Below are 55,109 nucleotides of genomic sequence, written 5' to 3' on the forward strand. Positions count from 1 at the left end.
CGCGGATCGGTGCGATCCACTCTATCGTCTTCGCCGGGTTCTCGCCCGACGCGCTGGCCAATCGCATCCAGGATTGCGACAGCCGCATCGTCCTCACCGCCGATCAGGGCCTGCGCGGCGGCAAGACGATCCCGCTCAAGGCCTGTGTGGACGAAGCGCTGGAGGATTGTCCGGGCGTGGATACGGTCATCGTCCTCGCGCATACCGGTGCTGACGTGCCGATGACCGAAGGCCGCGACATCGATTGGGCGTCCAGCGTCGCCGAACAGGCTGCCGACTGCCCGCCGGAAGAGATGAACGCGGAAGACCCGCTGTTCATCCTCTACACGTCCGGCTCCACCGGCAAGCCGAAGGGCGTGTTGCACACCACCGGCGGCTATGCGGTCTGGGCGTCGATGACGCATGAATACGTCTTCGATTATCGCCCCGGCCAGATCTACTGGTGCGCGGCCGACATCGGCTGGGTGACCGGCCATTCCTACGTCGTCTACGGACCGCTGGCGAACGGTGCGACTACCGTGATGTTCGAAGGCGTGCCCAACTTCCCCGACGCCAGCCGGTTCTGGCAGGTGGTCGACAAGTTCGGCGTGGAAATCTTCTACGGCGCCCCCACGGCACTGCGCGCGCTGATGCGCGAGGGCGACGAGTGGGTGAGGAAGACCAGCCGCAAGTCCCTGCGCCTGCTCGGCTCGGTGGGCGAGCCGATCAATCCCGAGGCATGGTCCTGGTATCACGAGGTGGTGGGCGAGGGGCGTTGCCCGATCGTCGACACCTGGTGGCAGACCGAGACGGGCGGCGTGATGATCTCTCCGCTGCCGGGCGCCACGCCGCTCAAGCCCGGCTCCGCCACGCGCCCGATGTTCGGCGTGCAGCCCAAACTGCTGGACAACGACGGTAAGGAGATCGAGGGAGCGGGCGACGGATGCCTTGTCATTACCGACAGCTGGCCGGGTCAGATGCGCACCGTGTGGGGCGACCATGACCGCTTCTTCCAGACCTATTTCAGCACCTTCAAGGGCACGTACTTCACCGGCGACGGCTGCCGCCGGGATGAGGACGGGTATTACTGGATCACCGGGCGCATTGACGACGTCATCAACGTATCGGGCCATCGCATGGGCACGGCGGAGATCGAGAGCGCGCTGGTCGCCCATGCCAAGGTCGCTGAAGCCGCCGTGGTGGGCATGCCGCACGAGATCAAGGGGCAGGGCATCTACGCCTTCGTCACCTGCAATGCCGAAGTCGAGCCGGACGACGCTTTGCGCAAGGAACTGATCGCCTGGGTCCGCCACGAAATCGGCCCCATCGCCACGCCGGACGTCATCCAGTTCGCGCCCGGTTTGCCCAAGACCCGTTCCGGCAAGATCATGCGCCGCATCCTGCGCAAGATCGGCGAGAACGACGTGTCGAACCTCGGCGATATCACGACACTGGCCGACCCGTCGGTGGTGGACAACCTGCTGGAAAACCGCCCGCAACCCGCCGCCGCCTGAGGCGGCTGACCAATGCGCCGCGGTGGACGACGTGCCCGTCCATCGCGGCGCTCAGTCCTTGCGCTCCGGCAGGCTCTTGCGCGTGGTGGAGGCGAACTCCTCCAACTGCTTCTCGCTCATGGATTTCTCCATCTCCTTCGACGCGCCTTTCAACTTGGATTTGGGCGTGTCTCCGCGCTTGGCGGAGAGAGCGGCACCGGCGGCCTTCTGCTGGGCTTTGGATCGGGCAGGCATGGCAGAACCTTTCTGTTGTCGATCAAATCTGCGGTAGCTGCTGATCGCCGAAGCCCCAGCCGCGCAGCGACTGTGAGCGGTCGATCAACTCGGCGGCGTCGCGGATGGAGAAGGGGTGGGCGTCCTTCATGCCGTCCAGTTCGTCCCACGCGATCGGCACGGCCACCGGCGCGCCTTCGCGGGCGCGGGCGGAATAAGGCAGCACTGCGGTCGCGCCGCGCTGGTTGCGCAGCCAGTCTATGAAAATCCGCCCCTTGCGTTTGGCCTTGCTCATCGTCGCCACGTAGCGGTCCGGCTCGGCAAGGCTCATCGCTTCGGCAAAGCGGCGCGCGAAGTCCTTGTGGACGTCCCAGTCGTGACCGCCCCTCAGCGGCACCACGACATGTACGCCCTTGCCGCCGGACAGCATCGCGAACGTCACCAGACCTAGGTCGGCCAGCCGCGCGCGAATGTCCTTCGCTGCCTTCACGCACTCACGAAAATCCAGCCCCTCGTCCGGGTCGAGGTCGAAGATCATGCGATCCGGGCGTTCCACGGTATCGGCCTTTGCGCCCCAGCCGTGGAACTCGATGGTGCCCATCTGCACGCAAGCGACCAGTCCCTTGGCATCGTCGATGTAGAGGTAGTCCTCCGCGCCGCCGTCCTTTTCGCGGATCGGCACGTGATGGACGTGATCGCCGAAAGTGCCGCTGTCATGCTTCTGGAAGAAGCATTTGCGCGCGCGTCCCTGCGGGCAGCGGACCAGACTGATCGGTCGGTTTGCCGCGAAGGGCAGCATCAGCGGCGCAATTGCCGCGTAATAGTCCGCCAGATCGCCCTTCGTCTCTCCGCTGTCAGGGAAGATGACCCGTTCGCGGTTGGACACGTTGACCGATAGGGCAGCCGCTGGGGCGGGCTGCGGCATTTCGGCGGTGACGGACTTTGCCGGCTTGTCCCCCCTCAGGCCCAGGAAGCTGCCATGGCGCACCCGTCCTTCGGCGGTGAGTTCGGCAAAGGCGATTTCCGCCACCAGCTTCGGGCTGATCCACGTCGCGCCGCGCGCTTCCGCACGATCGACCTCTACGGGGGCCGACTTGCGCACCAGCCGCTCCATGCGTTTCGCGAGGTCGGCGAGGCCACCCGCATCGAACCCCGTGCCTACCTTGCCCCGATAGACAAGCCTGTCCCCTTCGTACTGCGCCAGCAGCAGCGAGGAGAACGGTCGGCCCTTGGCGCTGGATTTCGACCAGCCGACGATGACGAATTCCTGTCGCCGCGTGCACTTGATCTTGACCCAGCTCTTTGTCCGCCGCCCGGCGTAGGGAGCATCGACCCGCTTGGCGATGATCCCTTCCTGTCCGGCAGAGCACATCGCATCCAGCAGCTTCTCGCCCGCGCCGATGACATGATCGGCAACGAAGACCGGCGGCTGGGCCTGCGCAAGCAGCGCCTCCAGCCGTTCCTTGCGCTCTATGTTGGGCATGGCGGTCAGGTCTTCGCCGTCCAGTTCCAGCAGGTCGAAGGCGTGAAATTCCAGCGCATCCCTGTCCGTCTGGCTGCCGTGGCCGCGCTTGAGGACGGCCTGCAGGCTGGAGAAGTCGGGATTGCCCTGCGCATTGCGCGCGATGATCTCGCCGTCGATGAGGCAGGGCGGCAGGTCCAGCGCGGCCAGATGCGCACGCAGGGGCACGAACTTGTCGCTCCAGTCCAGCCCGTTGCGGGTATGGACCGCCACCGCATCCCCCGCCGCCGCGATCAGCGCGCGATAACCGTCGAATTTGATTTCATGCATCCACAGGTTGCCGGTGGGCACCGTGTCCACCAGCGTTGCCAGTTGCACCGGGCGAAATGCGGGCGGCTTGCCGGCACCCTTGCGCCTTGGACGCGCCTGCTTGCCGTTGCGCGCGGCGGCCTTTTGCATGACTTGGGTGAAGGTGTCTCCGCGCTTGCCCTTCAGCGAATGGGTTCCAGCCTTGTCGACCTCGATCTCGGCCATGGTGCGGCCCGTGAGCACGCTGGTCAGGCCCTGTTCCACCAGCACGTCGCCGGTGCCTGCGTGGCTGTCCCCAATCTTGCGCAGCAGCCAGTTCTCGCGCTTTTCGCCGGGGCGGCCCTTCATGCGGACAAGCAGCCATTCGCCCTTCATCCGCTCTCCATCGAGCATGAAATGGAGATGGCCGTCGCCGATGTCCTTCGCGCTCTTTCCCTCGATCGGCGCCCAGGTTCCACGATCCCACAGCATCACCGTGCCGCCGCCATATTCGCCCTTGGGGATGATACCCTCGAACCCGCCGTAGGAAAGCGGATGATCCTCTGTCCGCACGGCCAGTCGGCGGTCATCCGGATCCGCGCTCGGTCCCCTGGTGACGGCCCAGGATTTCAGCACGCCGTCCACCTCCAGCCGGAAATCCCAATGCAGCCGGGTGGCCGCGTGCTTCTGCACCACGAAGCTGTTGCCGCCGCCCGCCTTGCCGCGCTTGCCTGCTGGTTCGGCGGTTTTCGTGAAGTCCCGCTTGCGGTTGTATTCGGCCAGGAGATCGGTGGCGGGATCGGATCTGCTCATGGCTTTCCTCCGTCGCAGTCATCCTCGATGCGGCGGTCGCGGCTCCAGTCGCCTTCAACGAAATGGAGCACCGTCAGCATCAGGAAACTGACGACCACGCAGATCGCCACCAGCGGCCATTGCCCGGCACCGCAGGCCACGCCGATCACCGCCGTCAGCCACAAGTGCGCTGCCGTCGTCAGGTTGTGCAGCCGCCCGCGTGCAAAGACCACCAGCGCCGCCCCCAGGATACCGACGAAGCTGCCCGTCGCCTCGAAGATGCGCAGCGGGTCCATCCGCGAACCGGGGCCGTGATCGAACTGCAGGTAAAGCGCGATCACCGATACGGTCATCGCCGCGGCCGACACGCAGATCAGCCCGTGCGTCCGCAATCCCGCCGCATGGCCGCGCATTTCCCGGTCAAGCCCAAGCAGCGGACCCAGCAGCGCCGCGACGCCCAGCCGCAGCAGCATCTGCAAGTCGATGCCATGGATCGGGACGGGCGGATTGAGTTCCATCGCTTAGGCGCGCTTGCGCGTCCGGGTGGTGGACGATGATGCAGTCTTCTTCGCGGCAGGCTTGCGCGGGGAGGAACCGGATTTCGCTGTACCCTTGCTGTCAGTGCCGACCGATTTCTTCAATGCAGCCATGAGGTCGATGACGTTGCCCTTGCCGCTGGCGGGCTCCTCCACGTCCTCCAGAATGCGCTTGTTGCTCTTGGACTTTGCCTTCTTGTCGATCAGGCGATGGAGTGCGTCGACATAACGGTCGTGGAACTCGGCGGGCTTGAAGGGCGCGGTCTTCTTGTCGATCAGCGTGGTCGCCAAGTCTAGGAGATCGACATCCGGCTTCGCATCCTCGATGTCTCGAAAATATCCCTGCGCCTTGTGCACCTCGTCCGCATAGCGCAGCACTTCCATTACCAGGCCGCGCCCGCACGGCTTGATGGACACCAGTTGTTCGCGCCCGCGCACCGCCAGCTGGCCCAGCCCCACCTTGCGCGTCTTGCGCAAGGCTTCGCGCAGGACGGCGTAGGCTTCTTCCGCCAGATCGTCGGCAGGGACCACGAAATAGGGCTTTTCGTAATAGAGCACGTCGATCTCGTCCGAATCGACGAACTGGACCAGTTCCAGCGTCTTGCGGCTTTCGATCTTCACCGCCTCGATCTCTTCTTCATCCAGAAGCACGTAGTTGCCCTTGGACACCTCGAAGCCCTTGATGATTTCGTCGCGATCCACCGGGCCGACGCCGGGCGCGACTTTTTCGTACCGGATGCGCTTGCCGCTGGGTTCGTGGATCTGGTGGAACGAAATCGCCGCGCCGGATCGCGTGGCCGGATAGACCTCGATCGGGATCGAGACGAGCGCCAGGCGGATCTGGCCTTTCCAGTACGCGCGTGCAGGCATGAGCAGGTTCCTTCCTCGCTCACACAATCCGATTCGCGCGTCACTTGTTCCCGCCGCGCCACGGGGCGGGGTCAATGGCGCAGGATGCAGGCTAACCTGGGTTGCAAAGCGGGACAGATGGCGGAAGCGGTGGGATTCGAACCCACGAACGAGTTACCCCGTCGCTAGTTTTCAAGACTAGTGCCTTCAACCACTCGGCCACGCTTCCATGCCTGTCGGAACTGATCGTGCTGGCAGGGCGCGGGTGGTTGATCCCGTGCGGTTCCTGCCTGCCAGTTCCCGGGACCGAAGCATCTGCACACAACATGCACCCGCCAGCAGTCACCGTTTGACTGCGCATAGCCCAAAGCAGCGCGCGCGCAAGGGGGTGATGTGGTCAAGATCTTCGGTAAAGGGCCTTGCGCATGCGGCGGCTTTCCACCGCAACACGCCCTCGGCCATTTGCAACCGGCGCGGTTTATGCGAAGTTTCCCGGCGATGACCCCTGCTTCCTTCCTGCGATCGCTGCGTCTTCCCGTCTTTGCCGTGGTCCTTGCGCTTCCCGCTGCGCAGGCCTGTGCGCAGACGGAGACTTTCCCCGATTACCTTGCCACCGTGGCCGGCCATGCGCGCCAGCAGGGGGTGAGCGAGAATTCTATCACCAGCGTTCTGGCCGGGCTGACGCCGAACGACAGGGTGATCGCGCTCGATTCGTCGCAGCCGGGTAGCAGGGGTGCTCCGCCACCACTGGCGCCCTACATCGCGCAGCACGTCGGCAGTTCGATCGTCGCGCGGGGAAAATCGCGCTACGGTTCGCTGGCTTCAGTGCTGCCGGGGATAGAGCGGCGCTATGGCGTACCCGCACCGGTCCTGTTCGCGATCTGGGGGCACGAAACCAATTACGGCAGCTATACCGGCGATTTCGACCTTGCGCGCTCGCTGGCGACACTGGCGTGGGAAGGCCGCCGCCGCGCGCTTTTCGAAGGCGAACTGATCGCACTGATGAAGATGGTGGACCGGGGCGTGCCGCGTTCGCAGCTCAAGGGCAGCTGGGCAGGGGCCTTCGGCTATCCGCAGTTTCTGCCCAGCGTCTATCTGCGCCTTGCAGTGGACGGCGATGGCGATGGCCGGGCCGACATTTTCAACAGCCCGGTCGATACGCTGGCGTCCATCGCCAATTATTTTCGCGATGCCGGATGGCGTCCGGGCCAGCCGTGGGGTGTGCAGGCAAACCTGCCTTCGGGATTCAACGCCTCCGCCTACGCCACAAAGCTGGCATCGCCGTCATGCTCTGCAGTCCATGCGCGGCATTCTCAGTGGAAGACGGTGGCCCAGTGGCGCGCGCTGGGCGTGACGCCGCAGGGCGCGATCGGCAACGACGTGCTGGCATCGGTGTTCCAGCCGGACGGACCGGGGACTCCAGCTTATCTGTTAACCGGTAATTATCGGGTCATCCTCCAATACAACTGCTCGAACTACTACGCGATGTCCGTGGGGTTGCTTGCAGATGAGATTTCCCGTTAACCGTGCCCTGCCGCTTGCGGCGCTGATCCTGCTGGGAGGAGGGGCCACGGCGATGGCCGCCCCCCGCGCGCCGCTGCCTTCGGCTCCGGCCACCGGGCCTGCGGCGGACTATCCCGTGGTCATTGGCCCGCCATTCACGGTGGACGGCACGGTCTGGACCCCGACCGATCAGCTCAACTACGATGCCGTGGGCAAGGCGGTGCTGGGCGCAGACACCGGCAGCGGCGTCACTGCTGCGCACAAGACGCTGCCGTTGCCCTGCTATGTGGAGGTGACGTCGCTCACCACGGGGCGCACCATTCTCGTCCGGATAGAGCGGCGCGGGCCAATGACTAACGACGCGCTGATCGCGCTGTCGCCCGAAGCCGCCGCGCAACTGGGTGCGAGTGCGGGAGACCTCCCGGTCCGGGTGCGCCGCGTGAACCCGCCCGAACAGGAACGCGCCATGCTACGCACAGGTGGCCGCGCGCCGGAACGCATGGAAACCCCCGAAGGCCTGCTCAAGGTGCTGCGTCGCAAGCTGGCGGACCAATCGCCGCTGCTGCCGCCACCTTCCACCCCGCCTGCCATGCCCGCCGGAACGCCGCCCGTAACGGCGCGCCCCGGCCCGGCACCGGTTAAAGCGGTCACTCCCGCTGCTCAGCCAAAGCCACCGGCACCGGTTGAGGCGGCATCGAAGCCGGAGCAGAAAGCTGCGGTCAAGTCACCGGTAGCAGCGCCCGCTCCCAGACCGGCTCCGAAGCCCGCACCCGCAAGCCCTGCCGCTGAATCCCGCGGTTCGGTATTCGTGCAGGTGGCCGCTTTCTCCTCGGAATCTTCTGCCCGCAAGGTGGCCGCCCAGCTTGGCGGCAGTGTCTCTGCATCGGGCAAGTTCTGGCGCGTTCGCCTTGGCCCCTACACCAACCGTGCAAAAGCCGCTCCGGCGCTGGAGAAGGCAAAGGGCGCGGGCTATAGGGATGCGCGAATCCTCGGCGCGGACTGACCCTGACATGTCTCCCGCGCGTTGAACCAGACGCGCACAGGCGCGCGGGAGAACTCGGGTCTTGAAGTCGTTTTCCACTATCCTGAAGCTGGCGCTGGCCGTGACGGTCCCCGCCGGGGCCCTTGCCGCCTCCGGTCCGGCGCGCACTCCCGCTCCTGCGCCAGTGTCGCGTACCATTCCCGCGCCGCCGCTGCAGGTCGCGCCGATCCCGGTCAGCCTGCTGGTCGATCTGGGATCGGGGCAGGTGCTGGAGCAGCGCCATCCCGACACCCCGTTCCTCCCCGCGTCGGTGACCAAGGTGATGACCGCCTACGTGGCCTTCGAGGAAATCGGGGCGGGCCGCCTCGACATGGACCGCCGGTTTCAGGAACGCCCCGAAACCGAGAAGGAGTGGTTCGCCAAGGGCACTAACATGTACATCACGACCAAGGACAGGCCGACCACGCGCGACCTGCTCCACGGCATCATGACCGCTTCGGCGAACGATGCCGCCGTCGTGCTGGGTGAAGGCTATGCCGGTAGCGTTCCGGCCTGGGCAGCCAAGATGAACGACGCCGCGCGCAGGCTGGGCATGACGCGCAGCCACTACAACACGCCCAACGGCTGGATGGACGGCGGCAACACATATGTGACCGCCAGCGATCTGGTGCGGCTGGCCGACGCCATGATCACCCGCTACCCCGACCTCTACCGCGAGTTTTCGGGCCACAAGCGCTGGGTCTGGCGTGACGTGCACATGCGCAGCCACGATCCCACCGTGGGCGTCGTTCCGGGCGCGGACGGGATCAAGACCGGCTACACGCGCGAAGCAGGCTATAACTTCCTCGGCACGGCAGAGCGCGGCGGGCGCCGCCTTGTCATGGTGCTGGCCGGCTCGCCCCTGCCCAAGGTGCGGGACGATGCGGCCAAGGCGCTGCTCGAATGGGGCTTTTCCGCATGGGATACGCGTCCCCTGTTCGACAAGGGACGCGCGGTGGCACAGGCCAAAGTGCAGGGCGGCGATGCCCGCTCGCTGCCGCTGGTGGCCAACCGCGACATTCACGCCACGATCCCGCGCGGCACCAGCCCCGCGATCAATCTGGCGGTCCACTACAAGGGGCCGCTCGTCGCGCCGATCCGCAAGGGCGAACAGGTGGGCGAACTTGAGATTCGCGTCGCCGGCCTCGCGCCGGGCCGGGTGCCGCTCTACGCCGGGCGCGACGTCGGCAAGGCCGGGTGGCTGGACAGGCTGATCAACGGGTTTATCAACCTCTTCTCATGACGACGGGACGATTCATCGCGCTGGAAGGCGGGGAGGGGGCAGGCAAGTCCACCCAGGCACGCCTGCTGGCCGAAGCCCTGCGTGGCAAGGGCCTCGACGTGGTCACCACGCGCGAACCGGGCGGCACCGCGGGCGCGGAGGCGATCCGTACCCTGCTGCTGAACGGCGTCGAAGGCGACGGCGGCGAAAGCTGGAACCCGCGCGCCGAAGCACTGCTGTTCGCGGCCGCGCGGTCGGACCATGTCCATCGCCTGATCCGCCCGGCATTAGCGCGCGGTGCATGGGTCATCTGCGATCGCTATTTCGATTCAAGCCGAGCCTATCAGGGCGGCGGTGGCGGCCTGTCCGATGCCGACATCTCCACCCTGCACGCCATCGGCAGCGAAGGCCTGCTGCCAGACCTGACCCTGCTGGTCGAAGTCAGCCCATCGATTGCGGTCGAGCGACTGGCTTTGCGCGACACCGAAGGCAGCGACCGCATCGGAGGGCGCGACCGTGCGTATCACGCACGGGTTGCAGGCGCCTTCGCTGCTTTTGCCGAAACAGAACCGGCTCGCTTTGCCCGCATCGACGGCAATGGCAACCCGCAGGAAACGCACGCCCTGATCCTCGCCGCACTGGCGCCGCTGCTGTCGTGAGCACAGCAAAACCACCCCTTGGTCAGGATGCCGCCTGGAACGAATGGCTTGCTGCCATCGCATCCGAACGCATGCATCACGCCTGGCTGCTGAGCGGCGCCAAGGGCCTGGGCAAGCGCGCCTTCGCCCGGTCTGCCGCTGCCGCACTGGTAGGCGCCGCCGGTGTCGACGTGGACAGCCATCCCGACATCCACATCCTCGACCATCTCCCCTCGAACGACGACGAGGCGAAGAAGAAGGCAGAGGGCAAGCCCTACCAGACCAAGCGCAACATCACTGTCGATCAGGTGCGTGGCATCATCCGTCGCCTTGCCACCAAGCCGACGTTGGGGGACCGCCGCGCCATCGTGGTCGATCCGGCGGACGACATGGAGAAGGGCGCCGTCAACGCCCTGCTCAAGGTGCTGGAAGAACCGCCGGCAGGCACGTACTTCCTGCTGGTCACGCATCAGCCGGGTCGATTACTGCCTACCGTCCGCTCGCGCTGCCGTATCCTGCGTTTCGCCCCACTGGATGCGGCGCAGCTTGACGCGGTGATTCAGAGAGACGCTCCCGAGGCGGATGCAGCGGCACGTGCCGCTGCGATCGCCGCGGCGCAGGGGTCGCCGGGCATTGCGCTCGACATCGTCGAACATGACCTTGGCGCGATCCATGCGCTGATGATGCGCATCCTCCAGCACGGCGACCCTGATTTCGGCTTGCGCGGTCGGCTTGCCGACGCGATGGGTGCAAGGCCAGCGCGAGAACGCCAGTTGGCCGCGGTCGAGCTTGCCCGCGCCGTCCTGGTTTACGAACTGCGCGATGCGAGCCGCCAGCGGCAGCTTGCGATCATAGCCGCTTACGGCACGCTAACGCGCCTTTCCGCGCAGGCTCCCACCTACAATTTCGACGCGGGCCTGCTTATAATGGAAATTGGCGGCTTGCTGGCCTCCGCCGCGATGCCTAGAGAAGCCGCGTACTGACGCGTTCCCGTGAACTCGCATGCAAGTTCAGAACGCTTATGAACTACGACCTGTAAACACCAGCCAGGAAAGAGCGACGCCGCATGGGCGAGCCCTATTACATCACCACCGCCATCAGCTACCCCAACGGGCGGCCGCACATCGGCCATGCCTACGAAGCGATCGCCGCCGACGTCATGGCCCGCTTCAAGAAAGCAGAAGGCTTCGACGTCCGGTTCCAGACCGGCACAGACGAACACGGCCTCAAGATGGCGCAAAAGGCGCGCGACCTGGATACGACCCCGGCGGCGCTTGCGGACGAAATGTCCAACTATTTCCGGCAGATGTGCGATGCACTTAATGTTGGTTACGATGTTTTCATCCGCACGACCGAACCGCGCCACCACGCCGCCACACAGGAACTGTGGCGGCGGATGGAGGCCAGCGGTGACCTCTATCTCGATCGTTACGAAGGCTGGTACTCGGTCCGTGACGAAGCTTATTACGACGAAAGCGAACTAGTTGCCGGAGAAGACGGCGCCAAGCTTTCGCCGCAAGGCACGCCGGTGGAATGGACAGTCGAGGAATCATGGTTCTTCCGCCTTTCCAAGTATCAGGACCGCCTGCTGGCGCTCTACGAGGCGGGCGACTTCATCCGCCCTGACACCCGGCGCAATGAAATCCAGCGCTTCGTGGAAGGCGGCCTGCGCGATCTGTCGGTATCACGCACCAGTTTCGACTGGGGCATCAAAGTGCCCGGATCGGACAACCATGTCATGTACGTGTGGGTCGATGCACTGGCGAACTACATCACCGGTCTGGGCTTCCCGGAAGAGGGCGGGGACTTCGCAAAGTTCTGGCCTGCCGATCTGCACCTGATCGGCAAGGACATCGTCCGTTTCCACACGGTCTACTGGCCCGCGTTCCTGATGAGCGCCGGTCTGGAAGTGCCGCGTCAGGTCTTCGGTCATGGGTTCCTGCTCAATCGCGGGCAAAAGGAATCCAAGTCGCTTGGCAACGTTACCGATCCCATCGCTCTTGCAGAGACATATGGTGTCGATACGCTGCGCTACTTCTTCCTGCGCGAAGTCGCGTTCGGGCAGGACGGTTCGTGGTCGGCAGAGGCGATCGTTACCCGCGCAAACGCCGAACTGGCGAACAGTTTCGGCAATCTCGCGCAGCGCAGCTTGTCCATGATCTTCAAGAACATGGACGGCGAACTGAAGGCCGGACTTGAACAGTCCGATGCCGATAGCGCCCTGTTCGCCGCCGTTGCCGAAGGGATTGCCGGTCTGCGCACGGCCTTCGACGCCCTGGACTTCAGCACTGGCCTCGAAAGCTGGATGCGAGCGGTCTTCGCCTGCAATCAGTACGTGGACGAACAGGCGCCCTGGACGCTGCGCAAGACCGATCCCGCTCGTATGGAAGCAGTGCTGATGACCCTGCTGCGCGTCGTGCGCGATCTTGCGATTGCCGTGCGTCCCGTGGTTCCGACCGCGATCGACGCCCTGCTAGATCAGATGGGCCAGTCGGCGGATGCGCGCGATTACGCTGCGCTGGCTGACGCGGGATGGTTCGATGCGCTTGCCGCCTCCGGCTTCCGCATCGAAAAACCCGAAGGCGTGTTCCCGCGCCTGGAACTGCCTGCGGAAGCTGCCGCCTGATGCTCATCGATTCCCACTGCCATCTGGAGTACGAAGGGCTGGTCGAAGATCAGCCTGCCGTTCTGGAGCGCGCCCGCGCCGCCGGGATCAAGGGCTTCCTCAATATCTCCACGCGGCAGCGGGAATGGGACCGCGTCGTCGCCACGGCGGCCCGGGAACCCGATGTATGGGCCTCCATCGGTATTCACCCGCATGAAGCGGACCAGCATGCCGATCTGGGCGAGGGCGCCTTGCTGGAAGCAGCCGCACATCCGCGGGTGATCGGCATCGGTGAGACCGGCCTCGATTACTATTACGACAAGTCCGACCGCGATGTGCAGCAGGCGCTGTTCCGCACGCATATCACGGTGGCGCGCCAGACTGGGTTGCCGATCATCATCCATACCCGCGATGCCGAGGATGCCACGGCCCGCATCCTGGAAGAGGAAATGGGGAAGGGCGCTTTCCCCGCGCTGATCCATTGCTTCACCGCCAGCGCGGATTTCGGGCAAAAAGTGCTCGATCTTGGACTGACGATCAGCATTTCCGGCATCGTGACATTCAAGAACGCCAAGGACTTGCAGGAAGTCGTGAAGACGATTCCTGAAGACCGGCTTCTGGTGGAGACGGACTCTCCGTTCCTTGCGCCAGTCCCCCATCGCGGACGCAAGTGCGAGCCGGCTTTCACGGCAGACACCGCGCGCTTCGTGGCCGACTTGCGCGGCATCAGCCTGGAAGCTCTGGCCGAGAGCACGACCCGCAATTTCTTCGGCCTGTTCACCAAGGCCCGTTACGCATGAAAGTGACTATCCTTGGCAGCGGCACGTCCACCGGCGTTCCCCGGCTGGGGGGCGAGCATGGCGGTCCTGATTGGGGTGCGTGCGATCCGGCCGAACCGCGCAACCGTCGCAGCCGCGTTGCGATCCTGCTGGAGAGCGAGGCGGGGGCGCGAATTCTGGTCGATACGCCTACCGACCTTCGCGCCCAGTTGCTGGACAATGACATTCACCGGATCGACGCGGTGTTCTGGACGCATGACCATGCAGACCACTGCCACGGCATCGATGACCTGCGCCCGCTTCGCTATGGCCGTGCCGGGCCGATCCCGGGGTATGCCGACACGGAAACGGTGCGGCGGCTGCGCCAGCGGTTCGGCTACGTTTTTGCTGGGCAGCATGGTTATCCGACTTTGATTTCCCTCGACAATCTGGACACGTTGCGACTGTGCGAGGGTTTCCGGGTTGGTCACACGCAGATGCCGCATGGTGGAATGGATTCCACCGGCTTCCTATTCGATGCGGATGGAAAATCAGTAGGTTACGCGACGGACTTCAATCAGATTACAAGCGGTATGATCGATCTGTTCTACCGCTGCGACCTGTTGATCGTCGACTGCCTGCGCCGAGAACCGCATCCGACGCACGCGCATCTGGCCATGTCGCTGGAACTGGCCGAAGCCTGCCGGGTCGGCACGGCAGTGCTGACGCATCTCGACAAGAGCATGGATTATGCCACATTGAGCGCATCCGTACCTGCTAACGTGCAGGTCGCCTATGATGGAATGGTGATAGCGCCGTGAACACGACAACCACGATCGTTTCCATCATTTCGATCGTAGGTTTCCTGATCCTGGTCCTGCGCAATCCTGAAATCCGTGGAATGAGCACCGGCAAAGCGTTCCGTCTGACAGCGATCTGGGCGGCAATCATCGTCGGCATGGTGATTCTGATCCAGTGGTCAGGCTGGCACATTCAACCTTGAACCGCATCTTCGGGCAGCTTTGTTTTACATAATCCTCATTATCGAGCTTACATGACCCTGAGCAAGACCACGCAGATCGACCGCCTTCTTTCCATCATGGCGCGCCTTCGCGATCCGGATCATGGCTGTGAATGGGATCGCGAACAGACGTTCGCCACCATCGCGCCGTACACCATCGAGGAAGCATACGAAGTGGCCGAGGCCATCACGCAGGACGATCTTCCGGCACTGCGCGAGGAACTGGGCGACTTGCTGTTGCAGGTCGTGTTCCATGCGCGGATGGCGGAGGAAGCCGGCCACTTCGCGTTTCCGGACGTCGCCGCCGCCATCGCGGACAAGCTGGAGGCCCGGCATCCGCACATCTTCGGCGATGATGCTTCCGGCGATGCGCAGACCGATCGCTGGGAAAAGATCAAGGCACAGGAGCGCAAGGCCAAGGGTGCCCAAAGCGCCATCGATGGGGTCGCGATCTCGCTGCCGGCGCTGATGCGTGCGGAAAAGCTGCAGAAGCGCGCAGCGCGGGTCGGGTTCGACTGGCCCGATCCCAGTGGCGCGGCCGACAAGATCCGCGAGGAAATGGCTGAAGTCGACGAGGCTGCACCGGCTGACAAGCTGGAAGAAGCCGGCGACCTACTGTTCGCTGCCGTCAACTTCGTACGCCTGAACGGCATCGCGCCCGAAGATGCCCTGCGGGCGGCAAACGCCAAGTTCGAGCGGCGTTTCCGTGCCATGGAAACCCTGGCTGCATCCGAAGGCGTGGACTTTGCAGCGCTGCCTCTCGACGATCAGGAACGCTACTGGCAGGCCGTCAAGCGCGCGGAATGATCCCGCGCCCGACGGCCTCGACGCGATCTCAGCTCTGGAACTTGTTGTCGCGCGGGAAGCCCACCGGCGGCAGGCGTCCTGCCGCGCCGCGTGCGACCTTCCACAGCGCCATGTCCTTTTCAGTGCGCGTGCGGCCTGTCTCGCCACCCATAGCCCAGGACAGGCCGTCCTCCAGCCTTAACGTCGTCAGGTCGGCCATGCCGCCATCGCGATAGCGCTGCAGGGTTACGCCCTGCCCCTTCGCCATCACCGGCAATTCCTCAAGGCTGAAGATCACCAGCTTGCGATTGTCGCCAACGACCGCGACGTGATCGTGCTCTGCCGGGATTTCGTGCACGATGGTCAGCGAGACGCCCGGCTTGGTGGACATGACCGCCCTTCCCTTGCGGGTTTCGGCCAGCAGTTCGTCCATGTCCGCAGCGAAGCCGCGACCGATGTTGGACGCGAGCAGCAACTGCCCCTTGGGCTTGTGCGGGATCGCCGCGACGATATGCGCGTCGGCATCGATATCGACCATGGTGCGGATCGGTTCGCCGAACCCGCGCGCACCGGGAAGCTTGTCTGCACCGAGCGTGTAGAAACGGCCATTATCCAGCGCGATCAATATTTTGTCGGTGGTTTGTGCGTGGAATGCGAAAGCCGGGCCATCGCCTTCCTTGAACTTGAAATCGCCATCCAGCGCGACATGCCCGCGCGCCGCCCGTATCCATCCACGGGCCGAGAGGATCACCGTCACCGGCTCCTTCTCGATCATGGCGTCCATGGAGAACTCCACCGTCTTGGTCGCCTGCGCGATCGTGGTGCGGCGGCGGCCCAGCGCGGTATCCTCGGCATAGTCCTTGCGCAGATTGGCAAGGTCGCGCTTGATCCGGGTGCGCTGGCGGGCGGGGCTTTCGAGCAGCTTGTTGAGATCGTCCTGCTCTTTTAGCAGATCCTCGTGTTCCTTGCGAAGCTCCATCTCCTCCAGCTTGCGCAAGGAGCGCAGGCGCATGTTGAGGATGGCCTCGGCCTGCCGGTCGGTCAGTTCGAACTCGGCGATCATCACCGGCTTGGGTTCGTCCTCGGTCCGGATGATCTCGATGATCCGGTCGAGGTTGAGGTAGGCGATGATGTAGCCGGCCACCAGTTCGAGGCGCGAGGCGATCTTGTCCAGCCGGTGGCGCGTGCGGCGCAGCAGGATGTCGATCTGGCTGTAGACCCACTCCGACAGCAGCAGCTTGAGGCCTAGGACGCCCGGCGTGCGGTGCATGTCCAGCACGTTGAGGTTCAGGCTGAAGCGGCTTTCCAGCTCGGTCAGCTTGTAGAGGCTTTCCTTCAGCAGTTCGGGATCGACGTTGCGGCTCTTGGGGACGAGGACGATGCGGATTTCCTCATCGCTTTCGTCGCGCACGTCCTCCAGGATCGGCAGCTTGCGGTCGCCGATGAGGGCGGCGATCTGCTCGATCAGCTTGCCCTTGGCGAGCATGTAGGGGATTTCGCTGACCACCAGCTGCCACTGACCAGCGCCCAGCTTTTCGATGCCCGTTTCTTCCCACGAACCGTCGGCGTTGCGCCCGGTGGAGAAGCGGCCGCGCACGCGGAAGGCGCCCTTGCCGGTTTCGTAGGCGTGGCTGATCGCTTCGGGGCTGTCCACCACGAGGCCGCCCGTGGCGAAGTCCGGTCCCTTGAACACCTCCATCAACTGGGCGTGTTCGGCGTTGGGATTGTCGATCAGCAGCAGCGTGGCGTCGATGATTTCCGCCACGTTGTGGCTGGGGATCGACGTTGCCATGCCCACGGCGATGCCAGTGGCGCCGTTGGCCAGCAGGTTGGGGAAGATGCCGGGGAAGATATCCGGCTCGCTTTCCTCTCCGTTGTAGGTCGGGATGAAATCGACGGTGCCTTCGTCCAAGCCGGCCATGAGCTGGATTGCGGTCTTCGTCAGGCGCGCTTCGGTGTAGCGGTAGGCGGCGGCATTGTCGCCGTCGATGTTGCCGAAGTTGCCCTGGCCCTGCACCAGCGGATAGCGCAGCGAGAAGTCCTGCGCGAGGCGCACCATCGCGTCGTAGACCGACGCGTCGCCATGCGGGTGATACTTACCGATGACGTCGCCGACGACACGGGCGGATTTCTTGTAGGCGCTGGCTGGGTCCAGCTTCAGCTGGCGCATGGCCCAGAGCAGGCGGCGGTGCACCGGCTTCAGCCCGTCGCGCAGATCGGGCAGCGAGCGCGCGGTGATCGTCGACAGCGCATAGACGAGATAGCGCTCGGACAGCGCCGCATCGAACGGCGCGTCGACGATGGCATCGAAGGGGTCGGACTGGTCGTCTGTCGTGGTCACCATGGCTGGAACGGCTTAGCAACACGATAGCCGGAGCGGAACCTTCGGAACCGAACTTTTCCGCGATTCATTACCCTTGCAAACCCCTTCCTTAGGAGAATGCAGGAATGAGCCGCGTACTGATCATCGCCACCGACGGTTTCGAGCAGTCCGAACTCACCGGTCCGCGCGATGCGCTGAACCAGGCCGGAATCGAAACCGTGGTCGCCAGCCCCGAAGCGGGCGAGATCAAGGGCTGGGACAAGACCGATTGGGGTGAAAGCGTCAAGGTCGACGCGACGCTGGACCAGATCGATGCCGCCGAGTTCGACGCCCTGGTGCTGCCCGGCGGCCAGATCAATCCCGACAAGCTGCGTCTGGATGAGACGGCGGTAGGTCTGGTGAAAACCTTTGCCGAAGCCGGAAAGCCGGTGGCGGCAATCTGCCATGGACCGTGGCTGCTGGTAGAGGCAGATGTCGTGCGGAACCGCATCGTGACCAGCTGGCCCTCGATCCGCACCGACTTGCGCAACGCCGGGGCAGAGGTGATCGACAGGGAGGTGGTGGTGGACGGCAACCTCATCACCAGCCGCAAGCCTGACGACATTCCGGCGTTTTCCAAAGCGGTGATCGAGGCGGTTCAGGCGAACTGATCACGATTCCGGGTCACGTCCGTGGCGGCGGTGTCGCCCCCAGCGCATCAGCCGATCTGCATGTCCCGCACGACGCCGGGGATGCGGACGGCGATGCCGCTGATCTCTTCGGTCAACTGAATCTGGCATGACAGGCGACTGGTGCGGGTGACCCCGGCGGCAAGGTCGAGCATATCTTCCTCGTCGTCGGACGGAGGCTGCAACTTGTCGAACCAGTCGGGCGATATGATGACGTGGCAGGTGGAGCAGGCCATCTGCCCCTCGCACGTCCCTTCCAGCGGCATGCCCGCATTCTGGGCCACTTCGAGAAGGCGCGATCCCGGCTCGGCCTGTGCCGTGGTCCGCGATCCGTCGATATTCACAAACAGGACGTCAACCAAGTCATACTCCCTGCGCCGCCGCAGCGGCTTCTATTCTGGCGCAGGCATCCTCAATTTCCCTTAACTCAGTATATCGCCCGAATCCGAGACGGATAGAGCTTTTGGCATCATGGTCCGAAAGTCCCAGCGCGCGCAGGACGTGGCTGGGACGGCCTGAGCCGCTGGCACAGGCCGATCCGGCGGAAAACGCCATGTCGCGCAGGTCCGACATCAGCCGCCCCACGTCAAGACCGGGCAGCCGCAGGTTGAGGTTGCCGGGCCAGCGGGCGTCCGCCGAACCATTGAGCGTCCAGCGGGACAGGATTGCCCTTGCCCTATGCCACAGCGCCGTGTGATGGCTTGCATCCTCGGCCATGCGCGTTTGGGCCAGAGCCGCCGCTGCACCGAACCCGGCGCACAGCATTGGACTGAGCGTGCCTGAGCGCAGCCCCCCCTCCTGCCGGCCCCCCCGGATCAGCGGGGCAAGGTCCAGCCCGTCACGCAGCCACAGGGCGCCAATGCCCTTGGGACCGTAGATCTTGTGCGCGCTGATCGCGATCATGTCCGCTTCGGCAGGCGCGGCGATCCTTCCCGCGCCCTGCACCGCGTCGCACAGGAACAGTGCGCCTGTGTGGTGCGCCCGCGCGGCGATCCGGTCGACCGGCTGGATCGTGCCGATCTCGTTGTTGACCTGCATCACCGCAACGAGGCCAACCCCTGGGGGCAAGGCCGCATCATCCACCAGCCCCTCGCCATCGACAGGAAGCACCGCCATCGCAGGATCGACGGCGCGAGCGGTATCCAGCACTGCGGCATGTTCGATCGCCGATACCGCCAGCTTTCGCGCCCCGCTGCCCACGATGGCAAGGTTGAGCGCCTCGGTCGCGCCCGAGGTGAAGGTCACGCGCCCGCCCGGCGGCAGCAGCAGGGCGACCTGTTCGCGGGCAACCTCCACGGCAGCGGCGGCGGCGCGACCGGGGCGGTGCGGGCTGTGCGGGTTGGCAAATCCGCTGGTATCCGCGCCGCCCAGCCACGGCATCATCGCCGCGCGCGCTTCGGGAGCGAGCGGCGTGGTCGCCTGATGGTCGAGGTAGATCATCCGTTCACCTGCGCCCATGCGGTGGCAAAGGCGTCGAGGTCTTCGGGCGCGGTATTCCAGCCGATGGAGACGCGCACCGTGCGTTTCGCGGTGTCGGGATCGATGCCGAAGCCCTGCAGCACCCGGCTTTGCTTGAGCGTGCCCGACGAACAGGCACTTCCGGCAGAGATCGCGAACCCGGCGGCATCCATGCGGATCAGCATCGCGGTGGCTGACATGCGCGGGGCAGCGACCGCGAAGATGTGCGAACAGGGCGTGCCGGGCTGGATCACCTCTGCGCAGGACTGCAGGCGCTCCCGGAAGGCCAGCCGCTGCGGCACGGTGGTCGCCCAGCCTTCGATGCCGCCGGCCTCCAGCGCGGCGGCAAGGCCCAGCGCGCCGGGCAGGTTCTCCGTTCCGGCGCGATAGCCGCGCTCCTGCCCGCCGCTCGGCTCCAGCATCGCAAAGTCGCGCACCAGCAGCGCGCCGATGCCGATGGGGCCGCCCAGCTTGTGCCCCGACAGCACGATCATGTCGGCATCGGGCAGCGGGGCCTTGCCTGCCGACTGCGAACAGTCGGCCAGGAACAGCCCGCCTGCCGCGCGCACCTGCTCCACCAGCGGATCGTGGATTTCGGGCAGCAATACCGTGCCGGTTTCCGAATTGATCGACTGCACCGCCACGATGGTGCGCCCCGGCTCACCGAGAGCGGTGGCCAGAACGTCCCGGTCGATGCCGCCACCGGAAACGGGCACTGTCGCTGCGTCGGGCGCGGCGCGGAACACCGCATCGTGCTCGACCGCAGAGACCAGCCGCCGCTGGGCCTTCGCCCGGCCAAGGCCCAGCGCCAGCGCCTCGCTCGCCCCCGAGGTGAAGATCACTTCGCCCTGCCAGCCGAGCGCCGTCTTCACCCGTACGCGGGCATCCTCCAGCGCGGCGCGCGCCGCCCGGCCTGCCGCATGGGGACTGGACGGGTTGGCCCAGATGGCCCCGCCCTGCAGCCACGCATCGCGCGCCGGGGGGAGTATCGGCGTGGTTGCCGCATGGTCGAGATAGATGTTTGGAGGTGCCATTGCTTGCGAAGTTGTCTTTAAGCCGAAGATTTCTATATAGCCAACCTTCCACATTTCCACTCCCGCGACGATCTGCTGCCACAGCGACTCGCGGGAGTTTCAACAGGTCAGGCCGCTAACACTCATGCCCGCAGTCATCTTCCCCGGTCCCGAAGGTCGCCTCGAAGGTCGTTTCCAGCCCGCAACGCGCCCGCGCGCGCCGGTGGCGATGATCCTCCATCCGCACCCGCAGGCGGGCGGCACGATGAACGACCGCATCACCCAGCACCTCTACAAGACCTTCGTGAACCGCGGCTTCGCCACGCTGCGCTTCAACTTCCGCGGCGTGGGCCGCAGCCAGGGCAGCTTCGACAACGGCATCGGCGAACTGTCCGACGCCGCCGCCGCGCTCGACTGGGTGCAGTCGATCCACCCCGAAGCATCCACCACCTGGATCGCGGGCTATTCGTTCGGCGCGCTGATCGGCATGCAACTGCTGATGCGCCGACCGGAAATCCGTGGCTTCATCTCGGTGGCGCCGCCGGCCAACATGTACGATTTCTCGTTCCTGGCGCCCTGCCCGGCTTCGGGCATCATCATCCAGGGCACCGGCGACACGGTGGTCACGCCCATTGCCGTGCAGAAGCTGGTCGACAAGCTGCGCACGCAGAAGCACATCACCATCCACCATGACGAAATCCCGCGCGCCAACCACTTCTTCGAGCATGAGACCGACGAACTGATGCGTTCGGTCGACAACTACCTCGACATGCGTCTCGCGCCGGACTGCCCGATCAAGTAATCCATCGTCGTCCCGGATCAGGTTCGGGACGACCGCCTACTTCAGCCGCTTCGTTTCGCTGGAAAGGGAGCGGCCTTCGCGGTCCGGCAGTGTCCAGATCGCGATATTGGCGATCATCACGCCGGCCAGCACCAGCATCAGCACCACCTGCTTGCGATAGCCGCCCCGCCGCATCAGCGCGACGGCCCCCAGCACGAGCGCGATGACGGTCAGAACGAGAAGCGACAGGGCGATGTCCATGGCGTCCCCTCTACCGCATTTCGCGGCATTTGACACCTGCCTGCGCCGCCGCCATCGTCCGGCGATGAACGCGACGCCTTCCTTCCAGTCCGCCCCTCTCTCCCGCCGCAGCGCGCTGCATGTGCTGGCCGCCGGGACCGCCGCTCTTGCCCTGCCCGGCCGTGCCAGCGCGGCGGCGTCTCCCGGCGCGGCCGCCCTGCTCGACGGGATCGCCTGGAGCCTGCTCGACCATGTGCCCGAAAGCGCCACCGGCCTTGGCGTGGACATCGGCACACACGCAGCCCTGCGCGCCCGGCTGGAGGACCGCTCTCCCGCCGGGCGCGCGGCTTATGCAGCAACGGTGCGCAAGGGACTTGCCGCCGTCGAGGCGTTCGACGCCAGGGGCCTCGACCATTCCACCCGCACCAGTCTGGCGGTGGTGAAAAGCGCTTTCGGCACCGCGCTGGACGGGTTTGCGCTGCCTTATGGCGACGTCGCCGTGGGTGGGTGGCGCAACACCCCCTACGTGGTGATCCAGAACGTCGGTGCCTATCTCGACACGCCCCGGTTCCTCGATGCCGACCATCCGGTGAAAACGCCTGCCGACGCCGACGCCTGGATCGCGCGGCTGTCCCAGTTCGACGCGCAACTGGACGGAGAGCTTGAGCGGGTGAAGGATGCCACTGCGAAAGGGCTCGTTCCACCCGACTTCCTGCTGGACCGCGCCATCGCGCAGATGACCAGCACGATCGAGGATGCCGGGAAGGACGGCGGCAGTCTGGTCACCTCGATCGCGGGCCGCACCGCGAAGATGCGCGGAACCTGGGCAGCAGACGCGCGCCGGATCGTATCGGGCGAAGTGGTGCCCGCCATGCGCCGCCAGCTGGCCGAACTGCAGCGCCAGCGCACTATGGCCAGGAGCGACCCCGGCATCCGCGAGCGTCCGCACGGCGCGGAATATTACGCATGGGCGCTGCGTGCCAGCACCACCACGCAAGTCCCGCCGGAGGAAGTCCACCAGCGCGGCCTGCAGGAACTGGCAGATCTTCACGCGCGCATGGACCCCATCCTGCGCTCGCTGGGCTATACGCAAGGATCGGTCGGCGCCCGGATGACTGCGCTGGGCGAGGACAAGCGCTTCATGTTCCCCGAAGGCGATCCGGGCCGGGCAGAGATCCTGACCTTCATCCGCCAGCGCGTGGACTGGATTCGCGCGCAGATGCCGCGCGCGTTCCGCGAACTTGTGCCCGGCAATGTCGAAGTGCGCCGCCTGCCACTGTCCGAGGAACCGGGCGCGCCCACGGCCTATGGCGGTGCCGGATCGAAGGACGGCACCGTACCCGGCAAGATGTGGATCAATTTGCGCAGCACCGACCTGCATCGCAAGTACGACCTGCCCACGCTGGTCCATCACGAAGCGATCCCCGGCCACGTCTGGCAGGGCGAATATGCCAATCGCCTGCCGCTGATCCGCTCCATCCTGGCGTTCAACGCCTATTCCGAAGGCTGGGCGCTATATGGCGAGCAACTGGCGGACGAACTGGGCGCCTACGATTCGGACCCGGTGGGGCGGCTGGGCTATCTGCAGTCGCTGGCGTTCCGCGCCTGCCGCATGGTGGTGGACACCGGGCTTCATGCCAAGGGCTGGAGCCGGGAAGAGGCGGTGCGCTTCTTCATGGAAAGAAACGGCAACAAGCGCGAGGAAGTGGTCAACGAGGTAGACCGGTACTGTTCGTGGCCGGGCCAGGCCTGCGGCTACAAGATGGGCCATTCGCAGATCGTGGCGCAGCGCACCCGCGCAAAGGCGGCGCTGGGCGGTGCCTATGACCTGCGCGACTACGACCAGGCGGTGGTCGATGGTGGCAACGTCCCGCTCGACGTGCTGGCCCGGAACGTCGACGAGTATATCGCCAGCAGGAAATAAATCCTCCCCGCGAACGGGGAGGACGTATCGGTCACTTCTTGCCGAAAAGGCCCTTGGCCATGTCGGTCAGGTCGTCGATCACGCTGCCGTCGCCGTCCTTGTCGAAGAAGCTGGCGGCCTTGCTCGGGTCGGCGGCGATCGCGCTGGCGAACTGGGTCAGCGAGCCTTCGCCACCGATCTGTTCGATCAGCTGCTGGATGGTGCCCACGTCCACGCCGCTGCGTTCCGCCGCCAACTGGGCGGTATCGCCTTCCTGCTGGTGCGCGATGCCGAGCGCCGCGATCGCCTTTTCGGCGACTGCCGGATCGAGGCCCAGCTTGGCCGCGAGGTTGCTCACGTCCGCGTGCCCGCTGACCTGGCCGAGAATGCCGTCGAAAATACCCATATGTCTTACTCCGATTATGGACCTGCCAGATATGCAGCCGCGCGATGACGAACGGAAGGCAGGAAATTTCCTCCCCCGCTACTTTCCTCAAGGCATGGCCGCCCGCCCGCCATGCATCGTCGCCGATCCGCATTTCCGGTTCGACGAGATGCATGGCGCGCAATTGACGAATAGGGCAACCCGGCCTAGCGCGTGAAGACACCCGGAAGTATGGTTGGGGCGACCTGAGGCTTGGTGTAACCTGGATCAAGCGGCTTCGGCCCGCACGAAGCCCTACAAGGACCCTCGCATGAGCCTCACGGCTGCCGCAGTCGCGGTGATGATAAGTTCGGCAGTTCCCGAAGTTGGGGTTCCGGCAACGGCCCCCTCGCCCGACACCACCGCCGCTGTGACCGTCGCGCAGCAGGATGTTGCGGCAACATCCGAAACCACTCCTGCGACTGCAGCCGTACCTGCGCCCGTAACTGCGCCCTCGGCCGCGCCGCAGGAAGGCGCGTCCGATACGGCGGCCGAATCCGAAATCATCGTCATGCCGCGCAAGCCACCGCCGCCGGGCGACCCGCTTGAGCGCATCAACGAGAAGTCCTTCGCGGCGACGCAGGCGGTGGACAGCGCCGTGATCGAGCCGGTCGCCAAGATCTACAACAAGGGCCTGCCGCGCCCGGTGCGACAGGGCCTGCGCAACTTCTTCTCGAACCTGACCGAGCCGGTCGTCTTCGTCGCCTATCTGCTCGAACTGAAGCCGGGCAAGGCCGCCGAAACCGTCGGGCGCTTCGCCATCAACACCACGATGGGCGTCGGCGGGCTGGTTGACGTGGCAAAGCGCAAGCCATTCCACCTGCCATATCGTCCGAACGGGCTGGCCAACGTTCTGGGCTATTACGGCGTCGGACCGGGGCCGTATTTCTACCTGCCCATTGTCGGACCCACGACACTGCGCGACATCATCGGCGACACCGTGGACCGCGCACTGCTGCCTGCCGTGGTGGGATCGCCGTTCAACAAGCCCGAAGTCGTCATCCCCTCCTCGATCCTCAGCCAGCTGGGCGAACGCGCCGCCTTCGACGAGCAGAGAAGCAAGATCCGCGATCAGGACAATCCTTACGCCTACTACCGCGAACTGTACCTGAACCAGCGCAAGGCCGAAATCGACGCCTTGCACGGTCGCGCCGCACCGGCGGTGGACGCGGTGTACGGACCGGGAATGCGGACGGCTGGCGGCAGGAAAAACGCTGCTGAGGAACCTGCGTCGCCGAATGCCCCCGCTCCTGCCGGCCAGCCTGCTGCGCCCGTCACGCCTGCTCCCACCATCACCCCGGAACCCGTTCAGCCCTGAGCGGGCGACGATGGCGGCGTTTTCCTACAGCGCCATCGCCTGCTAGACTGGCTGCGGCTCTTTCTCACCGTAATCTCCCGACCTGCGCGGCGCGCTGGATGCTCCAGTAAAGACGATGCCCCTCGCATGTATGTCATCAACTAGCTGGATCAGCACCACCAACGAAAAGGCTCCGGAACCGAAGCTCCGGAGCCTTGCTGAAATTTAACCGCCGCTGTCAGGCAGCAACGGGTGCAGCCTTGCGAACGCCCTCGTCGACATGGTCCTCGAACTGTTCGAAGTTATCGATGAACTGCTTCACCAGCGTCTGCGCGGTAGCGTCATAGGCGGCACCATCGGCCCAGGCACCGCGCGGGTCCAGCAGCTTGGGATCGACACCCGGCGCGGCGACCGGCACCTCGAAGCCGAAGTTCGGATCCTCGCGGAACTCCACGTCGTTGAGGCTTCCGTCCAGCGCCGCGTTGAGCAGCGCGCGGGTGGCCTTGATCGGCATGCGCTTGATGCCCTCCATCGTCGCCATGCCGCCCGACCAGCCGGTATTGACCAGCCAGCACTTGACCCCGCCCCTGGCGATCCGCTCCTTGAGCAGGTTGCCGTATACCGACGGGTGACGCGGCATGAAAGGCGCGCCAAAGCAGGTGGAGAACGTCGCTTCCGGCTCGGTCACGCCGATCTCGGTGCCCGCCACGCGCGCGGTATAGCCCGACAGGAAGTGATACATCGCCTGGTCCGGCGTCAACCGCGCGATCGGCGGCAGCACGCCATAAGCGTCCGCCGTCAGGAAGATGAGGTTCTTGGGCACCGGCCCCAGGTTCTTCTCCGAGCAATTCGGAATGAAGTCGATCGGATAGGAACCGCGGCTGTTCTCGGCCAGCGAATTGTCGTCGAGATCGATCCGCCGCGTCACCGGGTCGATGACGACGTTTTCCAGCACCGTGCCGAAGCGGCGGGTAGTGGCGTAGATCTCCGGCTCCGCCTCTTCCGACAGGCGGATGACCTTGGCGTAGCAGCCGCCCTCGAAGTTGAACACTGCGGTGTCGGACCAGCCATGCTCGTCGTCGCCGATCAGGGTGCGGCTGGCATCGGCGGAAAGCGTGGTCTTGCCGGTGCCCGAAAGCCCGAAGAAGACCGCCGTGTCGCCCTCCGGCCCGATGTTGGCCGAACAGTGCATCGGCATCACGCCCTTGACCGGCAGCAGGTAGTTGAGGATGCCGAACACCGACTTCTTCATCTCGCCGGCATAGGCCGTGCCGCCGATGAGGATCAGCTTTTCGGTGAAGTTGACCGCGATGACCGTCTCCGTGCGCGATCCGTGGCGGGCGGGGTCGGCCCGGAAGCTGGGCAGGTCGATGATCGTGTATTCGGGCGCGAAGCTCTCCAGTTCCTCGCTGCCCGGACGCACCAGCAGCGTACGGATGAACAGGTTGTGCCACGCGAACTCGTTGATGACGCGGACATTGACCCGGTGTTCCGGCTGCGATCCGCCGAACAGGTCGGCGACGTAGAGCTGGTCCTTGCCGGCCAGCGCAGCCAGGAAATCTTCCTTCAGCGCGGCGAAGTGCTCAGGCGTCATCGGTGCGTTGGTCTTGCCCCACCAGACCGTGCTTTCCGTTTCCGCGTCGCGGACGATGAACTTGTCCTTGGCGGAGCGCCCGGTGTGCTTGCCGGTCGCCACGACGAACGGACCGTCAGCCGAAAGCAGGCCTTCGCCGTTCTTCACCGCATGTTCCACCAGCGGGCCTGTACCGAGATTGGCGAAGATCTGCGCCTTCGTCTCGATGCCCTGTCTGTCGAGCGGATAGCTAAGGGTGGTCAATGTCATCTCCTCCAAAAGATGGCGCCGCTACGGGTTTTCCCGCTGACGCTGAGCCGATTCATGCGCAAGAATCGTGCCGCGATTTTCGCGTGCTCCCTCTTGTCCTTCAGATTGTCGTCAATTGAAACCATCAAGGGTTAGACTGTCCGATTTTTGGGCATCGCTGCATGGCGATTGCCACCCCCGGACGCAGTCGCTAGGCACTGGACCCATGCGTTACTTCATGCACTGCGAGGCAAGGTCGGCGTACTGATGGCAGATCCTCTCGACGCCGCCGACTTGCCGGAAGACGCCGCCGCCTCGTCATCGACGCCGGGCGCGCCGCTCAGACCGCAGACGATCGCACTGGTCGATGACGACCGCAACATCCTGACCACCCTGTCGATCAGCCTGCGTGCCGAGGGGTTCGTGACACGGGTCTATGCCGACGGCGAAACGGCGCTGAAGGCCCTGCTGGACAATCCGCCCGACCTGGCGATCTTCGACATCAAGATGCCGCGTATGGACGGGCTGGACCTGCTCAAGGCCCTGCGCGCGCAATCGAGCCTTCCGGTCATCTTCCTCACCTCCAAGGACGAGGAGCCGGACGAGGCGCTCGGCCTCGCCATGGGCGCGGACGATTACATCGCCAAGCCATTCAGCCAGCGCCTTCTCGTCGCCCGCATCCGCGCCATCCTTCGTCGCAGCGAACTGGCGCAGGCGCCCGCGGAGGAAGCATCCGGGATGGAGGTTCCCGAACCTGTCGTCCGGGGCCGTCTGGCGCTCGATCCCGCCCGTCACCAGGTGACCTGGGATGGCCGGCCAGTGTCGCTGACGGTAACCGAGTTTCTCATTCTCGAAGCGCTGGCACTGCGCCCCGGCGTGGTCAAAAGCCGAAACCAGTTGATGGACGCAGCCTACAGCGACGACGTCTACGTCGACGATCGCACGATCGACAGCCACATCAAGCGCCTGCGCAGAAAGTTCCGCGCCGCCGATCCGGACTTCGCCGCGATCGACACGCTCTATGGCGCGGGCTACTCCTTCGCCGATGGCTGAACGCACGCGCAGCGGCGGCAGGCGCCGCCCACGTTTGCCGGTCCGGCTCGCGCTGTCGTGGCGCGTGTCCCTCACAGCGCGCATCCTGGCGGTAAACTTCATAGCGCTGGCATTGCTGGCGGGCAGCCTGTTCTACATCGACAGCTACCGCAACGAGCTGCTGGCCGAACGCTACCGACTGGCCAAGTCCGAAGCGGAAATCACCGCCGATGCCTTGGCCGACGAACCGGCGGCAGGTCGCCTTGCCCTGATCGCACGGATCGGCACTGAGCAGGGCCTGCGCCTGCGTCTGTTCGACAGCGAGGGCGAACTGGCGGGAGACAGCTTCCTGCTCGCCCCCCCGTCCTATCGCCTGATCGACCCCGCCAGCGAATCCTGGTTGCAGGATGCCGCCCGTATGCTCGACCGAGCGATGGATTTCGTTCTCGGAGCGCCTGAAATCCCCGACTATCGCGATCCGGTGCGGTCCAATGCGCGGTCTTGGCCCGAAGTCGCCGCCGCGCTCGTCGGCGGGCAGACGTGGATCAGCCACAAGGCGGCACCGGACCGCACGCCCATCATCATCGCCGCAACGCCGGTCGGCACCGACGGCTCCGCGCTGCTCGTCACCCGCAATGCCCGCGATATCACCGAAAACGTGCGGATGGCGCGCCAGACGCTGGCCATCATCGTCGGCGGTGCGCTGGGCGTATCGATCCTGCTATCGCTGTTCCTAGCACGCACCATTGTCGAGCCGCTGCGCAAGCTGGTGCGCGCCGCCGTTCGCGTGCGTCTTGGCCGCGACCGCAGCGTCATCGTGCCCCGCCTGCCCGACCGGCGCGACGAAATCGGCCTTCTTGCCCGCGCCATCTCCGACATGAGCGGCGCCCTCCGTCAGCGGATCGACGCGGTGGAGAGCTTCGCCGCCGATGTCGCTCACGAACTCAAGAACCCGCTGACGTCGCTCCGCAGCGCGCTGGAAACGCTCGACAAAGTCGATCAGCCCGAGTTGCGCAGCCAGCTTCTCGGCATCGCCAAGGACGATGTGCGCCGCATCGACTTTCTCGTCACCGAAATTGCCGACGCAAGCCGTATCGACGCGCAGCTTAGCCGCACGACATTCGAGCCGGTGCATATGGACCGCCTCGTCCACGCTCTCGTCCAGGAGCGGGATCAGCGCGGCGTCAACGGCGACCATGCCGTCCTGATCGGCTACGAGGATGCAGTGCCGGGCGCCCTGATCGTTCCCGGCGATGCACCCCGGCTGGAGCGGGTTCTGCAAAATCTGCTCGACAATGCGGTATCGTTCTCGCCGCCCGGCATGCCGATAGAGATCACCCTGTCCCGGGCGCAGAACCGCGCCACCATCGCCATCGCCGATCATGGACCCGGCATACCGGAACCCACGCGGGAACGCGTGTTCGAACGGTTCCACTCGCTGCGGCCTTCCAGCGAGGAGTTCGGGCGCCACAGCGGCCTCGGTCTTGCCATTGCACGCACCATCGTCGAGGCCCATTTCGGTCGCCTCGTCGCCACGGATCGGCTGGACGGCGCTTCCGGTGCGCGCCTCGTGCTGGCGCTGCCATGCTGGGAAGAGGGCGCATGAGCCCGGTCCCGCGACAATCCACTTGTGTCGCCATCAACGGCCGCGCCGTTCTGCTCGAAGGACCGAGCGGGATCGGCAAGTCCAGCCTCGCGCTTTCTCTCATCGATCGCGGTGCCGTTCTGGTCGGTGATGATTCGGTGATGCTGGACGTGCGCAAAGCACGGGTTTTCGCCTCGCCCCATCCACGCACCAAAGGCCTGCTGGAAGTCCGCAATCTCGGCCTGCTGCCGTTCGCATGCACGCACAACGTGCCGATCGCTCTCCTACTGATGCTCGATCCGGCGGCACCCCGATATGTCGAGGCTGCGGAAACGACGACGCTCCGCAACGTACCCCTGCCCGCCATCCGCTTATGGCCGGGCGGAAACGCGGCGCTAAAGGTCGAACTGGCGCTCAACCGCTATGGCCTTCCCCACCCCTGATCCCCCGCCCCCTTCCCTTTCCGCCGCTGAACGCGCAGAGAGCGGACATGGGGAATGAAACGGAACATGCGCAGCGCGTGCTGCTGGTTACGGGCATGCTGGGCGCCGGAAAGACCACGGCCCTGCGCGTGCTTGAGGATCTGGGCTGGGAGATCATCGACAACTTTCCCGTCCGCATGCTCGATGCCCTTATCGACGGCGCGCCAGAAGGCGACCGCACGCCGCTGGCAATCGGATTCGATTCGCGAACGCGCGGCTTCGATCCCGAGCGCGTCATCGCTCAGGTCAAGAACCTCACCCAGCGCCGCGATCTTGAACTCACCACGCTATTCCTCGATTGTTCCAGCAAGGAGCTGGAACGTCGCTTCAACGAAACCCGCAGGCGCCACGCGCTGGCCGCCGACGCCCCCGTGTCCACCGGTATCCGTGCGGAGCGCGAATTGCTGGCGCCTCTGCGTCGGTGGTCGGATCTGCTGATCGAGACGACCGAGTTCACATCCAACGATCTGCAGCGCGCGATTCGCGAACGTTTCGCCGACAGTGCGGCAGATGAGATGACGGTGACCGTTTCCAGCTTCGGGTTTTCGCGCGGGATGCCGCCGGTCGCGGATCTGGTGTTCGACATGCGCTTTCTGGACAATCCCCATTGGGATGCGGATTTGCGCGCTCAGACCGGGCAGGACGCACCGGTGGGCGACTATATCAGCAGGGATCCGGCGTGGGATGAAGCATTTGGCCGCATTCGCGACCTCATCCTGATGTTGCTTCCACGCTATCGCACGCAGGGCAAGGCCTATGTGCACATAGCCTTCGGCTGTACCGGGGGGAGACACCGGTCGGTATTCACTGCCGAACAGATGGGAGCGGCCTTGCGTCGATCCGGATTTTCGCCCACATTGCTGCACCGCAACCTGGGCTCACGGGCGGCGGATCTTCTGGAAAGGGGTCCACGGCGTGAGAAATAGGAATACGATCCGGGTGCGATTGCAGGAATTTCGGAGCGCACTCCCGGCATGATCGGCATGATTCTGGTTACTCACGGCAATCTGGCCGAGGAGTTCGTACACGCGATGGAACACGTCGTTGGCGATCAGGCCGACGTGGAGACCGTGTGCATCGGGCCTAACGACGACATGGAGCGGCGTCGATCCGAAATCGCCGACGCCATCGTCAAGGTGGACAGTGGCGAGGGCGTCATCATCCTGACCGACCTGTTCGGCGGCACCCCGTCCAATCTTGCGATCTCGCTGATGCAGGCCGGCAAGGTGGAAGTAATCGCGGGCATCAACCTGCCGATGCTCATCCGCCTTGCCAAGGCGCGCGGTTGCATGCCGGTGCGCGAAGCGGTGGCAGCCGCGCGCGATGCGGGCCGCAACTACATCACCATCGCCAGCGAATACCTGGGCCAGGACGCATGAGCGACTTTCGCGATTCGGTTCTGATCGTGAACAAACGCGGCCTTCACGCTCGTGCCAGTGCGAAGTTCGTGGGCCACGTGGCAGACCTTCCCGGCACAGTTTCCGTCACCGTCAGCAAGGACGGGATGTCGGCGGCGGGCGGCTCCATCCTGGGTCTGATGATGCTGGGCGCCGCCAAGGGCGACACCATAGAAATCGCCTGCGCGGGCGAAGGTGCGGACAATGCGTTGAACGTGCTGGCCGGCTTGGTGCGCGACGGATTTGGCGAAGAGTGAGCGATACCCAAGTGAACGGCGCCTATTTGCCGGGCGGCACCCATCGCCGCACGATCACCGGCTTTTCCAATCCCCTCGTCAAATTCCTGCGCTCCCTGCGCGACAAGAAGCACCGCAAGCGCGAACAGCGCTTCCTGGCCGAGGGGCTGCGTCTTCTCACGGACGCGCGCGAATGCGGCGTGCTACCCGAAATGCTGGTCATGGCCATTGGCCGCGATCCCCATCCCCTGCTCGACGCCCTTGAGGCTGCCGTTGCCGCCGCGGGTGGCGAGATCGTGGAGATGGATGTGGACATCCTCGCCAAGGTGACCGGCAAGGACAACCCGCAGGCGGTTGCCGGCGTATTTTCAGAATTCGACACGCGCCTTGCCAACCTCGATCGCGCCGCCTCGCCGATCTGGCTGGTGGCTCAGGCGCTGCGCGATCCGGGCAATCTGGGCACGATGCTGCGCACGGGCGACGCGGTGGGCGCGGGCGGCCTGATCCTGCTGGACGACTGCGCCGATCCCTTCTCCGTCGAAGCGGTGCGCGCCAGCATGGGTGCCATCTTCACGCAGAAGATCGCCATCGCACGCTGGGATGAATTTCACAGCTGGCTGCGCGGCGGCGATGGTCAACTGGTGGCAGCATCACTGCGCGACCCGACAGACTACCGTGAGGCACCATATGCCTCCCCCTGCTTCCTGATGGTCGGCAACGAATCACGGGGACTTCCCGCGGAGTACGAACAGGCCTGCGACCTTCGCGTCACCATCCCGATGCTGGGCCGCGCGGACAGCCTGAACGCAGCCGTCGCCGGTGCGGTGCTGGCTTACGAAGCTCTGGCCCATCTGCGGCAGGCCTGACGCGGCAGGTCGTGCCCGCCGCGGTTTGGCAACCAGTTCGGTTTACTCCGCCGCTTCGGCTGTCTCTTCGCTCCGGTCGGCAAGTGCAGCGCCGCTCTCAGCATAGCGCGGCGCGGATTCGACCAATGGCACTTCGTCCGATATCTCGCGCTTGCCGATCTTGATGTGCTTTTCGCTCAGGCGGCGTGCGCGGCTCATCACGTTACCTTCGTAAGTCCGGGCGAAGTCGTTGAAACTGTTGACCGCGCGTCCAAGATGAGTTCCGACTTTCGACAAGTCGTCCTGCGTCTTGGCTAGGCTGTCATAAAGGTCCGCGCCCAGTTTGCCGATCTCGCGCGCTTCGCGGGCCAGCCCTTCCTGTTGCCAGACCTGCGCGATGGTGCGGGCGATCGCGACGAGGTTGGTGGGACTGGCCAACAACACCTTGCGGTCGAATGCGAAGTCCCACAGTCCCGAATCATGGTCCAGCGCGGCGGCGATGAAATGCTCGCCGGGGACGAACATAATCACGTAATCCGGCGCATTCTCGAACTGGCTCTGATAACTCTTGGCGCCGAGCGTCTGAATATGATTGCGCATCGATGCCGCATGCTGGTTTAGCGACGCGATCCGTGCCGTTTCATCCTCGGCCTCGAAGGCATCCTGATAGGCGTTCAGGGACACCTTGGCATCGATCACCAGTTGTTTGTTGCCGGGAATACGCACGATGGCGTCCGGGCGCAGGCGCCCATCCTCGGTGTCGATCGACTGCTCGGTCTCAAAATCGGTATGTTCGGTAAGGCCGCACTGTTCCAGCACGTTCTTCAACTGCTGCTCACCCCAGCGCCCCCGCGCCTTGGGGGCGTTGCGCAGCGAATTGCCCAGCCGCACCGCTTCGGCGCGCACCATCTCCTGCCCAACGCGCAGCGCCTCGATCTGGCCGGTAAGTTGCCCGAAGGCATCGACGCGCTTGGCCTCCAGCGACGCGACCTGCTCCTCGTAGCTGCGCAGCCGCTGGCCGACCGGGGCGAGGATGGCATTGATCCGTTCCGCACTGGCCTTTTCGCTTTGCTCGAAACGCTCCCCAGCGCGGCGCAGGAAAGTTTCCTGCGCGCCGGCAAGAACCTTAGCGCCAGCGTTTTCGAACTCCTTGCGCAGCGCCTCCTGCGCTTCGATCAAAATACGCTTCTGCTCGTCGAAATTGGAGGATTTCTCACGCAGCGTCGATAGTTCCTCCGACAGTGCGCGCTGCTCCTTGAGCAGTGCATCGACGCGGACACCATGTTCCGCGCGGGTCTTGTCAGCAGTTAGCGTAAATTCGCCACGGATGCGCTCCAGGTTGGCGCCAGCTTCCTGCCGAAGCCGCTCCATCGCCGCGCCATGTTCAGCGCGTTCGCGATCAAGCGTGGTTTCCAGCGCATCGACCCTCCCGGCCCGATCACGCGCCGCTTCAAGGTCAGCAAAGGCGCGCAGGTATTTCGCGTCGCCTTCGCGCGCTTCCCGCTCACGCGCTTCGGCCTGAGCGCGCCATTGCGCAACCGGGCGCGATCCGGCGAACCAGCCTGCGATCAGGCCGATGACAAGGGCGACGATGGTGGCTGCTACGATCTCCATGCCCCATCATTATCAGGAACATTTGAAGAACGCCAGCAGCCGTATCATATAGTCTGGGGAAAAGCCCCGATCAGGCGGCCTTGCGCAGCTTTTCCAGCTTCTTCAGCGCCATCTGCCGCTTCAGGCGCGACAGGTGGTCGATGAACAGGACGCCTTCGAGGTGGTCCATTTCGTGCTGAAGGCAGATCGCCATCAGGCCCTCCATCTCTTCCTCATGCACCTGGCCGTCGAGATCCTGCCAACGCGCGCGGATGCGCGAAGGACGTTCCACGTCGGCAAAGATTTCCGGCACGGAAAGGCAGCCTTCCTGATAAACGATGTAGTCCTCGGACGGGTCGAGGATTTCCGGATTGATGAAGATCCGGGGTTCCTTCTTCGTCGGCTGATGCGTGTGGTGATGGTCGCCGTGAGACGTGCAGACCTCGGGCTCGGCGTCTTCATCCTCAGGCTGCAGATCGATCACCAGAACGCGTAGCGGCACGCCGACCTGAATCGCAGCCAGACCGATGCCGGGTGCGTCGTACATGGTCTCGAACATGTCTTCGACAAGCGTTTTCAGCTCGTCGTCGAACTTTTCGACGGGGACCGAGACCTGCTTCAGACGCTGGTCGGGAACTTCGAGGATTTCACGGATAGCCATCTGCGCCAGATAATCCCGAATGCCCGATTTCGCAAGGATTCGGCTTCACGCTACCGGACGGCGGGCGCGGATGGCCTGCGCAAGGGTGCCTTCATCGAGGTAGTCGAGTTCGCCGCCGACCGGCAATCCGTGGGCCAGTTGCGTCACACGGACCGGGAAACCTTCCAGACGCTCGGCGATGTAATGCGCTGTCGTCTGCCCTTCGAGCGTGGCGTTCATGGCCAGCAGCACCTCGTCCACCCCACCTTCGCCGATGCGGCGCAGCAGCGTGTCGATGGCCAGATCCTCGGGCCGGACGCCGTCGAGCGCGGAGAGGCGTCCGCCCAGAACGTGGTAGCGTCCTGTGAAAAGGCGAGCGCGATCGAGCGCCCACAAGTCCGCCACCTCCTCCACGACGCAGATCGAGCGGACGTCACGGCGGGGATCGGTACAGATACCGCATGGATCGCTGGTATCGACATTGCCGCAGGTCCGGCATTCCACCAGTGTTTCGCGCACCGCGGCCAGCGCATCCAGCAGTTGCACCAGCGCCGTCTCGCGCCGCTTGATGAGCCACAGGACGGCGCGCCTCGCAGAGCGCGGGCCGAGGCCGGGCAGGCGCGACAGGGCGGTGGTCAGTGTCTCGATCTCTTGCGATGCCATGCAGGGGGAGATAGGGCCTCCGCGATTTCATAGAAAGCCCGCTCAGGAGTTCCCCACATCATGCGTATCGTTTTCATGGGAACCCCCGATTTCGCGGTTCCTGCATTGGTTGCACTTATCGAAGCGGGGCATGAGGTCGTCGCCGCCTATACCCAGCCCCCACGTCCCGGAGGGAGGAGAGGCAAGGAACTGACTCCTTCGCCCGTCCACAAGGAAGCCGAATTGCGGGGCATCGCAGTGCGACATCCCGTCTCGCTCAGGGGTGCGGACGAGCAGGCAGCTTTCGCTGCGCTGGAAGCCGATGTCGCGATCGTTGCGGCTTACGGGCTAATCCTGCCGCAGGCGGTGCTCGACGCGCCGCGTCTGGGGTGCCTAAACATCCATGCCTCGATCCTGCCGCGCTGGCGCGGCGCGGCGCCGATCCAGCGTGCGATTCTGGCAGGCGATCCGACGACAGGGGTGACGATCATGCAGATGGAAGCCGGGCTCGACACCGGCCCGATGCTAGCAACGCTGCGCACGGTGATCGAGGGCAAGACCGCTGGCGACCTTACCACCGAGCTTGCGGATAAGGGCGCGCAGTTGCTCATCGGAACCTTACGCGATCTGGCGGTGCATCGCCCGGTGAAGCAGCCCGAAGATGGCGTCACGTATGCGAAGAAGATCGACAAGGCAGAGGCCCAGCTCGATTTCACGCAGGACGCCGAGGGTGCGGAGCGGCAGGTGCGGGCGTTCACACCGGCCCCCGGCGCGTTCTTCGTGCTGGATGGCGAGCGCTACAAGGTGCTGGCGGCCGAGACGGCATCGGGGACAGGCGAGCCCGGCGTCACTCTTGACGACGCATTGACCGTCGCTTGCGGAACCGGAGCGCTGCGCGTGACCCGGATCCAGCGTGCGGGCAAGCCGGCGATGGACACCGCAGACCTGCTGCGGGGCAGGCCGATCCCGGCGGGAACCCGCATCGGATGACGCGCTTTGCCCTGACCCTTGAGTTCGATGGGGCGCCCTTCATGGGGCTGCAACGGCAGGCGCACGGCCCCTCCGTGCAGCAGGCCGTTGAGGAGGCCGTCAAGGCGATGACCGGAGAGGCCGTCGTCATGTATTCGGCCGGGCGCACCGATGCCGGAGTGCACAGCCTTGGCATGAAGGTCCATCTCGACATCGCCAGGCCAATTGAACCGTTCCGCCTGATGGAAGCGCTCAATGCGCTGCTTCGGCCCAATCCGATCGCGGTGCTTTCTTGCGAGATCGTTCCCGACGATTGGCACGCGCGCTTTTCTTGCGTCGGCAGGGCCTATGTCTACCGCATCGCCAATCGCCGTGCGCCACTGACGCTGGAACGGGGCAAGGCGTGGCATATAGCCAAGCCGCTTGACGATGCGGCCATGCACCGCGCTGCGCAGGCGCTGGTCGGCAGGCACGATTTCACCACGTTCCGCTCTACGCATTGCCAGTCTCGGTCGCCGCTCAAGACGCTGGATCTGCTGACCGTGCGGCGTGAAGGCGACATGGTGCTGATAGAAGCCGCCGCCCTCAGCTTCCTCCATCATCAGGTACGCTCCATGGTCGGCTGTCTGGCGCTGGTCGGCATGGGAAGATGGCGCGAGGAGCAGGTGGAAGAAGCGCTTGCGGCAAGAAACCGACAGCGGCTTGGTCTGAATGCGCCGCCTGACGGCCTGTATTTCATGCGCGCGATCTACCCGGACTGACCCTTCGCCACGCAACGTCGTCCATCCCCGGAAGGCGAGACTCGCAATAAGACGAAGTCGCGACTAAGGGAGCCGCAAACGAATCCCTCGCAGGAAGGAAGCACGCTCCCATGCGTATCGCGATCGCATCCGATCATGCCGCCGTCGATCTCAAGGCGGCCTTGCGCGAATACCTCATAGAAGCCGGCCACGAAGTCGCGGACCTCGGGCCTGAGACGGCAGACCGCGTGGACTATCCGGATTACGGCTACAAGCTGGCCTCCGTTGTGGCCGACGGCACCGTGCAGTTCGGGGTGGCCTTGTGCGGCTCGGGCATCGGCATCTCGATCGCGGTCAATCGCGACCCCGCCTGCCGCTGTGCGTTGGTGTCGGAACCGCTGTCGGCGGCGCTGGCGCGCGAGCATAATGACGCCAACGTCATCGCCATGGGCGCTCGCCTGACTGGAGAGGACATGGCCAAGGCCTGCCTCGACGCTTTCCTTTCCACCGAATTCGGCGGCGGCCGCCATGCAGGCCGCGTCGAAAAGCTCTCCAATCCGTCCTTCTGAAGGAGCCTGATGAACATGACCGTAGAAACCGCCATCCGTTCGCCCGGCTTCTTCACCGACACGATCGCGCAGAGCGACCCGGACGTCGCCGCCGCCATCGGTCACGAACTGAAGCGTGAGCGCAAGCAGATCGAACTGATCGCCTCGGAAAACATCGTCTCCAAGGCGGTGCTCGAAGCGCAGGGTTCGGTCCTGACCAACAAGTACGCCGAGGGCTATCCCGGCAAGCGCTACTACCAGGGCTGCGAGCCTTCGGACGAGGTGGAGACGCTCGCCATCGAACGCGCCAAGACGCTGTTCGACTGCGGCTTTGCCAACGTGCAGCCTCATTCGGGCGCGCAGGCCAATGGCGCGGTGCTGCTGGCGACCGTCAAGCCCGGCGACACGATCCTGGGCATGAGCCTCGACGCCGGTGGCCATCTTACGCATGGCGCCCGCGCTGCGCTCTCAGGCAAGTGGTTCAACGCGGTCCAGTACGGCGTAACCAAGGACACCCACCTGATCGACTACGAGCAGGTCGAGGCGCTGGCGAAGGAGCACAACCCGAAGCTCATCATCGCAGGCGGCTCCGCCTATCCGCGCGTCATCGACTTCAAGCGCATGCGCGAGATCGCCGATGCCGTCGGTGCGATCTTCCAGGTCGACATGGCGCACTTCGCGGGTCTGGTCGCGGCGGGCCTGCACCCCTCGCCCTTCCCGCATGCACACATCGCAACCACCACGACGCACAAGACCCTGCGCGGTCCGCGCGGCGGCATGATCCTGACCAACGACGAAGCGCTGGCCAAGAAGATCAACTCGGCGGTGTTCCCCGGCCTTCAGGGCGGCCCGCTGATGCACGTCGTCGCTGCCAAGGCCGTGGCCTTCGGTGAAGCGCTGCGTCCCGAGTTCAAGGACTACGCCGCGCGCGTGATCGAAAACGCGCAGGTGCTGGCCGACACGCTGAAGGCACGCGGCGCCGCAATCGTCTCGGGCGGGACGGATACCCATCTTGCGCTGGTGGACCTCACCCCGCTGGGCGTGACCGGCAAGGACGCCGACGAGGCGCTGGAGCGTGCGGGCATCACCTGCAACAAGAACGGCATTCCCTTCGACCCGCTGCCGCCGATGAAGACCAGCGGCATCCGCGTCGGTTCGCCTGCAGGCACAACCCGCGGGTTCGGCCCGGAAGAGTTCCGCGAAATCGGCAACATGGTGGCCGACGTTCTCGACGGGCTTGCCAAGAATGGCGAAGCAGGCGACGCTCAGGTGGAGCAGAACGTGCGCGCGCGCGTTGAAGCGCTGTGTGATCGTTTCCCCATCTACGAGGACTAAGTCTATGACCGACCCGCAGCGCCCCAATCAGAACGGTGATTTCGTCAACGACGCTCGCCAGGAACTCGCCGGAATGCTCAAGGATGGCCTCGACCATCCTTCGACCAAGCCGGTATTGATCTGGGGCGCAGCGGGTGCGGTTGCGGGCGCGTTCCTGCCCTTCGTCTCCATTGGCCTGGGCCTTGCGGCAGGTGCAGGATACAAGTTCTACAAACGCGTCCGTCCGGACTGAGACCGAATTGTTGAAAGTAGCTGACTGAATGCGCTGTCCTTTTTGCGCCCACGATGATTCCCAGGTCAAGGACAGCCGCCCGACCGAGGATGCCACCGCCATCCGACGGCGTCGCCAGTGCTCCAGCTGCGGCGCTCGCTTCACCACGTTCGAACGCGTGCAGCTGCGCGAGATCGTTGTAGTCAAAAGCAACGATTCGGAAGGGCATGAACGCCGTGAACCGTTCGATCGCGCCAAGATCGAACAGTCGGTTACGCTCGCCTGTCGAAAGCGCGGGATTGATCGCGAGAAGATCGAACGCCTGGTGTCCGGTGTTCAGCGCCAGGTGGAAACCATTGGCGAGAACGAGGTGCCGTCGCGCACCATCGGCGAACTTGTGATGGATGGCCTGCGGCAACTCGATTCGGTTGCCTATATCCGTTTTGCCAGCGTTTACCGCGCCTTCAACGAAGCGCGGGATTTTGAAGAATTTGCAGGGACCGTGCGCGATGTCGGCGTCAATTGAAGTGAAGCAGCCCGTCATCGTGCTGGTCCGCCCCCAACTGGGCGAAAATATCGGCAAAGCCGCCCGCGCAATGCTCAACTTCGGGCTGACCGAAATGCGGCTCGTCTCCCCCCGCGACGGCTGGCCCAACCCGTCGGCAGGCCCTGCCGCCGCAGGTGCCGACGATGTGCTGGAAAAGGCGACCGTGTTCGAGACGCTGGCCGATGCCGTGCATGACTGTGCGAACGTCTATGCTACTACCGTGCGCAAGCGGGGCGTCACCAAACCGGTCGTCACACCCGAGCAGGCCGCAGCGGAAGTCTACGCCGCCAGCGGGCGCTCTGCCTACGTCTTCGGTCCCGAACGCTCCGGCCTGGAAACGGACGACGTTGCCCTTGCCCGTGCGATCCTGACGGTGCCGATCAACCCTGCGTTCGCCTCTCTGAACCTGGCACAGGCGGTGATCCTGTGCGCCTATGAATGGTCCAAGGGCGCAGCCATGGCGCAGCCGACTGTCGAGGAGCTTCTGCCCCCTGCCCCGCAGGACGAGCTTGAAGGCATGATCGGCCAGTTCGAAACTTTGCTCGAGCCTACGAAGTATTTCTTTCCTGAAAGCCGTTCTGCCGCCACGCGACGGACTTTGCGCAACATGCTGACCAAACCGGGCTGGAACTCGCTGGAAGTACGTACCATGCGCGGCGTCCTCAGCGCGTTGGGCGGAAATCGGCGGCCCCGCGTCCCCGATTAACGCTTGGCAACGGAGGCTATTTCTCTTTGCTGCTGTGTTGCGCAAGTGTACATCGTTGCCCAATGAAAAAGTTGGAGCGACTTCTCTGATGATCCGTAGCATTCTGCTTGTGTCGGCAGCCCTTGCCGCCACGACCCCGGCCATGGCCAAAGACAGGGGCGACGCCGCCGCCCAGGCCGACCCCGACAAGAAAGTGTGCCGCTATGACGGCGCTACCGGTTCGATGATGCGCAAGCGTGTCTGCCATACCGCGCTAGAGTGGAAGCAGATCGATGAAGCCAACGCTGCAAATGCCCGCCAGATGGTGAATCACAACAACATGAACCGTCCCGCAATCGGCAACCAGTGATTGACAGCCGCCAGCGTCATGGTGGCACTCAAAACGCACGCTGGCGGTTGACTTTCCCGAACAAGGCCGTAAGGGCCACCCTTCACATGGCGCCTGTCTCTTCTGGCAGGTTCGTCCACTCGGCCCCGCACTCTCGGTGAAGCGGCGGCCGCATCCGGCACGATAGGCCGTATGGTGCGCTCCGGGAGAACCAAGGATCGCGTTGCCACGGTGGTTGCGCGGCAAGCAGAATGTAAGGACGACATATGTCGAAGCGTCAAAGCTCGAAGTATAAACTCGACCGCCGCATGGGCGAGAACATCTGGGGCCGTCCCAAGAGCTCGGTCAACCGCCGCAGCTATGGCCCGGGCCAGCATGGTCAGCGCCGCAAGAGCAAGGTTTCGGACTACGGTCTGCAGCTGCGCGCCAAGCAGAAGCTCAAGGGCTACTATGGCGACGTGACGGAAAAGCAGTTCAAGCGCACCTACCAGGAAGCGTCCTCGATGAAGGGCGATACCAGCCAGAACCTGATCGGTCTGCTGGAGCAGCGCCTGGACATGGTCGTATACCGCGCCAAGTTCGCGCCGACCATCTTCTCGGCTCGCCAGATCGTTTCGCACGGCCATATCCGCGTCAACGGCGTGAAGTGCAACATCGCTTCGCGCCGCGTGAAGGTCGGTGACATCATCAGCCTGGGCAACAAGGCCAAGGAAATGGCTCTCGTTCTCGAAGCGCAGAACCTGCCCGAGCGCGAAGTGCCTGACTACGTCGCTCAGGACGGCACCGACAAGGTGACCTTCGTTCGCGTCCCGACGCTCGACGAAGTGCCCTATCCGGTGAAGATGGAACCGAATCTGGTCGTCGAGTTCTACTCGCGCTGATCCGGTTTTCCGGCAACGGAAACAAGCAAAAGGGCGGTCCTTCGGGCCGCCCTTTTCGCATGTGTATCAGGGTGTTCAAACGATACGAAAAATTACACGATCAGCAGCATCTGTAAGGGAACTGCCGCAGGCCTGCGGCATTAGCCCAGCATCATGACTCGCTATCGCTTCGTCACCCCGCACCGCACCGGAAAATGGTACACCGACCTGCGAACCGCACAGCGCCACGCCTGCGAAATCGGAGCAGGATTCCTCGATGAAATGACCGGTCGCTTCGTCGCCTACGTCGAAACGATGCTGGAAGTCATGCACGGCGAGGAAGCCACGCCGGACGCGGTCGCCTGAGCTGACACGCGCCGACGGCAGAGCCGACAATCGCCGGATTAGACCGTAATCAGTCCTTCCGGCTCAGGTAGTCGCGGCGGAAGTCGGCTGCAAAAGCAGCAAAGCGCCCGGCTGCAATCGCATCGCGCATCCCCTGCATCAATTGCTGGTAGAATGACAGGTTATGTTCTGTCAGCAGCATGGCGCCCAGCATTTCCCCTGCCTTGATCAGGTGATGGAGATAGGCCCGGCTGTAGGTGCCGCAAGTCGGGCAGGCGCAGCGTTCGTCGATCGGGCCGGTATCCTCGGCATGGCGGGCATTGCGCATGTTGAGCGGGCCGTTCCAGGTGAACGCCTGCCCGTTGCGGCCCGAGCGGGTGGGTAGCACGCAGTCGAACATATCGACGCCGCGCTCCACCGCTCCAACAAGGTCATCGGGCTTGCCGACTCCCATGAGATAGCGGGGCCGATCGGCGGGCAACTGGTTCGGTGCGAAGTCGAGCGTGGCGAACATCGCCTCTTGGCCCTCGCCTACGGCCAGGCCGCCGATCGCGTAGCCGTCGAAACCGATGTCGGTGAGCGCCTGCGCACTGCTTCGGCGCAGATCCTCGTCGAGCGCGCCCTGCTGAATTCCGAACAGGGCGGAGTTCTCGGCGTGTTCACCGCCCTGATCGAAAGCGTCCCTGCTGCGCCGTGCCCAGCGCATCGACATTTCCATGGAGCGGGCGATGACGTCCCGCGGCTGATCGACCTTGGGGCATTCGTCAAAGCACATGACGATATCCGACCCCAGCAGCCGCTGGATCTCCATCGAACGCTCGGGGCTGAGCATGTGCCGCGAACCGTCGATGTGGCTGGCGAAAGTCACACCCTGTTCGGTAATCTTGCGCAGGTCGGACAAGCTCATCACCTGATAACCGCCGCTGTCAGTCAGGATCGGGCGATCCCAATTCATGAACTTGTGCAGTCCGCCAAGGCGCGCGACGCGCTCTGCGCCCGGGCGAAGCATGAGGTGATAGGTGTTGCCCAGCAGGATGTCGGCGCCGGTGGCCCGCACGTCCTGCGGCTTCATGGCCTTGACCGTGGCGGCGGTGCCGACCGGCATGAAGGCCGGGGTGCGGATTTCTCCGCGACGCATCTGGATGGTGCCGGTGCGGGCCTTGCCGTCGGTGGCGTGGATCGAAAACTGGAAACGAGGATTCATGCCCTGCCCCTAGAGCATTTTCAGGCTCGGTGGAAATATCCAACAGCATGGATAGATATGACCGCGCCTGCGGCTTGGGTCAAAATCCGTAGACGAGCGAGAAGCGCGAAATCGTATCGGTCTTCAGCGATCCGGCGGGCGGCGATGTTTCGTGCTCGATCGAATAGGACAGCTTGGCCTTCAGCCCTTTCATCATGCCCGCCTCGATCGCGGTCAGGGAGGTGAAGGTGTTGTTGTCGGAACCAACGTAGCTGCTGGCGTCCTGCGTCAGCTTGATCGTCGGATTGATGGTCCAGTCGAAATCGATCGAGGTCAGCACCGACTTTGTGGTCTGGTCAACGTCATCCACGTAGTTCGTGCGACGGACCGCCGGCCCCGCTTCCAGCGCCAGCGTCATGCCCGGACGGTTGAGCACCCGATAGCCCAGACCGCCCGAAAGCGTATAACGATCGGCAAAGCCCTGAATACGGTCGCGCTCGTACTGCGTTCGCCCGTAAGTGAAGAAACCTTCGTTAAGGGTATAACGCGGCTGATAGCTCGCCGAGAACTGCTCCCGCGTGACAGTACCCCGATCTTCCTGGTAATCGGCGTTGGCCTGCAGGATGTGCTCCCACTTGATGCCCTTGCGATCAAGCTTGAGCGCTGCGGTGTAGCCGAAGTTGTCGGTATTGCCTGTGGAGCGAAACGCGCCGACCTCCACCTGCCCCTTCCACAACTGCAGCACGCCCGAAGCCCGGATGCGAGCCAGTTCCGCTTCCGTCCTGGCGGCGATCTCCTTGGCACGGCGGTCGTTGTACGCCCGCTGCATGTCGCGGATTTCATCCTTGTCGTAAGGCTGCGTCTGCTGCGCGAACTTGACGAGTGCCGCCACCGAGGCACTGTCGTCGGTCTTCATGGCCGCTTCGAGAAGGCTGCGTACTGGCAGCGGCAGGCGCGGCTTGTCCGCCCTCACGTAAGGCACATACTCCGGATAGTCCGGCAAATCGAGCACCAGCGGGGGCGGCGGCTCGATGGGCAGCAGCACAAGCGGCTCCTCCTGCTCCTGCGCGTGAACGGGAGCGGCGAGCAGCAGGAACGGAAGGCTGGCGAGAACCGGGAGGGGCATCGTCATGGGATGACAGGCTAACCGCTTACGTGCGCAAACGCCACCCGCTGCGGAAGATCCAGGTGATGATCCCCACACAAACGGCCAGGAACAGGAAGGTCAGGCCCAACGACACGCCGATCGGCACATCGGAAGAACCATAGAACGTCCAGCGAAGCCCGTTGACAAGGTAGACTACCGGGTTGGCCATGGCGACCTGCCGCCAGGGTTCGGGCAGCATGTCGATCGAATAGAACGTACCGCCCAGGAACGTCAGCGGGGTGAGGATCAGCAAAGGCACGATCGTCAGCTTCTCAAAGCTGTCCGCCCAGATACCCAGGATGAAGCCGAACAGCGAGAAGCTTGCCGACACCAGCAGGATATAGAAGAACGCATAGACCGGATGGGCAATCGAGTAATCGACGAAGAAGCTGGCCGTCACCAGGATGATTGCGGCCAGGATCAACGACTTGGTCGCCGCAGCTCCGACGAAGCCGAACAGCGTCTCGGCCACCCCGACAGGCGCGGACAGCAGTTCGTAGATCGCGCCGGTGAAGCGCGGCATGTATATCCCGAAGCTGGCGTTGGAGACGCTTTCGCCCAAAATCGTCAGCAGCAGCAGCCCGGGCACGATGAAGGCCCCGTAGTTGACGCCGCCCATGCCGCCGCCGGCAGCCATCTGGCCACCGATCGCCGCTCCGAATACCACGAAATAGAGGGTAGTCGTCAGCACCGGAGCAAGGATCGACTGCATCGCCGTGCGAAACGCGCGCATCAGTTCCTGCTTGTAGATGGTCCACGCGGACCGGGCGTTGAACAGGCTCATGCCGGCACCTCCGAAGCGGCGTCGGGGCCTTCCAGCAGGTTCACGAAGATGTCCTCAAGGCTCGATTCATGGATGTCGATCCCTGTATAATCGATGCCGGCGCGGGTCAGCGCCTTGGTCAGCTCGGCGACTTCAGCGGTTCCGGCTGAAGCCCCTTCCCCGCCGCCACCACGGTACACTAGGGTACGGCCGTCCTGCGACAGTGTGACCGGAAGTTCGGCGATGCCGGACGGCACCTGCGCCAGCGGTTCGGCCAGCGCGATGAAGGCTTCGGTGCGGCCAAGGCGCTCCATCATCGCCGCCTTCTCATCAACCATTAGGATTTGGCCCTTGCGGATGATGCCGACGCGGTCGGCCATTTCCTCGGCCTCCTCGATGTAGTGCGTGGTGAGGATAACCGTGGTCCCGCGTTCCCGCAGAAGGGCGATCTGCTTCCACATGTCGCGCCGCAGTTCGACGTCGACGCCTGCGGTCGGTTCGTCAAGAAACAGCAGTTCGGGTTCGTGCGCCAGCGCCTTGGCGATCAACACGCGACGCTTCATACCGCCGGAAAGATTGCGAATCTGCTCGTCCCGCTTGTCCCACAGGCTCAGCGCGCGCAGAATCTCCTCGACCAGCGCCGGATTGGGAGGCAGCCCGAACAATCCGCGCGAGTGGTTGACCGAACGCAACACCGGCTCGAACATGTCCGTTGCCAGTTCCTGCGGGACAAGGCCAATCCGCGCGCGAAGGGTGCGCCAGTGCCTGCCCATGTCTTCACCGAACGCGGTGATCGTGCCGGAGGTTGGCCGCACCATGCCGCATACGGCTCCGATCAGCGTGGTCTTTCCCGCGCCATTGGGGCCGAGCAGCGCGAATATCTCACCCTTGTTGATGGTTAGATCCACGCCGCGAAGCGCGGTGAAGCCGCCGGAATATGTTTTGGTGAGACCGCTGATTTCAAGGATCGGTTGCATGGCAGCTTGAATGGAGACGAATTGCAGCAGTGCCAAGTCCCGGAATGCACAATATTGCGCAATGCATCGTTGAGGCTTTCAGCGCCGCCGATACGGCTCACAGGCAATACCGTCACCATCGCCGTCGAGATGCACGCGGTAGCCCGACTGGCCGCGGCGGATCGGCGCCGCTCCGGCTGCACGCGCTTCTGCGCAGTTGCGAAACGCAGAGCCGGCAACCTTCGCCGGGACGGTAACTCGCGTCGTGCTGATGATGGCGCGGCTGACCGCTGCCGTTGCGGAACTGCGCGGATTGGCCGCGCGATAGGAGGCGGGCGCCACGAATTCCGATGCCCAGATCCCGATCTTGGTAGACCTGCTGCGTTCAGCGATGGCTACGTAACCCGCAGGAGCATTATCGAGAGCGATCGCGAAACCTTTCTCCAGCATCGCTGCTGCAAGGTCCATGTCGCCGATCCGGCAAGTGGCCACCGTCCTGCCATAGACGTCGCGATCGCGCGGTGTGCAGGTCAGTTGCCTGGCGTCGACCAGTGTGCGCAACGCCGATGCGGCATCGACGCCGCAACTCCAGTTGTTCCACCCAACCCGGCAGCTCTGGCGGTATTCAGGTGCGTCAATCCCGTAGAGGCGCACTTCCCGTCCATCGACGAAGAGCGAATCGCCGTCCACCGCGCGACCACTTCCTGCAAAGTCCTGCGCCCATACCGGGCTTACGATCCCAGCAAGCATCATCGGGATCATCCAGCATTTCATACGCCCGCCCCCAATCGCCCTGAAAGGGCGTTGGAGCGGATGGTGCAACCGAAAGGCTTACAGCAATTTAATGGTCATCCGAAACTTCGCGTAAACCAATCAAGTCACGGCAGCAGCAGCGAGGAATCTCCGTAGCTGTAGAAGCGGTACCCTTCGCTGATGGCATGGGCATAGACCGCCTGCATCTTGTCCAGCCCCATCAACGCCGAAACCAGCATGAACAGCGTGGACTTGGGCAGGTGGAAGTTGGTCATCAACCCGTCGATGGCCTTGAAGCGGTAGCCGGGCGTGATGAATATCGAAGTGTCGCCTTCGAACGGGCGGATCATGCCATCATCGCCGGTCGCGCTTTCCAGCAGACGCAGCGAAGTGGTACCAACTGCGATGATCCGGCCTCCTGCCGCGCGCGCCGCATTGAGGCGGTCGGCGGTAGCCTGATCGATCCGCCCGAACTCCGCATGCATCTGGTGGTCCACCGTGTCATCCGCCTTCACTGGCAGGAAAGTGCCTGCACCCACATGAAGCGTCAGCGTTTCGCGCAGTACGCCTGCTGCATCCAGACCGTCCACCAGCTCGGGAGTGAAGTGCAGTGCGGCCGTTGGCGCGGCAACGGCGCCCTTTTCCCGCGCGAACATGGTCTGATAATCGCTGGCGTCCGCCTCGTCCGTGGCGCGCTTGCCGGCGATGTAGGGCGGCAGCGGCATTCGACCGGCCCTTTCGAGGAGCACCTCAACCGGCTCGTCACCCTCGAATGCCAATGTCCAACTGCCATCGGGCAGGCGTTCCTCGGCGATGGCAGTCACGTCCGCAGGGAAGGCAATGCGATCGCCGTCGCGCAGTCGCTTTGCGTTGCGGACGAAGGCCTGCCATCGCCGCAGGCCGATGCGCTTGTGCAGAGTGGCGCCGATCCGTGCTTCGCCGCGTGTACCCTCTAGCTGTGCAGGGATCACCCGCGTGTCGTTGAAGACGAGCACATCGCCCGCTCGCAGCCGCCTTGGCAGGTCACGGACCTGGACGCTCTCGAACGGAGCGTCGCCGTCCACCACCAGCATCCGGGCCGCATCGCGCGGGCGCGCCGGACGCAGGGCGATGTTTTCGGGCGGAAGGTCGAAGTCAAATAGGTCTACGCGCATGGCCGCGCGCTAAACCAGAGAAGGGCGGTCGGCAAGCCGTCGTCCCGGACAATGCCGCGCAAGGGCCGGGACAAAAGGCTCAGTTCGACTTGGAGTTGTTTAGTTCCGATACCGAAGGTGCGGTCAGCGCAGGTACCGCAGGCGCGATGGGCGCTGCCGGAACAGCCTTGTTCTCGGATGCCAGTGAAGCCTGAACGATCTTCGTGGGATTTTCGGGCGGCTCGCCACGCTGGATGGCATCGACGTACTGCATGCCCGAAATCACGCGACCGAACACCGTATATTTCTTGTCCAGCGCGAAACGCGGATAGAACACGATGAAGAACTGGCTGTTGGCGCTGTTCGGTTCATTGGTGCGCGCCATCGACACGGTGCCACGCACGTGCGGCATCGAATTGAACTCAGCCTCAAGGTCGGGCAGCTGCGAGCCACCCTGCCCGGTGCCCGTAGGGTCGCCGGTCTGGGCCATGAACCCGTCGATCACACGGTGAAAAATCTGGCCGTTGTAGAAGCCCTGTGACGCCAGTGTCCTGATGCGCTCCACATGGTGCGGTGCCCACTGCGGCATCAGGCGGATAGCCACCCGGCCACCATCCGACAGGTCAAGCAGCAGCACATCCTGCGGATCGTGCGCGATATCGGTGTCCACCGTGGTCGGCAGAGCAGGCGCGGCGGGTACGACCGGCTGCTTGTCCTTGTCCTTCGCAAAGGCCGGTGCGGCGACCAGCGCGGCACCGAGCATCAGCGTGGTCAGGGGAAGGCGAAACTTCATCTATCTGTCACCTGGGCAATTGACGGCCAAGCCGCGTGAGGCTCGCGATAGAGCGCCCCCGCTGTCGGCACAATGAATGATTTGCTGTCAGGCCCGCCCGCCTGAAGCGTTCAGTAGTCCCCCAACAATCCGTTCTTGGCAATACGCGCGACGACATCCTCGCGCACGGCCGGGCTGACGAACTTCGCGATGTCGCCCCCAAACATCGCGATTTCCTTGACCAGCTTGGAGGCGATCGGCTGCAGCCCCACGTCAGCCATCAGGAAGACCGTCTCGATCGCGGCATTGAGTTGCTGGTTCATGCCGGCCATCTGGTATTCGTATTCGAAGTCCGCCACTGCGCGCAGGCCCCTGACGATCACCGTCGCCCCCTGCACTTGCGCGAACTTCATCAGCAGCGCGTTGAAGCCCACGACGGTGGCGTTCTCGATCCCCAGCGAAGCGACTTCGCGCTCCACCATGGCGATGCGTTCTTCGGGCGTGAACAGCGGGTTCTTCGACGGGTTGGTGGTGACGCCGATGATCAGGCGGTCCACCAGCTTGGCGCCGCGCCGGATGATGTCGGCATGGCCCAGTGTGATCGGGTCGAACGTGCCCGGATAGACGCCGATGCGTTCCTGCCCGTTGGCGGCCATGTCAGTGATCCCTCTCGATGATGTAGCGGGCCACCGCGCGCAGCAGGTCTGCCTCGCGGCCATGCTGGGCAAGATGGCCGACCGCCTGCTCGACCAGCATCCGGGCCTGTTCGCGCGCACGGTCAGGCCCGAGCAGCGAGACGAAGGTCTCCTTGCCCGCAGCGGCATCCTTGCCCACTGCCTTGCCGGCGGTTTCGGCGTCGCCTTCATGGTCGATGAGGTCGTCTGCGATCTGGAACGCCAGCCCGATGTCGCGGGCGTAACCGCGCAGATGCGCGCGCCCTTCCGGGGGTATGCGGCCGAGGATGGCGCCCATTTCCACCGCTGCACCCAGCAGCGCGCCGGTCTTGAGTTGCTGCAGGCGGGTGACGGTCTGCAGATCGAACTCGCTGGTTTCCGCGACCAAATCCATCATCTGGCCACCGGCCATGCCCTGTGCGCCGCTGGCGTGACCCAGCGTGCGGACGAGTTCGATGCGGGTGAACGGATCGGCGCTGGTGGCGGCATCCGCCAGCACCTCGAACGCGAAGGCATGGAGCGAATCGCCCGCCAGCACCGCCGTCGCCTCGTCGAAGGCGAGGTGCAGGGTCGGCTTGCCATGACGCAGGGCATCGTCGTCCATGCATGGCAGGTCGTCGTGGATGAGCGAATAGACGTGGATCGCCTCGATCGCGATGCCGGCGCGGATCGCGGCTTCGCGCTGGACGCCGTACATTTCCGCGACCGCCGCAAGCAGCAGCGGGCGCAGCCGCTTGCCGCCGCCGATGGTCGCATAGCGCATCGCCTCGAACAGCTTGGCGCGGGCATCGTCGGGCACCGGCAGCAGCGCGTCGAACGCGCCGTCTATCTCCTCGGCGATCCGCGTCAGTCCCTGGGCCAGCAGCGAATCGGACACCTTCCCCCCGGTCACGTAAGGGCGCTCACAAATCGAAAGGCTGGGTGCCCGCCGCCTGGCCGTCCGGCCCGGCGACGATGCGCTCGATACGCGCCTGCGCCGCATCGAGGCGCTTCTGGCAGTGCTGGCGCAGCTTTTCGCCCTTTTCGTAGAGCGAGATCGAATCCTCCAGCGGAACGTCCCCGCTTTCCAGCTGGCGCACGATGGTTTCCAGCGCGCGCAGGGAGTCTTCGAAGCTGAGGGTGTCGATGGTCTGAGGATCGGAAGCCATGCGTGCAGCAATGACGAGCCGGATTGGACCGGTCAAGGTCGCATCCACCACCCGGCCCCTTGTTGAGACGTTAGTTGATGAAACACATGCGCGCGAGGCCTTTCCCTGAAGGGAAATGCGCGGACGGGAACGACGATAGGAAAGAGCCTGCGCGACTGTAGCAGAGCGCGGCGATGTAGGAAAATGGCGGGCGAAGTTGTGGCGATATTTAGAGTTCAGCCAATAGCTGTGGTCCGGGTGGCAATGGGCCGGTAGCGGCTTAGCAGCTTTCGGAGCGCCAAGGGTGCACATTTACCAGTGGCTCTACGCGGTCCCGAAGCAAAGGGCGTTTTACTCAACGCGCCTTAGAACTTTCGACGGCGGGTGGCGACGCGGGTATCTTTAGTGCTCCTTGGAGATAAGCCGCAGCCAGAGTGCCAATAACGGCAGCCACAATACCGATTCCCCAGGACGCCACTCTGGGCCATGCCTTCCTGAACCAACCCTTCTTCTTCTCACGCAAGTAGATCGCAGCATAAGGCACATAGCGAGAGTGCAGCCAATTGACCCCGACGATCAAGGCTAGAACCACACCCATCAAGATCGCACGATCCTTCAAGCTACCTAGACTTGGGAGGAAGACGATTGCGGCAAGCAGCATCACTTGGTTGATACCTATGCCCCACCGTTTGAAATTCGTAATGTAAGTTCGCTCGTACCGTTTCAGATCACGCTTCAACGTTTCAAGCTGGCCAAGTACCCAAGCCTCATTTGCCCCTTGGGTCATGGCCGTATTCACTTGCGGGCCAAATTCTATTGAGACGACTTGATTGGCACCCGATCCATCAGGCTTCTGAGCGAATAGCTTTATGATCTCTGCACGATCAACAGTGAATTGGATTTGCTTAAAGTCCTCAAGATAACGGGCCTGCTCAGTGCCTGCGACCACAGTAACAATTACACTAGGAAACTCGCGGCGGATGTTCTCGGCTAATTCCGTGATTTGGTCTTTATCAATTTCAATTGCTCCGAAATTGAAGCGGGCCGTGTGAAATTGTTCGGCTTGCTGCACCTCGTCGGTCTGTTCGCCGGTAGCGTGGGGGAATAGCACGAAGGTCCCGGCAGAGCCGATTGTGGTCTGCCAATCGCCGTGGACTTCGCCCTTGGCGTTCATGTTGCCGGTGACCGACAGTTGGCCAAACTCGACGCCATCGATTTGGGCCTGAGGTTGGCCTGCGAGCGCGAGGGTAGGAGCATTAAATGCGCCTTGCACCGCATAAACGACAATGCCGACGCCGGGTTCATTCATCCGAAGCGTGCCAGTTAGCGTTGCATCGTCACCATCAAGGGTGACGAATACATTACCAACATTCGTGCCCCAAACGCGGCCGGCCCATCTTTTCGTAATTGCCATAAATCCCCGCGGCGTCGATACTGGCTATAAATACTCGGCCAACGACAAGTTCAAGAGGCCACCAACACCATTATTCCCTCGTACAAAACGCGAGCAGCGCCTCTGCTGCTCTGTCTGCTGGTGAGCATTCCGATCTAGCGTTCCTATGGCCGAGATAGGCGCAAACCCACCTCTTCCCCCCAACCCACTAGCGTCCGCGCACCGACATGGCTAAGGGCACGGCATGAGCGGAATCACCCCTGACGTCGTCGAGGCGCATGGCCTCAATCCCGAAGAATACGAGCGCGTCCTGAATGCGCTGGGTCGAGAGCCTAACCTCGTCGAACTCGGCATATTCTCGGTCATGTGGTCGGAGCACTGCTCGTACAAGTCGAGCCGGTTCCACCTCAAGAAGCTGCCGACCGAGGCGCCCTGGGTGATCTGCGGCCCCGGCGAGAACGCGGGCGTGATCGACATCGGCGACGGGCAGGCCGCCATCTTCAAGATGGAAAGCCACAACCACCCCAGCTACATCGAGCCATACCAGGGCGCGGCGACCGGCGTCGGCGGCATCCTGCGCGACGTGTTCACCATGGGCGCGCGCCCGGTGGCGAACATGAACGCGCTGCGCTTCGGCCGTCCCGACCATCCCAAGATGAAGCACCTGGTCAAGGGCGTGGTCGCGGGGATCGGCGGCTACGGCAACTGCGTGGGCGTGCCGACGGTGGGCGGCGAGACGAACTTCCACAAGGCGTACGACGGCAACATCCTCGTCAACGCGATGACGGTGGGCGTCGCCGATACCGACAAGATCTTCTACTGCGCGGCCACCGGGCTGGGCAATCCCATCGTCTACGTCGGCTCCAAGACCGGGCGCGACGGCATCCACGGCGCCACGATGGCGTCTGCCGACTTCGGCGACGACATCGATGAAAAGCGCCCCACCGTGCAGGTGGGCGACCCCTTCGTCGAAAAGCTGCTGATCGAGGCGTGCCTTGAACTGATGGCGACCGACGCGATCGTCGCAATCCAGGACATGGGCGCGGCGGGCCTCACCTCCTCGTCGGTCGAGATGGCCAGCAAGGGCGGCGCCGGCATCCGCCTCAACATGAACAAGGTGCCCTGCCGCGAAGAGGCGATGACGCCTTACGAAATGATGCTGAGCGAAAGCCAGGAGCGCATGCTCATGGTGCTCCAGCCCGGCAAGGAAGCCATGGCCGAAGCCATCTTCCGCAAGTGGGAACTGGACTTCGCGGTGATCGGCGAAGTGACCGACACCGGCCACATGGTGCTGGAATTCGACGGCGAAGTGGTCTGCGACATTCCGCTGGGGCCCTTGGCCGACGATGCGCCCGAATATGAGCGTCCCTATGTCTCGGCAGAGGAATACAAGGCCTGGGCCGCGGTTCCGGCGCGGGGCGACCTGCCGGAACGCACCGATGTGGGCGCGGACCTGCTCAGGCTGATGGGCGGCGCGGATCTTGCTTCGCGCAAGTGGATCTGGGAGCAGTACGACAGCCAGGTCGGCGCGGATACGATGCAGAAGTCCGGCGGCGACGCGGCGGTGGTACGGGTGCACGGCACGCGCAAGGCGCTGGCGATCAGCACCGACTGCTCGCCCCGCTATTGCTATGCCGATCCCTATGAGGGCGGGAAGCAGGCCGTGGCCGAGACGTACCGCAACATCAGCGCGGTCGGCGGGCTGCCGCTGGCGATCACCAACTGCCTCAACTTCGCCAACCCGCAGCGCCCCGAAATCATGGCGCAGATCGTCGGCTGCCTGAACGGCATGGGCGATGCGTGCCGGGCGCTGGACTATCCCATCGTGTCGGGCAACGTCTCGCTCTACAACGAATCGAAGGCGACCGGCGGCGGCTCCGCGATCCTGCCGACCCCGGCGATCGGCGGCGTCGGTCTGCTGGCGGATCACGACCAGATGGCGACCATCGCTTTCAAGGCAGAGGGCGAGGACGTGTTCGTGCTCGGCGGAGAAGGCACGCACCTCGGTCAGTCGCTGTGGCTGAAGGATATCGCAGGCCGCGAAGCTGGCGAAGCACCCGGCGTCGATCTCAAGCTGGAAGCGCACAACGGCGGCGTCGTGCGCGGCTGGATCGGCGAAGGCAAGGTGACCGCGGTGCATGACGTGAGCGACGGTGGCCTCATCGTGGCACTCGCCGAAATGGCGCTGGCCAGCGGCCTTGGCTGCACGCTGGACAGCGACCTCACCACGGCGCAGGCATTCGGCGAAGACCAGTCGCGCTACGTGCTGACGGCGCCTGCGGGTACTGTTCTGCCTGAGGCGGTGAAGATCGGCACCGTTGGCGGCACCACCGTTGCCGGCGTGGAAATCGCCGCGCTGCGGGAAGCGAACGAGGCCTTCTTCAAGGACTGGATGGAGGGCTGATCGCTCTCGCACCCGCCTCGGCGGAATAAAAGAAACCCCGGTCTCCAAGGAGATGCCGGGGTTTCTTTATGCGCGCTTCACATGTCGCAAGAAGGTCACCTCGTGGTGAGGTTCACTCGGCGACGGCCATCAAAGCCAAAAACGAAACGACCCGGAGTCGCATGCGCGGCCCCGGGTCGTAGTGCTTCGATCACATTGTCGAAGGGAGCGGATTACCAGCTCTTCTTCGGCTTCTTGTGGAACGGCTTGCCACCGCCCGGACGGTCCTGGCGCGGGCCGGTGGGGCGTGCGCGGTACGGGGCGGAGCCGGAGCCTTCGCCACCCTGCCCTTCGGAACGCGGGCCGTTGCCGTGCGGACGACGGCCACGGCCCTGCGGACCTTCGCGGTCGCGGCTGCGGTGGCGCGCGGCGTCACGCGGGGCGTCGGGCGCGCGTTCGATGCGGACGGTGGCTTCGTATTCCCCGTCCTCTCGCGCGGTGCGGGCTACGGCGCGCTCGAACTGCTCGGCCTGGGCGGCGGGGATCTGGAAGTAGGTCTGGTCAGCGTTGATGCGGATCTGGCCCACGGCATCACGCGTCACGTGGCCGCGACGGCACAGCACCGGCAGGATCCAGCGCGCTTCGGCGCGCTGTTCGCGGCCCACGTC

Annotated in this window: 59 protein-coding genes and 1 tRNA gene (2 of these 60 running past the window's edge); 33 read left to right on the plus strand and 27 right to left on the minus strand. The window is 64.3% G+C overall.

Annotated elements, in window-relative coordinates; translation table 11 throughout:
* Window positions 1-1,493 carry the 3' portion of an acetate--CoA ligase gene (gene acs / locus GGR40_RS03210; RefSeq protein WP_429274746.1) on the plus strand. The gene continues 457 nt to the left of window position 1, outside the view, so 1,493 of the gene's 1,950 nt are visible here — the last part of the coding sequence; the start codon falls outside the window, past its left edge; it ends in the stop codon at window positions 1,491-1,493.
* 51 nt (window positions 1,494-1,544) lie between these two features.
* Here acs and GGR40_RS03215 read toward each other — a convergent pair whose 3' ends face one another.
* The 5 genes from GGR40_RS03215 to GGR40_RS03235 all read right to left on the minus strand — a co-directional run bounded on the left by GGR40_RS03215 (window position 1,545) and on the right by GGR40_RS03235 (window position 5,862).
* Window positions 1,545-1,727, minus strand: a complete 183-nt coding sequence (locus GGR40_RS03215) for a DUF3008 family protein (protein WP_429274747.1) — start codon at window positions 1,725-1,727, stop codon at window positions 1,545-1,547.
* Window positions 1,728-1,749: 22 nt separating this feature from the next.
* Window positions 1,750-4,269, minus strand: coding sequence for a DNA ligase D (gene ligD / locus GGR40_RS03220; RefSeq protein ID WP_429274748.1), 2,520 nt, complete (start codon window positions 4,267-4,269; stop codon window positions 1,750-1,752).
* Complete coding sequence (locus GGR40_RS03225) at window positions 4,266-4,766, minus strand: MgtC/SapB family protein (protein WP_429274749.1); 501 nt, start codon at window positions 4,764-4,766, stop codon at window positions 4,266-4,268. The genes ligD and GGR40_RS03225 overlap by 4 nt, the downstream gene beginning before the upstream one ends.
* A gap of 3 nt (window positions 4,767-4,769) precedes the next feature.
* Window positions 4,770-5,654, minus strand: coding sequence for a non-homologous end joining protein Ku (gene ku, locus GGR40_RS03230; protein ID WP_429274750.1), 885 nt, complete (start codon window positions 5,652-5,654; stop codon window positions 4,770-4,772).
* Window positions 5,655-5,772: 118 nt separating this feature from the next.
* Window positions 5,773-5,862 (minus strand) — tRNA-Ser (locus GGR40_RS03235).
* 269 nt (window positions 5,863-6,131) lie between these two features.
* Between GGR40_RS03235 and GGR40_RS03240 the strand changes: the two genes are divergently transcribed.
* The 10 genes from GGR40_RS03240 (at window position 6,132) to mazG (ending at window position 15,208) form a co-directional block, all read left to right on the plus strand.
* Complete coding sequence (locus tag GGR40_RS03240) at window positions 6,132-7,157, plus strand: lytic murein transglycosylase (RefSeq protein ID WP_429274751.1); 1,026 nt, start codon at window positions 6,132-6,134, stop codon at window positions 7,155-7,157.
* The gene (locus tag GGR40_RS03245; protein WP_429274752.1) at window positions 7,141-8,139 is read left to right on the plus strand and encodes a septal ring lytic transglycosylase RlpA family protein; all 999 of its coding nucleotides are present in this window, start codon (window positions 7,141-7,143) and stop codon (window positions 8,137-8,139) included. Before GGR40_RS03240 ends, GGR40_RS03245 begins: the two co-directional genes overlap by 17 nt.
* A gap of 61 nt (window positions 8,140-8,200) precedes the next feature.
* Complete coding sequence (locus tag GGR40_RS03250) at window positions 8,201-9,400, plus strand: D-alanyl-D-alanine carboxypeptidase family protein (RefSeq protein WP_429274753.1); 1,200 nt, start codon at window positions 8,201-8,203, stop codon at window positions 9,398-9,400.
* Entirely contained in the window at window positions 9,397-10,038 is a 642-nt protein-coding gene (tmk, locus tag GGR40_RS03255) for a dTMP kinase (RefSeq protein ID WP_429274754.1), read from the plus strand. Before GGR40_RS03250 ends, tmk begins: the two co-directional genes overlap by 4 nt.
* Window positions 10,035-11,000 (plus strand): DNA polymerase III subunit delta', encoded by a 966-nt coding sequence (locus GGR40_RS03260; protein WP_429274755.1) that lies wholly within the window; start codon window positions 10,035-10,037, stop codon window positions 10,998-11,000. Before tmk ends, GGR40_RS03260 begins: the two co-directional genes overlap by 4 nt.
* A gap of 83 nt (window positions 11,001-11,083) precedes the next feature.
* Complete coding sequence (gene metG / locus GGR40_RS03265; protein WP_429274756.1) at window positions 11,084-12,643, plus strand: methionine--tRNA ligase; 1,560 nt, start codon at window positions 11,084-11,086, stop codon at window positions 12,641-12,643.
* Window positions 12,643-13,422, plus strand: coding sequence for a TatD family hydrolase (locus GGR40_RS03270; RefSeq protein ID WP_429274757.1), 780 nt, complete (start codon window positions 12,643-12,645; stop codon window positions 13,420-13,422). Before metG ends, GGR40_RS03270 begins: the two co-directional genes overlap by 1 nt.
* The gene (locus GGR40_RS03275; protein ID WP_429274758.1) at window positions 13,419-14,201 is read left to right on the plus strand and encodes an MBL fold metallo-hydrolase; all 783 of its coding nucleotides are present in this window, start codon (window positions 13,419-13,421) and stop codon (window positions 14,199-14,201) included. Before GGR40_RS03270 ends, GGR40_RS03275 begins: the two co-directional genes overlap by 4 nt.
* The gene (locus GGR40_RS03280; protein WP_429274759.1) at window positions 14,198-14,383 is read left to right on the plus strand and encodes a hypothetical protein; all 186 of its coding nucleotides are present in this window, start codon (window positions 14,198-14,200) and stop codon (window positions 14,381-14,383) included. The genes GGR40_RS03275 and GGR40_RS03280 overlap by 4 nt, the downstream gene beginning before the upstream one ends.
* 51 nt (window positions 14,384-14,434) lie before the next feature.
* On the plus strand, window positions 14,435-15,208 hold the full coding sequence (gene mazG / locus GGR40_RS03285) for a nucleoside triphosphate pyrophosphohydrolase (protein WP_429274760.1): 774 nt from the start codon (window positions 14,435-14,437) through the stop codon (window positions 15,206-15,208).
* Window positions 15,209-15,236: 28 nt separating this feature from the next.
* Here mazG and parC read toward each other — a convergent pair whose 3' ends face one another.
* Window positions 15,237-17,531, minus strand: a complete 2,295-nt coding sequence (parC, locus tag GGR40_RS03290) for a DNA topoisomerase IV subunit A (RefSeq protein WP_429274761.1) — start codon at window positions 17,529-17,531, stop codon at window positions 15,237-15,239.
* A 104-nt stretch (window positions 17,532-17,635) separates the two neighbouring features.
* Here parC and GGR40_RS03295 point away from each other — a divergent pair, with 104 nt between their 5' ends.
* The gene (locus GGR40_RS03295; RefSeq protein ID WP_429274762.1) at window positions 17,636-18,160 is read left to right on the plus strand and encodes a type 1 glutamine amidotransferase domain-containing protein; all 525 of its coding nucleotides are present in this window, start codon (window positions 17,636-17,638) and stop codon (window positions 18,158-18,160) included.
* Window positions 18,161-18,207: 47 nt separating this feature from the next.
* Here the strand turns inward: GGR40_RS03295 and GGR40_RS03300 are convergent, their stop codons facing one another.
* Genes GGR40_RS03300 through GGR40_RS03310 form a run of 3 tightly spaced genes read right to left on the minus strand, consistent with a single transcriptional unit; the run spans window position 18,208 to window position 20,670 of the window.
* Complete coding sequence (locus GGR40_RS03300) at window positions 18,208-18,540, minus strand: 2Fe-2S iron-sulfur cluster-binding protein (protein WP_429274763.1); 333 nt, start codon at window positions 18,538-18,540, stop codon at window positions 18,208-18,210.
* A 1-nt stretch (window position 18,541) separates the two neighbouring features.
* The gene (locus GGR40_RS03305; protein ID WP_429275207.1) at window positions 18,542-19,618 is read right to left on the minus strand and encodes a cysteine desulfurase family protein; all 1,077 of its coding nucleotides are present in this window, start codon (window positions 19,616-19,618) and stop codon (window positions 18,542-18,544) included.
* Window positions 19,615-20,670: a cysteine desulfurase family protein gene (locus GGR40_RS03310; RefSeq protein ID WP_429274764.1), complete on the minus strand. Its 1,056-nt coding sequence runs from the start codon at window positions 20,668-20,670 to the stop codon at window positions 19,615-19,617. Before GGR40_RS03310 ends, GGR40_RS03305 begins: the two co-directional genes overlap by 4 nt.
* 124 nt (window positions 20,671-20,794) lie before the next feature.
* On the opposite strand from GGR40_RS03310, the gene GGR40_RS03315 reads away from it, so the two are divergent.
* Window positions 20,795-21,451: an alpha/beta hydrolase gene (locus GGR40_RS03315; RefSeq protein WP_429274765.1), complete on the plus strand. Its 657-nt coding sequence runs from the start codon at window positions 20,795-20,797 to the stop codon at window positions 21,449-21,451.
* A gap of 36 nt (window positions 21,452-21,487) precedes the next feature.
* Here the strand turns inward: GGR40_RS03315 and GGR40_RS03320 are convergent, their stop codons facing one another.
* Window positions 21,488-21,691 (minus strand): hypothetical protein, encoded by a 204-nt coding sequence (locus GGR40_RS03320; protein ID WP_429274766.1) that lies wholly within the window; start codon window positions 21,689-21,691, stop codon window positions 21,488-21,490.
* Between the two features lie 64 nt (window positions 21,692-21,755).
* Here GGR40_RS03320 and GGR40_RS03325 point away from each other — a divergent pair, with 64 nt between their 5' ends.
* Entirely contained in the window at window positions 21,756-23,594 is a 1,839-nt protein-coding gene (locus GGR40_RS03325) for a DUF885 domain-containing protein (RefSeq protein WP_429274767.1), read from the plus strand.
* Between the two features lie 31 nt (window positions 23,595-23,625).
* Here GGR40_RS03325 and GGR40_RS03330 read toward each other — a convergent pair whose 3' ends face one another.
* On the minus strand, window positions 23,626-23,979 hold the full coding sequence (locus tag GGR40_RS03330; RefSeq protein ID WP_429274768.1) for a hypothetical protein: 354 nt from the start codon (window positions 23,977-23,979) through the stop codon (window positions 23,626-23,628).
* A 289-nt stretch (window positions 23,980-24,268) separates the two neighbouring features.
* Here GGR40_RS03330 and GGR40_RS03335 point away from each other — a divergent pair, with 289 nt between their 5' ends.
* Window positions 24,269-25,315: an MlaA family lipoprotein gene (locus GGR40_RS03335; protein ID WP_429274769.1), complete on the plus strand. Its 1,047-nt coding sequence runs from the start codon at window positions 24,269-24,271 to the stop codon at window positions 25,313-25,315.
* Window positions 25,316-25,532: 217 nt separating this feature from the next.
* On the opposite strand, the gene GGR40_RS03340 is transcribed toward GGR40_RS03335, so the two are convergent.
* Complete coding sequence (locus GGR40_RS03340; protein WP_429274770.1) at window positions 25,533-27,137, minus strand: phosphoenolpyruvate carboxykinase; 1,605 nt, start codon at window positions 27,135-27,137, stop codon at window positions 25,533-25,535.
* Window positions 27,138-27,383: 246 nt separating this feature from the next.
* Between GGR40_RS03340 and GGR40_RS03345 the strand changes: the two genes are divergently transcribed.
* Genes GGR40_RS03345 through GGR40_RS03375 form a run of 7 tightly spaced genes read left to right on the plus strand, consistent with a single transcriptional unit; the run spans window position 27,384 to window position 32,714 of the window.
* A complete protein-coding gene (locus GGR40_RS03345) occupies window positions 27,384-28,169 on the plus strand; it encodes a response regulator transcription factor (protein ID WP_429274771.1) in 786 nt (261 codons plus the stop codon).
* Window positions 28,162-29,754, plus strand: coding sequence for a sensor histidine kinase (locus tag GGR40_RS03350; RefSeq protein ID WP_429274772.1), 1,593 nt, complete (start codon window positions 28,162-28,164; stop codon window positions 29,752-29,754). Before GGR40_RS03345 ends, GGR40_RS03350 begins: the two co-directional genes overlap by 8 nt.
* Window positions 29,751-30,176, plus strand: a complete 426-nt coding sequence (locus GGR40_RS03355; protein WP_429274773.1) for an HPr kinase/phosphorylase — start codon at window positions 29,751-29,753, stop codon at window positions 30,174-30,176. The genes GGR40_RS03350 and GGR40_RS03355 overlap by 4 nt, the downstream gene beginning before the upstream one ends.
* Window positions 30,177-30,223: 47 nt before the next feature.
* Complete coding sequence (rapZ, locus tag GGR40_RS03360) at window positions 30,224-31,141, plus strand: RNase adapter RapZ (RefSeq protein ID WP_429274774.1); 918 nt, start codon at window positions 30,224-30,226, stop codon at window positions 31,139-31,141.
* A gap of 48 nt (window positions 31,142-31,189) precedes the next feature.
* The gene (locus tag GGR40_RS03365) at window positions 31,190-31,594 is read left to right on the plus strand and encodes a PTS sugar transporter subunit IIA (protein ID WP_103095616.1); all 405 of its coding nucleotides are present in this window, start codon (window positions 31,190-31,192) and stop codon (window positions 31,592-31,594) included.
* Window positions 31,591-31,869: an HPr family phosphocarrier protein gene (locus tag GGR40_RS03370; protein WP_429274775.1), complete on the plus strand. Its 279-nt coding sequence runs from the start codon at window positions 31,591-31,593 to the stop codon at window positions 31,867-31,869. The genes GGR40_RS03365 and GGR40_RS03370 overlap by 4 nt, the downstream gene beginning before the upstream one ends.
* On the plus strand, window positions 31,866-32,714 hold the full coding sequence (locus GGR40_RS03375; protein WP_429274776.1) for a TrmH family RNA methyltransferase: 849 nt from the start codon (window positions 31,866-31,868) through the stop codon (window positions 32,712-32,714). The genes GGR40_RS03370 and GGR40_RS03375 overlap by 4 nt, the downstream gene beginning before the upstream one ends.
* Window positions 32,715-32,756: 42 nt before the next feature.
* On the opposite strand, the gene GGR40_RS03380 is transcribed toward GGR40_RS03375, so the two are convergent.
* The 3 genes from GGR40_RS03380 to recR form a co-directional block, all read right to left on the minus strand.
* Window positions 32,757-34,307 carry a DNA recombination protein RmuC gene (locus GGR40_RS03380; protein WP_429274777.1) on the minus strand — a complete coding sequence of 517 codons (1,551 nt, stop codon included), beginning with the start codon at window positions 34,305-34,307 and terminating at the stop codon, window positions 32,757-32,759.
* Window positions 34,308-34,377: 70 nt separating this feature from the next.
* Window positions 34,378-34,947 (minus strand): peptide deformylase, encoded by a 570-nt coding sequence (gene def, locus GGR40_RS03385; protein ID WP_429274778.1) that lies wholly within the window; start codon window positions 34,945-34,947, stop codon window positions 34,378-34,380.
* Between the two features lie 45 nt (window positions 34,948-34,992).
* A complete protein-coding gene (gene recR / locus GGR40_RS03390; protein WP_429274779.1) occupies window positions 34,993-35,589 on the minus strand; it encodes a recombination mediator RecR in 597 nt (198 codons plus the stop codon).
* 60 nt (window positions 35,590-35,649) lie between these two features.
* Between recR and fmt the strand changes: the two genes are divergently transcribed.
* The 10 genes from fmt (at window position 35,650) to GGR40_RS03440 (ending at window position 42,178) form a co-directional block, all read left to right on the plus strand.
* A complete protein-coding gene (gene fmt, locus GGR40_RS03395; protein WP_429274780.1) occupies window positions 35,650-36,558 on the plus strand; it encodes a methionyl-tRNA formyltransferase in 909 nt (302 codons plus the stop codon).
* Window positions 36,555-37,298 (plus strand): tRNA pseudouridine(38-40) synthase TruA, encoded by a 744-nt coding sequence (gene truA / locus GGR40_RS03400; RefSeq protein WP_429274781.1) that lies wholly within the window; start codon window positions 36,555-36,557, stop codon window positions 37,296-37,298. Before fmt ends, truA begins: the two co-directional genes overlap by 4 nt.
* 110 nt (window positions 37,299-37,408) lie before the next feature.
* Window positions 37,409-37,846 (plus strand): ribose 5-phosphate isomerase B, encoded by a 438-nt coding sequence (rpiB, locus tag GGR40_RS03405; RefSeq protein ID WP_429274782.1) that lies wholly within the window; start codon window positions 37,409-37,411, stop codon window positions 37,844-37,846.
* 15 nt (window positions 37,847-37,861) lie between these two features.
* Window positions 37,862-39,160, plus strand: a complete 1,299-nt coding sequence (gene glyA / locus GGR40_RS03410; protein ID WP_429274783.1) for a serine hydroxymethyltransferase — start codon at window positions 37,862-37,864, stop codon at window positions 39,158-39,160.
* A 4-nt stretch (window positions 39,161-39,164) separates the two neighbouring features.
* Window positions 39,165-39,392, plus strand: a complete 228-nt coding sequence (locus tag GGR40_RS03415; RefSeq protein WP_429274784.1) for a hypothetical protein — start codon at window positions 39,165-39,167, stop codon at window positions 39,390-39,392.
* A 28-nt stretch (window positions 39,393-39,420) separates the two neighbouring features.
* Entirely contained in the window at window positions 39,421-39,897 is a 477-nt protein-coding gene (nrdR, locus tag GGR40_RS03420; RefSeq protein ID WP_429274785.1) for a transcriptional regulator NrdR, read from the plus strand.
* Window positions 39,881-40,624, plus strand: coding sequence for an RNA methyltransferase (locus GGR40_RS03425; RefSeq protein WP_429274786.1), 744 nt, complete (start codon window positions 39,881-39,883; stop codon window positions 40,622-40,624). The genes nrdR and GGR40_RS03425 overlap by 17 nt, the downstream gene beginning before the upstream one ends.
* Window positions 40,625-40,712: 88 nt before the next feature.
* Window positions 40,713-40,973 carry a hypothetical protein gene (locus GGR40_RS03430; protein ID WP_429274787.1) on the plus strand — a complete coding sequence of 87 codons (261 nt, stop codon included), beginning with the start codon at window positions 40,713-40,715 and terminating at the stop codon, window positions 40,971-40,973.
* A gap of 245 nt (window positions 40,974-41,218) precedes the next feature.
* Window positions 41,219-41,833: a 30S ribosomal protein S4 gene (gene rpsD / locus GGR40_RS03435; RefSeq protein ID WP_429274788.1), complete on the plus strand. Its 615-nt coding sequence runs from the start codon at window positions 41,219-41,221 to the stop codon at window positions 41,831-41,833.
* Between the two features lie 153 nt (window positions 41,834-41,986).
* The gene (locus tag GGR40_RS03440) at window positions 41,987-42,178 is read left to right on the plus strand and encodes a hypothetical protein (RefSeq protein ID WP_429274789.1); all 192 of its coding nucleotides are present in this window, start codon (window positions 41,987-41,989) and stop codon (window positions 42,176-42,178) included.
* 49 nt (window positions 42,179-42,227) lie between these two features.
* Here GGR40_RS03440 and tgt read toward each other — a convergent pair whose 3' ends face one another.
* The 11 genes from tgt to GGR40_RS03495 form a co-directional block, all read right to left on the minus strand.
* Window positions 42,228-43,361 (minus strand): tRNA guanosine(34) transglycosylase Tgt, encoded by a 1,134-nt coding sequence (gene tgt, locus GGR40_RS03445; protein WP_429274790.1) that lies wholly within the window; start codon window positions 43,359-43,361, stop codon window positions 42,228-42,230.
* A gap of 79 nt (window positions 43,362-43,440) precedes the next feature.
* Window positions 43,441-44,472, minus strand: coding sequence for a DUF481 domain-containing protein (locus GGR40_RS03450; protein WP_429274791.1), 1,032 nt, complete (start codon window positions 44,470-44,472; stop codon window positions 43,441-43,443).
* 19 nt (window positions 44,473-44,491) lie between these two features.
* Window positions 44,492-45,271 (minus strand): ABC transporter permease, encoded by a 780-nt coding sequence (locus GGR40_RS03455; protein ID WP_429274792.1) that lies wholly within the window; start codon window positions 45,269-45,271, stop codon window positions 44,492-44,494.
* Window positions 45,268-46,227 carry an ABC transporter ATP-binding protein gene (locus GGR40_RS03460; protein WP_429274793.1) on the minus strand — a complete coding sequence of 320 codons (960 nt, stop codon included), beginning with the start codon at window positions 46,225-46,227 and terminating at the stop codon, window positions 45,268-45,270. Before GGR40_RS03460 ends, GGR40_RS03455 begins: the two co-directional genes overlap by 4 nt.
* Window positions 46,228-46,305: 78 nt before the next feature.
* Window positions 46,306-46,959: a thermonuclease family protein gene (locus GGR40_RS03465; protein ID WP_429274794.1), complete on the minus strand. Its 654-nt coding sequence runs from the start codon at window positions 46,957-46,959 to the stop codon at window positions 46,306-46,308.
* Between the two features lie 125 nt (window positions 46,960-47,084).
* Window positions 47,085-48,113, minus strand: coding sequence for a tRNA preQ1(34) S-adenosylmethionine ribosyltransferase-isomerase QueA (queA, locus tag GGR40_RS03470; protein WP_429274795.1), 1,029 nt, complete (start codon window positions 48,111-48,113; stop codon window positions 47,085-47,087).
* 79 nt (window positions 48,114-48,192) lie between these two features.
* Window positions 48,193-48,885, minus strand: coding sequence for a peptidylprolyl isomerase (locus tag GGR40_RS03475; RefSeq protein WP_429274796.1), 693 nt, complete (start codon window positions 48,883-48,885; stop codon window positions 48,193-48,195).
* A 110-nt stretch (window positions 48,886-48,995) separates the two neighbouring features.
* Window positions 48,996-49,520 carry a pantetheine-phosphate adenylyltransferase gene (gene coaD / locus GGR40_RS03480; protein WP_429274797.1) on the minus strand — a complete coding sequence of 175 codons (525 nt, stop codon included), beginning with the start codon at window positions 49,518-49,520 and terminating at the stop codon, window positions 48,996-48,998.
* Between the two features lies 1 nt (window position 49,521).
* Window positions 49,522-50,430, minus strand: a complete 909-nt coding sequence (locus GGR40_RS03485) for a polyprenyl synthetase family protein (RefSeq protein ID WP_429274798.1) — start codon at window positions 50,428-50,430, stop codon at window positions 49,522-49,524.
* Between the two features lie 10 nt (window positions 50,431-50,440).
* Window positions 50,441-50,686, minus strand: a complete 246-nt coding sequence (locus tag GGR40_RS03490; RefSeq protein ID WP_429274799.1) for an exodeoxyribonuclease VII small subunit — start codon at window positions 50,684-50,686, stop codon at window positions 50,441-50,443.
* A gap of 334 nt (window positions 50,687-51,020) precedes the next feature.
* Window positions 51,021-52,079: a hypothetical protein gene (locus tag GGR40_RS03495; RefSeq protein WP_429274800.1), complete on the minus strand. Its 1,059-nt coding sequence runs from the start codon at window positions 52,077-52,079 to the stop codon at window positions 51,021-51,023.
* 223 nt (window positions 52,080-52,302) lie between these two features.
* Here GGR40_RS03495 and purL point away from each other — a divergent pair, with 223 nt between their 5' ends.
* Complete coding sequence (gene purL, locus GGR40_RS03500; protein WP_429274801.1) at window positions 52,303-54,462, plus strand: phosphoribosylformylglycinamidine synthase subunit PurL; 2,160 nt, start codon at window positions 52,303-52,305, stop codon at window positions 54,460-54,462.
* A 212-nt stretch (window positions 54,463-54,674) separates the two neighbouring features.
* On the opposite strand, the gene GGR40_RS03505 is transcribed toward purL, so the two are convergent.
* Window positions 54,675-55,109 carry the 3' portion of a DEAD/DEAH box helicase gene (locus GGR40_RS03505; protein WP_429274802.1) on the minus strand. It continues 1,368 nt past the right edge of the window, so only the last 435 of its 1,803 coding nucleotides appear in the window; its start codon lies beyond the right edge, outside the window; it ends in the stop codon at window positions 54,675-54,677.

This window comes from Novosphingobium gossypii, assembly GCF_050433305.1.
In the GTDB taxonomy this organism is placed as follows: Bacteria; Pseudomonadota; Alphaproteobacteria; order Sphingomonadales; family Sphingomonadaceae; genus Novosphingobium; species Novosphingobium gossypii.

Excerpts from the sequence above, each read along its gene's own strand:
- GGR40_RS03215 (WP_429274747.1), bottom strand. The coding sequence starts at position 1,727 with ATGCCTGCCCGATCCAAAGCCCAGCAGAAGGCCGCCGGTGCCGCTCTC.
- ligD (WP_429274748.1), bottom strand. The coding sequence starts at position 4,269 with ATGAGCAGATCCGATCCCGCCACCGATCTCCTGGCCGAATACAACCGC.
- GGR40_RS03225 (WP_429274749.1), bottom strand. The coding sequence starts at position 4,766 with ATGGAACTCAATCCGCCCGTCCCGATCCATGGCATCGACTTGCAGATG.
- ku (WP_429274750.1), bottom strand. The coding sequence starts at position 5,654 with ATGCCTGCACGCGCGTACTGGAAAGGCCAGATCCGCCTGGCGCTCGTC.
- GGR40_RS03240 (WP_429274751.1), top strand. The coding sequence starts at position 6,132 with ATGACCCCTGCTTCCTTCCTGCGATCGCTGCGTCTTCCCGTCTTTGCC.
- GGR40_RS03245 (WP_429274752.1), top strand. The coding sequence starts at position 7,141 with ATGAGATTTCCCGTTAACCGTGCCCTGCCGCTTGCGGCGCTGATCCTG.
- tmk (WP_429274754.1), top strand. The coding sequence starts at position 9,397 with ATGACGACGGGACGATTCATCGCGCTGGAAGGCGGGGAGGGGGCAGGC.
- metG (WP_429274756.1), top strand. The coding sequence starts at position 11,084 with ATGGGCGAGCCCTATTACATCACCACCGCCATCAGCTACCCCAACGGG.
- GGR40_RS03270 (WP_429274757.1), top strand. The coding sequence starts at position 12,643 with ATGCTCATCGATTCCCACTGCCATCTGGAGTACGAAGGGCTGGTCGAA.
- GGR40_RS03275 (WP_429274758.1), top strand. The coding sequence starts at position 13,419 with ATGAAAGTGACTATCCTTGGCAGCGGCACGTCCACCGGCGTTCCCCGG.
- mazG (WP_429274760.1), top strand. The coding sequence starts at position 14,435 with ATGACCCTGAGCAAGACCACGCAGATCGACCGCCTTCTTTCCATCATG.
- parC (WP_429274761.1), bottom strand. The coding sequence starts at position 17,531 with ATGGTGACCACGACAGACGACCAGTCCGACCCCTTCGATGCCATCGTC.
- GGR40_RS03295 (WP_429274762.1), top strand. The coding sequence starts at position 17,636 with ATGAGCCGCGTACTGATCATCGCCACCGACGGTTTCGAGCAGTCCGAA.
- GGR40_RS03305 (WP_429275207.1), bottom strand. The coding sequence starts at position 19,618 with ATGATCTACCTCGACCATCAGGCGACCACGCCGCTCGCTCCCGAAGCG.
- GGR40_RS03310 (WP_429274764.1), bottom strand. The coding sequence starts at position 20,670 with ATGGCACCTCCAAACATCTATCTCGACCATGCGGCAACCACGCCGATA.
- GGR40_RS03315 (WP_429274765.1), top strand. The coding sequence starts at position 20,795 with ATGCCCGCAGTCATCTTCCCCGGTCCCGAAGGTCGCCTCGAAGGTCGT.
- GGR40_RS03320 (WP_429274766.1), bottom strand. The coding sequence starts at position 21,691 with ATGGACATCGCCCTGTCGCTTCTCGTTCTGACCGTCATCGCGCTCGTG.
- GGR40_RS03325 (WP_429274767.1), top strand. The coding sequence starts at position 21,756 with ATGAACGCGACGCCTTCCTTCCAGTCCGCCCCTCTCTCCCGCCGCAGC.
- GGR40_RS03330 (WP_429274768.1), bottom strand. The coding sequence starts at position 23,979 with ATGGGTATTTTCGACGGCATTCTCGGCCAGGTCAGCGGGCACGCGGAC.
- GGR40_RS03335 (WP_429274769.1), top strand. The coding sequence starts at position 24,269 with ATGAGCCTCACGGCTGCCGCAGTCGCGGTGATGATAAGTTCGGCAGTT.
- GGR40_RS03340 (WP_429274770.1), bottom strand. The coding sequence starts at position 27,137 with ATGACATTGACCACCCTTAGCTATCCGCTCGACAGACAGGGCATCGAG.
- GGR40_RS03345 (WP_429274771.1), top strand. The coding sequence starts at position 27,384 with ATGGCAGATCCTCTCGACGCCGCCGACTTGCCGGAAGACGCCGCCGCC.
- GGR40_RS03350 (WP_429274772.1), top strand. The coding sequence starts at position 28,162 with ATGGCTGAACGCACGCGCAGCGGCGGCAGGCGCCGCCCACGTTTGCCG.
- GGR40_RS03355 (WP_429274773.1), top strand. The coding sequence starts at position 29,751 with ATGAGCCCGGTCCCGCGACAATCCACTTGTGTCGCCATCAACGGCCGC.
- rapZ (WP_429274774.1), top strand. The coding sequence starts at position 30,224 with ATGGGGAATGAAACGGAACATGCGCAGCGCGTGCTGCTGGTTACGGGC.
- GGR40_RS03365 (WP_103095616.1), top strand. The coding sequence starts at position 31,190 with ATGATCGGCATGATTCTGGTTACTCACGGCAATCTGGCCGAGGAGTTC.
- GGR40_RS03370 (WP_429274775.1), top strand. The coding sequence starts at position 31,591 with ATGAGCGACTTTCGCGATTCGGTTCTGATCGTGAACAAACGCGGCCTT.
- GGR40_RS03380 (WP_429274777.1), bottom strand. The coding sequence starts at position 34,307 with ATGGAGATCGTAGCAGCCACCATCGTCGCCCTTGTCATCGGCCTGATC.
- def (WP_429274778.1), bottom strand. The coding sequence starts at position 34,947 with ATGGCTATCCGTGAAATCCTCGAAGTTCCCGACCAGCGTCTGAAGCAG.
- recR (WP_429274779.1), bottom strand. The coding sequence starts at position 35,589 with ATGGCATCGCAAGAGATCGAGACACTGACCACCGCCCTGTCGCGCCTG.
- fmt (WP_429274780.1), top strand. The coding sequence starts at position 35,650 with ATGCGTATCGTTTTCATGGGAACCCCCGATTTCGCGGTTCCTGCATTG.
- truA (WP_429274781.1), top strand. The coding sequence starts at position 36,555 with ATGACGCGCTTTGCCCTGACCCTTGAGTTCGATGGGGCGCCCTTCATG.
- rpiB (WP_429274782.1), top strand. The coding sequence starts at position 37,409 with ATGCGTATCGCGATCGCATCCGATCATGCCGCCGTCGATCTCAAGGCG.
- glyA (WP_429274783.1), top strand. The coding sequence starts at position 37,862 with ATGACCGTAGAAACCGCCATCCGTTCGCCCGGCTTCTTCACCGACACG.
- GGR40_RS03415 (WP_429274784.1), top strand. The coding sequence starts at position 39,165 with ATGACCGACCCGCAGCGCCCCAATCAGAACGGTGATTTCGTCAACGAC.
- nrdR (WP_429274785.1), top strand. The coding sequence starts at position 39,421 with ATGCGCTGTCCTTTTTGCGCCCACGATGATTCCCAGGTCAAGGACAGC.
- GGR40_RS03425 (WP_429274786.1), top strand. The coding sequence starts at position 39,881 with ATGTCGGCGTCAATTGAAGTGAAGCAGCCCGTCATCGTGCTGGTCCGC.
- GGR40_RS03430 (WP_429274787.1), top strand. The coding sequence starts at position 40,713 with ATGATCCGTAGCATTCTGCTTGTGTCGGCAGCCCTTGCCGCCACGACC.
- rpsD (WP_429274788.1), top strand. The coding sequence starts at position 41,219 with ATGTCGAAGCGTCAAAGCTCGAAGTATAAACTCGACCGCCGCATGGGC.
- GGR40_RS03440 (WP_429274789.1), top strand. The coding sequence starts at position 41,987 with ATGACTCGCTATCGCTTCGTCACCCCGCACCGCACCGGAAAATGGTAC.
- tgt (WP_429274790.1), bottom strand. The coding sequence starts at position 43,361 with ATGAATCCTCGTTTCCAGTTTTCGATCCACGCCACCGACGGCAAGGCC.
- GGR40_RS03450 (WP_429274791.1), bottom strand. The coding sequence starts at position 44,472 with ATGACGATGCCCCTCCCGGTTCTCGCCAGCCTTCCGTTCCTGCTGCTC.
- GGR40_RS03455 (WP_429274792.1), bottom strand. The coding sequence starts at position 45,271 with ATGAGCCTGTTCAACGCCCGGTCCGCGTGGACCATCTACAAGCAGGAA.
- GGR40_RS03460 (WP_429274793.1), bottom strand. The coding sequence starts at position 46,227 with ATGCAACCGATCCTTGAAATCAGCGGTCTCACCAAAACATATTCCGGC.
- GGR40_RS03465 (WP_429274794.1), bottom strand. The coding sequence starts at position 46,959 with ATGATGCTTGCTGGGATCGTAAGCCCGGTATGGGCGCAGGACTTTGCA.
- queA (WP_429274795.1), bottom strand. The coding sequence starts at position 48,113 with ATGCGCGTAGACCTATTTGACTTCGACCTTCCGCCCGAAAACATCGCC.
- GGR40_RS03475 (WP_429274796.1), bottom strand. The coding sequence starts at position 48,885 with ATGAAGTTTCGCCTTCCCCTGACCACGCTGATGCTCGGTGCCGCGCTG.
- coaD (WP_429274797.1), bottom strand. The coding sequence starts at position 49,520 with ATGGCCGCCAACGGGCAGGAACGCATCGGCGTCTATCCGGGCACGTTC.
- GGR40_RS03490 (WP_429274799.1), bottom strand. The coding sequence starts at position 50,686 with ATGGCTTCCGATCCTCAGACCATCGACACCCTCAGCTTCGAAGACTCC.
- GGR40_RS03495 (WP_429274800.1), bottom strand. The coding sequence starts at position 52,079 with ATGGCAATTACGAAAAGATGGGCCGGCCGCGTTTGGGGCACGAATGTT.
- purL (WP_429274801.1), top strand. The coding sequence starts at position 52,303 with ATGAGCGGAATCACCCCTGACGTCGTCGAGGCGCATGGCCTCAATCCC.